A 53466-nucleotide genomic window follows, 5' to 3' on the forward strand; every position below is an offset into this window, starting at 1 on the left:
TGCACCGACCTGGGCATGGCCCAGCGCCAGATCACCGTCAGCACGGTGGGGGTGCCCCGCACCCTGCCCACCCTGGCCGAACGGGCCCTCGAGCGGCTCGGCCGGGCCCAGTTCACCCTGGCCGTGAGCCTCCATGCCCCCGACCAGCGCCTGCGGGAGGAGCTGATCCCCACCGCCCACGCCTACCCCCTGGAGGCCCTGCTGGACGACTGCCGCCACTACGTGGCGATCACCGGCCGGCGGGTGAGCTTCGAATACATCCTGCTGGGGGGCGTCAACGACCACCCCCGCCAGGCCGATGCCCTGGCCCGCCTGCTGCGGGGCTTCCAGAGCCACGTCAACCTGATCGCCTACAACCCGATCGCCGAGGAGGACTTCCGGCGCCCCGCCCCGGAGGCGGTGGAGGCCTTCCGCAGCCAGCTGCAGCGGCGCCACATCGCCGTGAGCGTGCGGGCCAGCCGCGGCCTCGACCAGGACGCCGCCTGCGGCCAGCTGCGCCGCCGGCTGATGGACGCCCCGGCGGGGTGATCGCCATGTCGATCCCGCCGCGTGCTGTCCCGGCCCTGACGTTCGTCCTGGCCGGCGCCCTGGCCTACGGAGCCCTGTGCGGCCTGCTGTTCCTGCGCCAGCGCTCCCTGCTCTATGTCCCCCAGCCCCGCGCCGCCGATGCGCCCGGCGAGCTGCTGGCCCTGCCGATCACAGGCGGCCCGCCGGGGGGCCGGGTGCTGGTGACGGTCCGCCAACGCCCCGGCCCGAAGGCGCTGCTGTACTTCGGCGGCAATGCCGAGGACGTGGCGTGGCAGCTGCCCCGGCTGGAGGCGGCGTTCCCGGACCACGCCCTGTACCTGCTGCACTACCGGGGCTACGGCGGCAGCAGCGGCCAGCCCTCGGAGCGGGCCCTGTTCGCCGATGCCCTCGCCCTCTTCGACCGGGTGCGGGCCGACCACGGGCAGATCGCCGTGGTCGGCCGCAGCCTGGGCAGCGCCGTGGCGGTGCACCTGGCGGCCCATCGGCCCGTCGACCGGCTGGTGCTGGTGACGCCGTTCGACAGCATCGAGGCGGTGGCGGCCCGCCACTATCCCCTGGTGCCGGTGGGGCTGCTGCTGCAGGACAAGTACCGCTCCGCCGCGACGGCTCCCCGGATCGGGGCGCCCACCCTGCTGATCGCCGCCGAACGGGACGAAGTGATCCCCCGCGCCAACACCGACGCCCTGCTGGCCAGCTTCCGGCCCGGGGTGGCGTCCCTGGTGGTGCTGCCGGTGGAGGGGCACAACGCGGTGGAGGGCTCCCCCCGCTACCTGCCGCTGCTGCAGGGGTTCCTTGGGCCCGATCCCTCCGGGGAGGCCCCGGGGGAAAGCCCTCAGCCGCCGTCGCGCCCCGCCTCGTAGGCGCCGCGGACCCCCTGGCCGTTCCAGGGGGTGAGCCGCAGCATCAGCAGGAAGGCCGGCAGGGCCGCGGCGGTGGTGGCCAGGAAGAAGCCCGGCCAGCCCAGCCGTTCGGCCACCAGCCCGGCCGGGGCGGCCAGCAGGGAGCGGCTCAGGGCATAGACGCCCGAGAGCAGGGCGTACTGGGTGGCGGAGAAGCGGGGGTTGCAGAGGCTCATCAGCAGCGCCACGAAGGCGGCGCCCACCATGCCGCCGCCGATGTTCTCCAGGGCCACCGCCGTCAGCAGAGCCGGCATGCCGCCGTCGAAGCGGGCCAGGCCCCAGTAGGCCAGGTTGCCCGCCGCCCCCACCAGGGCGAACAGCCACAGGGAGCGGTTCATGCCCAGCCGGCCGAACAGCAGGCCCCCGAGCACCGTGCCGACGATGGTGGCGCCGATGCCCCAGCCCGCCAGCACCGACCCCACCACCTCCGGGCTGAAGCCCTTCTGGATCAGGAACGGTACCGCCATCAGCCCCAGCAGCCCGTCGGGCCAGCGGTAGAGCAGCACCAGGGTGAGCAGGGCCACGGCCCGTGGGCCGCCGCTGCGGTGCAGGAACTCCCGCGCCGGCCCCAGCAGCGCCTGGCGCAGGCTGCTCACCGGCACGGCCAGGGGCTCCAGCCGCGGCGCCGTGAGGGTGAAGGGCACCACCACGAGCATCAGCAGGGCCGAGAACAGGAAGGCCAGGGGCCAGTCGAAGCGGCCGGCCAGGATGAAGCCGCCGGCCCCCACGGCCAGCATCGCCGTGCGGTAGCCCAGGTTGGAGGCGGCCGCCCCGGCACCCCGCTCCAGATCGGGCAGCAGGTCGGTGCGGTAGGCATCCACGGCGATGTCCTGGGTGGCGCTGACCACCGCCAGCAGCACCGCCATCACCCCGATCGCGGTGAGGCTGGCCGGATCGGTGGAGGGCCGCAGCAGGGCCATGGCGCCGATCACCGCCACCAGGGTGAGCTGCAGCACCAGCAGCCAGCCGCGGCGGCGGTCCGGCCAGGGCAGGGGCCAGCGGTCGAGGGCTGGCGCCCAGACCATCTTCAGGGTGTAGGGCAGCTCCGCCAGGCCGAGCAGGCCGATCAGGCCGAGAGGGATCTGGCTGGCGGTGAGCCAGCCCTGCAGCAGCTTGGTGCCCACCATGTAGGGGGTGCCGCTGGCGACCCCCTCGGCGGCCACCGCCAGGAGGCGACGCCAGGGGCGGACACTGCTGGAGGCAGGGCTGGCCATGGCCGCTCGCGGATCGCCGAACCCTAGGGGCGGCTGGTCGGACCACAATGCAGCCAGCCCCGCCGTCCCGTTCCCCCCATGTCCTTCCTGCGCTCCACGCTGCTGCCGGTGGCCATCGTGCTGCTGTTCGCCCTGGCCCTGTTCGCCGTCAGTGCCCGGATCTGGCTGCCCGGCGACATGGCCGCCCCTGCCCCGCTGGGCTGATCCAGTGCCGCTGGGCTGATCCGGGGCCGCTGGGCGGATCGGGCGGCCAACCGGCTTTTACGATGCCCTCACCTGGATGGCTCCATGCCGGACGACGGCCTGCCCTTTCCCGAAACCACCCACGCGCTGGCCCTCGATCCGGAGGTGCTGGCCCGGGAACTGGCGCAGGAGCTCCTGGGCGATCCCCTCGATGAGATCGACAGCGTCGCCCCCTCCAGCTCCGACGTGGCCGCCGAGTGCGACCTCGGCATCGAGCTGCTCAAGGGGGGACGGGAGGAGCGCCTGCAGGGCCTGCGCATCTTCTGTGAGCACCGCGACCCCCGCGCCATCCCCCTGCTGCTGCCGCTGCTGAAGGCCGGCTGCCCGATCGTGCGGATGAGCGCCGTCTACGCCCTCGGCCGCAACCCCCACCCCCTGGCGGTGGAGCCCCTGCTGGGCCTGCTGGCGGCCGACGACAACGGCTATGTGCGCAAGGCGGTGGCCTGGAGCCTCGGCAACTATCCCGAGGCCCCGGTGCTCAACCCGCTGATCCGGGCCCTGGAGCTCGACATCGCCGCGGTGCGGCTGTGGGCGGCCAGTTCCCTGGCCGATGCGGGCGCCACCGGTGTGGCCAAGGCCGACCCCGCCGCCGCCCAGCTGCTGCTGAGCCTCCGCATCGACAGCGAGCCGGCGGTGCGCAGCAACTGCGCCTGGTCGCTGGGGCGCCTCTACACCGACCTGGTGGAGCCGCGCCAGCGGGACGTGGTGGAGTCCCTGCTGCACACGATGCTCCACGACGGCGATCCCACCGTGCGGGACGAAGCCCGGATGGCCCTCGAGCAGCTGGAGCAGCCGGACGTGCTGGAACGGCTGCAGACCCTGGTGGACGAGGGACTGATCAGCTGAAGGGCATCAACCAGGGCCGTGCGACGGCCGCGAGCTCCGGAAATCGCGGTTAAGATCCCGGTCTCACCTGTGCAGCCCATCCGGGATGGCCGAACGCACCATCCGCTTCCGCATTCGCCCCGACGGGCGCGTGGAGGAACTCGTGGAGGGCGTGCAGGGCGAGGGGTGCTCCCGGCTCACGGAGCGGATCGAGGCCCGACTGGGCAGCGTGCAGCAACGACGCAGCACCTCGGAAGCGTTCCAGACGCCCCCCCTCGTTCTCCAGGACCCCCTGGTGGTCGTCCAGCACCACGGGCCCTGAGCCCCCGCTCCCCCTCCCCTTCCGTCCCATGTCGCACTTCAGCACCGTCAAGACCGAGCTGCGCGATCGCCAGGCCCTGGTGGACGCCCTCCGCGACCTGGGCCACCCCCCGGCCGAGGGCTCCTGCCAGGTGCGCGGCTACCGCGGCCAGACGGTGACCGCCGATCTCGCCATCCCCCAGGCCGACGGCGTCGACATCGGCTTCCGCTTCAACCCCGACAGCGGCAGCTACGAGCTCGTCACCGACCTGGAGCTCTGGAAGCAGCCCATCCCGGTGGAGCGCTTCCTGGCCAAGCTCACCCAGCGCTATGCCCTGCGCTCCATCCTGGCCAGCACGGCCGAGGAGGGCTTCCAGGTGAGCGAGCAGACCAGCCACCTGGACGGCAGCATCGAACTGGTGGTGACCCGCTGGGACGCCTGATTCCGTGAGCGTGACGGGTCCCGCCACCGGCCTCGACCCCGCCCTCGCCTTCCGCACCGCGGTGGCTCCGGAGTCGGCGGCGACGGGTCGGGAGCCCGTCCTGGGCGGGGCCCTGCGCCAGCAGGCCGTATGGGTCGATGAGGCCGTCTGCATCGGCTGCCGCTACTGCGCTCACGTGGCCGGCAATACCTTCGTGGTGGAACCCGACTGGGGCCGCTCCCGGGCCCTGCGCCAGGACGGTGACAGCACCGAGCGGATCCAGGAGGCGATTGACACCTGTCCGGTGGACTGCATCCACTGGGTGCCCTACGAGCAGCTGCCGGCCCTGAGGGCCCAGCTCGACGAGCAGGAGATCCAGCCCCTGGGGCTCCCCTCCCACGGGCGCCGTCGCCGCACCCTGCCCCGCGCCGTCCCGCCGTCGCCGTGACCATCCCCAGCCGGCGTTTCGGCCGCACGGGACTGGCCATGCCGGTGCTCTCCCTGGGGGGGATGCGCTTCCAGCAGAGCTGGAGCGACCTGCCGCCTGAGGCGGTGGAGGCCGGCAGCCAGGCCAATCTCGAGGCCACCCTGCGGGCCGCCAGGGCGGCGGGGCTGCACCACATCGAGACCGCCCGCCACTACGGCACCTCGGAACGGCAGCTGGGCTGGCTGCTGCCACGGCTGCCGGATCCCCGGCGGATCCTCCAGACCAAGGTGCCCCCGGCCGAAGATCCGGCGGCCTTCGAGGCCGACCTGCGCACCAGCTTCGAGCGGCTGGGCCTGGACGGCGAGGGGGGCCCGGGCGGGGGTGGGGGCCGGGTCGACCTGCTGGCCATCCACGGCCTCAACACCCCGGAGCTGCTCGATCAGACCCTGCGGCCCGGCGGCTGCCTGGCAGTGGCCCGCCGCTGGCAGGAGGCGGGCCGGATCGGCCACGTGGGCTTCTCCACCCATGCGCCGCTGCCCCTGATCCTGGAGGCGATCGCCAGCGACCAGTTCGACTACATCAACCTGCACTGGTACTTCATCCGCCAGGACAACCGGGCGGCGATCGAGGCCGCCACCGCCCATGACATGGGGGTGTTCGTGATCAGCCCCACCGACAAGGGGGGCCACCTGCACAGCCCCTCCCAGCGCCTGTGCGAGCTCTGCGCGCCCCTGCATCCGATCGTCTTCAACGACCTGTTCTGCCTGTCGGCCCCCGGCATCCACACCATCAGCGTCGGGGCCGCCTCGCCCCAGGATCTGGATCTGCACCTGGAGGCGGTGGCGCTGCTGCCCAGGGCCGGGGAGCTGCTGCCGCCGATCCTGGAGCGCCTCGAGCAGGCCCGCCGCCGGGCCCTCGGCGACGACTGGCTGGCCAGCTGGGACCGGGGTCTGCCGGCCTGGGAGGACACCCCCGGCCGGATCAACCTGCCGGTGCTGCTCTGGCTGCACAACCTGCTGGAGGCCTGGGATCTGGAGGCCTACGGCCGCGCCCGCTACGGCCTGCTGGGCCAGGGCAGCCACTGGTTTCCGGGCGAGAACGCCGACGCCCTCGATGGCAGCGTCAGCGAGGCCGAGCTGCTGGCGGTGCTGCAGGCCAGCCCCTGGGCCGCCGAGATCCCCGACCTGCTGCGGCGTCTGCGGCAGCGGCTGGGGGGCGAGGCCGTCAAGCGGCTGCAGGTGGCCTAGGCGCCTGGGGCGCTGGCCTGGGCCCCCGGCGCGATCGGTGTTTTCTGGGGCACGCCCACGGCCCGGGGGTAGGCGGCCGGACAGGGGCCGGCCGGCCGCAGCCAGAGGCCGTGGCGCACACCCCGGCCCGCCGGCAGGTCGCGGCGCTGCACCGGATCCACCGACGCCCGCAGCACGCCGACGGCCGCCTCCAGATCCCGCTGGTCGTCGGCGCCCCACTGGCCCCGGTAGAGGAGGGCCAGGCCGTCGGGCTTCAGCAGGGGCACCAGGTACTCGGCCACCACCGGCGCGCTGGCCACGGCGCGGGCCATGGCGCGATCGAAGCGTCCCCGGCAGTCCCGGGCGCGCCCGGTGCGCTCGACCCGTTCGCAGCGCAGCCGCAGCCTGCCTTCGTCCAGCCCCAGGCTGCGGGCCATGGCCCGCACCGCCTCCAGCTTGCGGCCCACCGAATCCACCAGGGTGATGCGGGCCGTGGGCAGGGCGATCGCCAGGGCCAGCCCGGGGAAACCGCCGCCGGTCCCCACGTCGATGAGCTCCAGGCCGTCCGGAACGCCGCCCGGGGCCGTGAGCAGGGGCACCCAGGGCCAGAGGCTGTCGAACACCTGGGCGATCCAGAAATCGTCGCCCTCCACCAGCCGGGTGAGGTTGACCCGGCCGTTCCACAGCCGCAGCTGCTCCTGCAGGGCCACCAGCGCCGCCAGCTGGTCGTCGGTAGGGGTCCAGCCGAGCGCCTGCCAGAGGCCGGCATCGGCAGGGGCGCTGGGTTCGGGGCTGGCGGCCATCCGCTACGGCAGTGGTGCTTCTCCCTAGGATCCCTCACGCCGGGCAGGCTGCCATCGCCGCCGCAGGGACCATGTCCTCCACAGCCAAGCCCTCCACCCCCACCCACTACCAGGTGCTGCAGCTGCAGCCCAACGCCACCGATCAGGAGCTGCGCCAGGCGTTCCGGGGCCTCAGCAAGCGCTACCACCCGGACACCACCGCCCTGCCGGCGGGCGAGGCCGAAGTGGCCTTCCGGCAGCTGCGTCAGGCCTATGCCGTGCTGAGCGACCCGGCTTCCCGACGGCTCTACGACGCCGCCCTGGCCCAGCCGGCCCCCCCGGTGCCGCTGCGGCCGCCCGCGGCGCCCGTCGTCCGGGCTGTGCCGGTGCGCCGGGCCCTGTCCGGCGGCGAGTGGTTCGCCCTGCTGCTGCTGGCCGTGGCCCTGGTGCTCAGCCTGGTGCTGGGACTCGGGGTGGCCTGGGCGCGGGGCGCCGAACTGATGGCCTGGCCCAGCTGGTGGTCGGAGCTGGAGGCGGAGTCGGCGCCCCCGGCCCCCCTGGAGCCAGTGCCCCCGGCCCCGCTGGCTCCGGCGTCCGAGGCGCCCCCGCTCCCCCAGCCGCCCGCCGCCTGACCCTTCCTTCCCCAGCCGATCCGATGGCGACCCTGCCCCCCGCCCCCACACCCCTCTACAACCACCCCCTGCCCGCCCTGGAGGACTGGCTGCGCCAGCTCGGCGCCAGCCAGTCGCGCAGCAACGTGGCCCACTGGGACCTGCATCGCCCTGAGTGGAGCGCCCGGATCGAGATGGAGGTGGAGGAGCTGCGGGTGAGCTGGCACCAGGAGGGCCGCACCACGGCGCGCCAGTTCCCCTACGGACTGTCGCGGGCCGACGTGGAGGCGGCGATCCTGGCGGGACCCTGAGCGCTGAGCGCCGGCTCAGAGGCTCGAGAGGGCTTCCCCAATAACCGCGTAGCACCGGGCCAGCTGGTTGTCGTCGATGCACAGCGGCGGCAGCAGGTAGGCCACCTGCCCCAGGGGCCGCAGGAACACCCCCCGGGCCAGGGCCAGCCGCTGCAGCCGCTGGCCGACGGGATTGAGGTAGCCGGGGGCGTCGGTGGCCACCTCGAAGGCGGCGACGCTGCCCAGCAGCCGGGGCCGCCGCACCAGGGGGTGGCGTGCCAGGGCCTCCAGGTGGGGACGGTGGCGCGCCTCGAAGCCCTGGTGGCGCTCCGGCCGCTCCTGAAGCATCGCAAGGCTGGCCAGGGCGGCGGCGCAACCGAGGGGGTTGGCGGTGAAGCTGTGGCCGTGGAAGAGGGTCAGCCCGGGGGTGGTGCCGATGAAGCCCTCGAAGATGGCCTCGCGGGCCAGGGTGACGCCCATGGGCAGGAAGCCGCCCGTGAGCCCCTTGGAGAGGGCCATCAGGTCCGGGTGAATGCCGGCCCGCTGGCAGGCGAACAGGTGGCCGCTGCGGCCGAAGCCGGTCATGACTTCGTCGGCGATCAGGAGGGCGCCGCTGGCGCGCACCAGCGCCTCCACCTGGCGCAGGAACTCCTCCCGCACCAGGGCCATGCCGCCGGCCCCCTGCAGCAAGGGTTCGAGGATCACCGCCGCGGTGGGCGTTTCCAGCAGCTGCTCCAGCCGCTCCAGGGCCGCCGCCTCCCGCGCCTCCACCCCGTCGTCGCCCCACCAGGTGGCGGGCCAGGGGGCCCGGGCCACGGCGAACAGCAGCGGCTCGAACGCCTCCGAGAACAGGGACCGTTCCCCCACCGCCATGGCGCCGAAGGTGTCGCCGTGATAGGCCCCATCGAAGGCGATCAGCTGCCGGCGGGGTTCGCCCCGGTTGCGCCACCACTGCCAGGCGATCTTGAGGGCCACCTCCACCGCCGTGGAGCCGTTGTCGGAGAAGAACAGCCGCTCCAGCCCGCTGCAGGCGGCCAGGCCCTCGGCCAGCTGCTCGGCGGCCGGGTGGCGGAAATCGGAGAAGCCCACCTGCTCGAGGGTGCGGGCCTGGCGGGCCAGGGCCTCGGCGATGGCGGGCTCGGCGTGGCCGTGCAGGGTCACCCACCAGCTGCTGATGGCATCGATCAGCCGGCGGCCGTCCTCCAGTTCGAGCAGGGCGCCTTCGCCGCGCACCACCCGCAGGGGCGGGTCGGCGGTGGCCACCTGGGTGAAGGGGTGCCAGAGGTGGGGATGCCAGCCGGGTCCGGTCACGGTGGGGCTCAGCGGCAGACCTCCGAACGGCGTTCGCCCTCGGTGGCGATCGGCCCGCAGTTCACCCAGCGGGTGACGCTGGTCTCGATGTCGGTGAACAGCACCAGGATGCCCGCACAGAGCGCGGCCACGGCAGCTGTCACGAGCAGATGCTTGCGGCTCATGGCTGCAGGCTACGGGCCAGGCCACTGCGCTGCCATTGCCGCTGCAGGCCTTCCCGGTCGAGGGGATCGAGGGGCGGCAGCTCCGCCAGCACCGGCACGCCGCCGAGGGCTTCCAGGGTGCGGGGATTGTCGGGGTGGGGGTCGCCGTTGAGCACCAGCCCGAGCACGGGGATCGAGCGCCGCTCCAGGGCCTCAAGGGAGAGCAGGGTGTGGTTGAGGGTGCCCAGGCCGCTGCGGGCCACCAGCAGCACCGGCAGACCCCAGACGGCGACCTGCTCGATCTGCAGCCAGTTGCGCCGCAGGGGCACCAACAGCCCCCCCGCCGTCTCCACCACCAAGGGGCCATCCCAGGCCGGCAGGGCCAGCCGGGTCGGATCGATGCTGATCCCGTCCCGCTCGGCCGCCCAGTGGGGGGAGACGGGGGCGGTGAGGCGGTAGGCCTCCGGCCACACCCGTTCCGGGGGCAGCCCCAGCAGCTGCTGGACCCGGCCGGTGTCGCCGCCCCCCTCCATCCCGCTCTGCACCGGTTTCCAGTAATGCGCCCCCAGCCCCTGCACCAGCAGGGCGCTCACCACCGTCTTGCCCACGTCGGTGTCGGTGCCGCAGACCACCAGCCTCATGCGATCCTCCGGCCCACCAGCAGCAGAACGTCCCACGACATTGCCCCACCGCAGGGCCAGTGGCGCAGCAGGCGGCGCAGCTGGGCGGGGCTCAGCGTCGCGGTGCGGCTGCTGCCCGCGCCCAGATCGCGAAGACGCCGCAGGGTGGCCAGGCCGCTGCCGGCCGGGCGGCTGAAGCGCAGGCGTTGCTGGAGGGTGGTGGCCAGGCCGGCGCTGGCCAGGGCGCCGATCAGCGCGTCGGCGTCGGGCAGCTCCAGGGCCGTGCAGGGCACCCCGGCGGCGGCGGCGGCCTGGCGCCACTGGGGAAAGCTGCCGCGCACGGGCACCGCCAGCGCCAGCCAGCCGCCCGGGGCCAGGGCGCGCCCCCAGCGCTCCAGTTCCCGGGCCGGCGCCTCCAGCCACTGCAGCGCGAAGCTCGACACCAGCAGCCCCGCCGGCTCCAGGGCGGCGGGCAGGCCGCCGTTGAGGTCCCAGACCAGCGGCGCCGGGCCGGCGGTGGCCAGGGGATTGCGGGCGAGCAACTCGGGGCAGAGATCGAGCTGCAGCAGGGGACGGCTGGCGAGGCCGGGGCAGTGGTGCAGGAGGGCGCGGCTGAGCAGGCCGCTGCCGGCGCCCAGATCGGCCCGGGGGGCCTCGGGCGGTGGGGCCGGCAGGTCGCGGCAGAGGCGGGCGAGCCGCCAGGCGATGCCCCGCTGCAGGCCGGCCTGGCCCTCGTAGTCGGCGGCGTGGCGGCCGAAGGCCCCGACCACCTGCAGGGGGAAGGCGGTCATGGGCCGAGGGCGCCGGTGATCCAGCGGCGCAGCTCCGCCGGCAGGGGCGCCTGCAGCAGGCAGTGGCCCGCCCCCTCGAAGCTGAGCACCTCGGCGTGGGGCAGGCGTTCGCGCAGCAGGGCGCGCGCCTCGGGCCCCACGATCCGATCGGCGCCGCCCTCCACGATCAGCACCGGCACGTCCGTTGGGAAGCCGGGCGGCAGATCGACGCAGGCCGCCAGACGCTCCAGGTCGTCGCGCAGCCGCCGCCGGCCCTCGGGCCCCACCGGCTGGCTGGCGGGGCCGTGGGGCAGGAGCTCGGGCGGATCAGGGGAGGCCGCCTTCTCCAGGAAGGCCTGCAGCATCCGCTGGGCGCGGCGGGCCGTGTCGGACTCGTCTGGCCCTTCGGCGAGCTGGGCCGCCATGCCGGCGAGGGCGGTCCGCAGCCGGCGGCCTTCGCGGCCCGGGGGCAGGAAGCGGGCGAAGCTGGCCAGCATTACCACAGCCTCGGCCTGGGCCAGCAGCGAGGGGGGCAGCAGGTGGGGCCCCATCGAATGGCCGATCAGCAGCCGCCGGCCGCCGGGGGCCCACTGGGGACGCTCGGGCGTGCGGCCGCCGTAACCCCGTTCGCCGCACTGCCAGTGCCAGTCCGTCGCGGCGAGGGCCTGGCGCAGCAGGTCCCAGCCCAGGCCGTCGCCGGCCCAGCCGTGCATGGCGATCACCTGCAGGGATGGAGCCGGGGCGGCCTCAGGGGGCGAGGGCATGGCGGGGGGCGAGGGGGCCGGGCCCGAGCGCGGCCAGCAGCCGCTCGAGGGAGCCGGTGGGGAGATCCTGGCGCAGCACCAGCCGCAGCCTGGCGGTGCCTTCCGGCACGGTGGGCGGCCGGATCGCCACGGTGAGCAGGCCGGCCGCCTCCAGCCGACGCTGGGCCGCGAGGGCCTCGGCGTCGGTGCCGAGGAGCAGCGCCAGGATCGGCCCCTCGCCGGGGGGCCGGGGCCAGCCCGCGGCTTCGATGGCGTCGCGCCAGCGGGCCGCCCGCTCCGCCAGGCCCAGCCCCGTGGACGGTGCGGCCTCCAGGTGGCGCAGGGCCGCCAGGGCGCCGGCCGCCAGAGGGGGGGCGAGGGCGGTGGTGTAGCGGAAGGCGCCGCTGCTCTGCAGCAGCCAGTCGCCCACCAGGGCGTCGGCGGCGAGGAAGGCGCCGCCGCTGCCGAAGGCCTTGCCGAAGGTGCCGCTCAGGATCGCCACGGAGCCGATGCCATGGGCGAGGCCGCGGCCGCCGGGGCCGAGCACGCCGAGGGCATGGGCCTCATCCACCAGCAGGGGCGCGTCGTGACGGAGGCAGAGGGCCGCCAGGGCGGCGACGGGCGCGCTGGTGCCCTCCATGCTGTAGAGGCTTTCGCAGAGCACGAGCAGCCGGCCATCGGGCCGCTCGCGCCGGGCGGCCAGCAGGCGGCGTTCCAGGTCTGAGGTGTCGTTGTGGGCGAAGCGCTGCAGGCGGGCTCCGCTGGCGCGCACGCCCACCAGCAGGGAGTGGTGGATGAGCCGATCGGCCAGCACCAGGGTGTGGCGATCCGCCAGGGCCGATACGGCGGCGAGGTTGGCCTGGAAGCCGCTGGGAAAGAGCAGCACCCGCTCGCGGCCGAGCCAGACGCCCAGGGCCGCCTCCAGCTGCTGGTGGATGGGCCGGGTGCCGGTGACCAGGCGGGAGGCGCCGGCACCCAGGCCACTGGCGGCCAGTTCGGCCGCGGCGGCCGCGAGCACGGCGGGATGGCGGCTGAGGCCGAGGTAGTCGTTGCTGGCCAGATCCAGCAGGGGGAGCGCGTCGCCGGCGGGTGAGGGCTGCAGGCTGGCCGTGGCGGCGGTGGGTTCAAGGGTGCGCAGGGCGCGGCTGCGGACGGCGGGCAGGGCCGAGAGGGCGTCGCGCAGCTGCTGGCGCCAGGGGGGCTGGGGGGCGGTGGGGTCGCCGCTCTCCGTGGTGGGGGGAGGAGGGATCAGGGCGGCCCGATACCAATGACAGGGGGCAGTCTGGGATGGGGGGTGGGTGGAGGTGCGGTCTGGCCGTCTCTGAACCCTTGGCAGAGCTTGACCGGGAGATGAAGACGTGCACCGCACGGGTGTAGCCCGGGATACAGGTGGTTCCCGTGTCCGAGAACCAGGGGCGATCACTTCATGTCTGGGGTGGATACCTTATGGGCTGATTGTGTTTTGCTCGTACTGATGTTCGGGGTGCACCTGTGGTTCACGGAAAGGACGCGCGACTCGGGCGTGGTTACCGGAACCGTCTAATGACGAGTTAGGCAGCTCAGACACACATCGACTCAGATCGTCGCAGTGGATCAAATTCAGAATCTTGCCGACGCTAGGCTCCTGCTTGGCTGCATCTACTGCGGGGGCGGAGAAGGCACGCGAGAACACGTTCCCTCGAAAGTCTTCCTTGACGCGCCCTACCCAGAGAACCTTTCCGTCATTGGCGCGTGCTACCCATGCAATAACGGCTTCTCCAAAGACGAGGAGTACCTAGCCTGCTTGATTGAGGCAGTGATCGCTGGCGCTGCTGACCCCAGCAAGGTACGACGAACCAGTGTCGCCAAGATTCTGGAACGTTCACCCGCACTACGAAGCCGGATTGAAGCAGCTAGGACCGCAACTCAGTCTGGTACCTCGTTCAGTCCCGAGGCTGCGCGCGTTGAGCGTGTACTGGCAAAGCTCGCCATGGGACACGCCGCGTACGAGCTTGCCCAGGAGTGTCGTCACCAACCCGCATCCGTCTGGTGGCAGCCGCTTCACCTCCTCAATCAAGAGCAGCGAGAAGAGTTTGATGCGCCAGAAGTAGTGACACTCATCGGGGAGATTGGTTCGCGTGGAATGCAGCGCCTCAAAGTGGCAGAGATAAAGATGGTTTCTCCGTCTGGTGAAGAAACCCGTCAGCAGATCATCTTGAATGACTGGATTGAAGTTCAGCAGCAGAGGTACCGTTACCTCGCATCGGATCAAGCTGGAATCATCAGCATCCGAATGGTAATCGGTGAGTATCTCGCCGCGGAAGTTACGTGGGAGACCTAGCCATGCCTTGCAGTTGCAGCGCGGAGCTGCCTAACCCCTCGTTCAACCGGACCCGCTACGGCAAGCACCGCAAGCCTGGTCTGCGGCACATGGTGCATCATCGCGTACCAGGCTTACGGCGCTTGCCTCCGCGGGCCGGTTAACTCGAACGTTAGCCTGGCAAGGGTCTGATACGAGAATGCAGGAGAAGGCTTTCGAACTGTCGCGAGTTTCCGGTCAGCCGGTGTCCGACGCCGAGCTTCTGGAAGACCTACGTCGCGTAGCGTCCAACCTCGGGAAAACAACGGTCGCCCAAAAAGAGTACCGTCTCGTCGGGCTATATGACGATTCGACGGCTACGCGCCGCTTTGGTTCATGGAATGAGGCATTAAAGGCCGCTGGGTTGAGCATCTCCAACGTGCTCGATATAGGAGACGAGGATCTCTACGAGAACATCCTCACGCTCTGGCAACACTACGGCCGCCAACCACGGCGACGTGAGCTCGCACTCCAACCATCACGAATATCGCAATCACCGTACTTGAGGCGGTTTCAGACATGGAATGCTGCACTTGAAAGCTTCGTTTCATATGGAAACGCCAACGACTCTGGAGACTTACAGACGACCGATTTCTCTCTGCCGTCGAAGGGTGCTCGCCGCACATCCCGCGACCCATCGCATCGTCTTCGATTCCAGGTTCTTCAGCGGGACCGATTCGCGTGCTGCTCGTGCGGCGCGAGTCCAGCGACGAAGGCCGGCGTCGAACTTCACGTTGACCATGTCACGCCTTGGAGCAAGGGCGGTGAAACGACCTTGGCGAATCTCCAGACTCTCTGCAGCAAGTGCAATCTTGGAAAGGGTGCTTATGGCGAAGGTGAAGGCTAACAAGCCCCTCGAGTGGACAGGCCACCACCACCTTTTAGCTCCGCCACCCCACTCTTCCTGCCTGCCACTCAGGGGCAGCGTTCGAAGGATGTGTCGTCCTTGAGGGGAACCAGCAAGGCAGCTTTGCGTCTCTGTCGCCAGGCAGGTACAGGTGAAGCATGGTAGAAGGCCGCCAGGCAGAGCTATTATGCCACTGGAATGAGGGTCGTCACAGTCAGATGCCTCAATCCATGGTTTATGCCAGTATCAAAGACCTCAATCTCTGGCAATTCTGGTGACTTCAAGTTTGTTGAATCTAACGGAAACGAAGCATGAGGTGAGATAGTCTTGGGCGTCATCGCCTGGACGCGAGGGATGACCGATGCGGCCAGGTCCCAGGCCTCTCCAGGAAGGGCTATTACCAAGAAGTTGCTCGACAGCATTACCTGAGTCATTGCACAAACCTCAAGGTCTTCATGGCTATGAACCTGAACCTGAGCGCAATTTCAAGAAGTGTAGCAGTGGTTGTCTGAGGTCTGATGGTGAGGCGAAGGTCTGCAGACGATGCCTGCTGAGAAGCGAAATCTTCGAACAGGCCCCTAGAGCCGATAGGCCGACGCCGAATCTGCTCAGAAGGCGATTACATCTTGCTGCTCAGGGGCGCGTCTATCCAGGCCGAGTTCCCGGACTGCCGGCGAGCGAGATAGCATCTGGTGCGGTACTCGGCATTATAACCTGGGAATTAGCAGGATCTGATTTGATGAATCGACATGAATCCGAGTAGCAATGAAGCTGGCGCAGGTACGCCGGGCTCAGAGGTGGCTTGGCCGGATGCGTTCTACATCCTCCGCGCGATGGACATAGAACCCGGACTCTCGCATGCCTTGGTCGCATTTCCGCGTCTGCAGCGCTATTCACAGTTCGCAGTATTACAGTACAATCGCGTGGCTCACACCCTTGAGCTGTACCGCACATCCATGCCCGATGGCGCACCTCCCTGTCCGGTGTTCCCTGATGTCCACATGTACTTCATCGTGTGGGATACGGTGCTCGACATGATCAATGTCATTTGCAAACCGCAAATGATCCGTCAGACAGCAATCGTCAGGCGAAAGCACCTTGAAATTCTTGAGCACTATCGAAGTGGGCGTGACGACTTTGAACACTACGATGAGCGAATGCCTGGGTCGCGTGGCAAGCGCTCTCGGCCAGTCGTTCTAGACGCTTCACGGATGGAGGGGGGAGGCGTGGTCATGCATGGCGAGGTGACCGGCGCGATGGAAGTTTGGTCCACAGGCCATATTGACGCCTCTGGCATCTACAGTTTCGCCGACCGGCAGTGGGACGTTGGGAGCTCAAGTTTGGAGAGACTGCAGTACATTGTTGCCGAGGTTGCCACGACGTTTCGTGAGGAGGTAAGGACCCTTGCGAGCATCGCTGACGGGGATGGAATGCCGAATGCAGCACCTACCAGCTAAAGCGCGGTTCGAAGGATGTGTCTTGTTTGCTGGGAGCCAGCAAGGCAGCGTCACGTCTCCGTAGTCGGGCAGCGACAGGTGAAACACGGTTGAAGTCAACCAGACAGAGCTTTTCGCCCACTGGTATGAGGTACATCGTGTTCAGATGCCTTGACCAATTGTTCAAGCCAGAATCAGAGGTTTCATGCTCTGGCAATCCTGGTGACGTCCGGCCTGTTGTCACCAACGGTAAATGAAGGTTGAGACTAGATAGCTCGGGGCTACATCGCCTAGTCGTAAAGAATGTCCAATGCGGCCCGATCTCAGACATTTCCAGTGAGAAACATCGCCAGGAAGTGCCAGGAGAGCATTTCCCGATCCATTACACCTTCCTCAGAGTCTTCTCGACTATGAACCTGAAACTGAGCACCAGTGTGGGAAGTGAAGCAGTGGTTGTCTGAGCTCTACTGGCGAGGCGAAGGTTCGCACACACTGCTTGTTGAGATGTGACACCTTCGATCAAGCCCCTAGAGTGATCAGGCCTCGGTCGAGTCTGCTACGAAGGCGATAACTTTCTGCATACCACTCAGGGGCACGTTGTACCGACCCTAGAAACGAATACTCCACCTCGCGGCATTCCTGCTGAAAGCGCGCTCTCTATCAGTTGCCATTCGGTTGGGCCGCGCCATAAGTACAATACTTGCTGAACATGCTTGGCACTGCAGTGCAGAACGCAAATACTATCAACATCGTCGTTACAGTTGTTACGTCCGCAGCGGTTGGAGCCGTCGTCTCGTCGATAAGTGTGCTGATCGGTCAAATGCTTGAACGTCGTGCTCGCCGTAGGGAAATAATTCTGTCTAAAGCGATAGAGTTGGCCCTCCGACGCACGGACTTGGAAATGGAACTGTTCGAGAGGGTTGGCGGACCTACGAGGCCGCGCGAGTATTCCGAAGTAGCCGCCGAGTACTACCGTGTTGTCGAGCATCTATTTGATAAGGGCAGACTCCCACATTAATCTTAATTGGGTAGCCAAAGGCCAAACGGAAGTTGGAATCCCACGGCAGTCCAACATCAAGATCCAGCGGAAGGGGTCTCATAAATGCTTGATGAGCTCAGTGGGCTGCTGCCCGCCGCTGATCTTGAGCGTTGGAGCGTCAACTGAAAACTCTAAAAATGAAAAGACCTGCCTGCAGCAGGCATATGCGCTATGCGCTATTCTCAAATTCTGATATCCTTTACCCCAACACCTTAGACCCCTTATGCCACTCTGGTTGTTTAACAACTCCCAAAATCTCCCACACAAAATCACCTTTGGTCGAGAAGACGCCATCTATGATGCGACTCCTGGTGATCAGCAGGGCAGGCAAGGAGGAGGAGATGTTGTGCCTACCGACAGATGCCTTGTGCTGACCACCTGTGACCCAGAAACTGGCGTTGACCTACCTTTTGAGGATGTCTGTACCGCCAAGCCGGGAGCAATTACGGCTAAGATAGAGAGAATCTGCTTTAACATACGTCGCTATACGATTACATCTATAGTCCGAAGCAAGATGCTGGTTCCACCGGATCGGTCTGATCCTTCGCTAAGTGGTACCCACCTTGTCTACATAGGAACCCTGGATGCGATATATCGCAGCAAGATGTTTATCGACGACCTTGCGAAAGATGCCCTTGCAGGAAAGTTCGTCGTTTCAAGCAAGAAGGCTGCAAGAGGCTTGGCGATGAAGAACCAATCGATTCAGAGAGCAAACTGATTTTGGCATGGCTCTCTTTGCCTTTAATCTTTCGATCTCTCTATACTGATAAACTGCACTCTAACATCAAAAATCAGCGGGCTGGGTGATGCTTGTTGATCGCAAGACCAATGGGCTACGGCCGCCGTTGATCATGAGCGTTAGGCTATGTTTCCGTTCCCTACTCCAACCTGCAGTCACATTCTATGTCCACTACTCCCGATGTCAAAGAGATTGAGATCGAAATCCGCTCTACGCTCGCCGAGTTTCTGAAGGAAATGGGCGCGAAACAGGGGAGACACATACATGCCAAACTTGACGAGCGTCTTCGGAACCGCGGTTGGCAGGTCCTTCGCGAATACCCGGTCGCAGGTGACGCATGGCTTGATAACCTAGGCAACCCCGCACCAGCGAAATCTCGTGCGATTGACCTTGCCGTGTGTTCCGGTGGCAAGCCTGTTGCCTTCATTGAAGTTGAATCCGATCTGGCTCATGCTGGAAAGGTGGGACTTGGTTCGCACTACAGTGTCAAGAGCCTTTCCCGAGACGCGAGAGGCCACCATTTCATGTCATACCAGTCCCTTGAGCGCATGGCCGTTGCAGTAAATCTGGGGAGATCTATAGTAGAGATCTCCTCAGATAAACCGCAAAGCCACAACCCACATGCCATCCCGTTGTTTTTGGTAGTTCACAACTGCAAAAAGTCTGAGATCATCGCTCTTGAACCTCGATGCAAGTCGCTTGGAGCGAAGATCATCTGTGAACTGATACGCAGTTGAGCGTCCGCTGCTTAACAAGCCGATGCAGTGGACTGGCATCCTCCGTCTCTGTGTAGTGCCACCGCATACTCTTTGCCTGCCACTCAGGGGCAGCGTTCATTCTGTCAATAAACCCAGCAACTTCACCAGGCCACTGCCCGATCAAAACAGCTCAGGTGTGCCTTCAAGCGATAGACACATGCTCCACAACCACAAGCTTGCGGCCGGTTTTGGTGCTGGTCATGCTGTGGCGCGGGGCTGGACCATCGACGGCGTACTCCTCATACTCCGCGATCACCAGCAGTAGCTCTGCGCCGTCCGGCTCGGGCAGGTCGATCCGCCCGTCCCAAAGCGGCGGGCGCAGCCAGAGCTGTTCCGCCCCCACCCCAAGGGCCAGGGCTTCGGTGGAGCGATCACCCCTCCACCACCGGTTGTGGCGCCACCGGCGTGACCTGATTCACCTGCCCGCTGAGAACGTCGATTTCGGAGCGCGGCCGCAGCTCGCGCGAACGTCCGCCTGCGGCGTCGCGGCTCCGCACCCAGCCCACCGTCTCGGGGCCTTTCAGCGTGATCGCCCCCATCAGGGCCGCCGGCCGAGCCCACGGGCCGGCGCGCTGGTGCTCAACCTCTTCTCCCGCACCGGCTCCCACGGCGCCTGAGCCGCGCGCCCCGGGGCGGCCGCGCCATAGGATCCCCCGATGCCCTCCAGCCCCACCGTCGGCTCCGCTGACACCACCACCGGTGGCGTGCCGTCGCTGGAGGAGCTGTTCCCCTTCCCCCTCGACGGCTTCCAGCTGGAGGCGATCGACGCCCTGAACCAGGGCCACTCCGTGGTGGTGAGCGCCCCCACCGGCTCCGGCAAGACCCTGGTGGGCGAGTACGCCATCCACCGGGCCCTGGCCCATGGCCAGAAGGTCTTCTACACCACACCCCTCAAGGCCCTCTCCAACCAGAAGCTGCGCGATTTCCGCGAGCAGTTCGGCCACGAGCGGGTGGGTCTGCTCACCGGCGACCTGAGCCTGAACCGGGAGGCCCAGGTGGTGGTGATGACCACCGAGATCTTCCGCAACATGCTCTACGCGGAGATCGACCACCTCGACGACGACCCCCTGGCCGATGTGGAGGCCGTGGTGCTCGACGAGTGCCACTACATGAACGACACCCAGCGGGGCACGGTCTGGGAGGAATCGATCATCCACTGCCCGTCGCGGGTGCAGCTGGTGGCCCTCTCGGCCACGGTGGCCAATGCCGGGCAACTGACGGACTGGATCGAGCGGGTGCATGGCCCCACCCGGCTGATCCACAGCGACTTCCGCCCGGTCCCCCTGGCCTTCAGCTTCTGCAGCGCCAAGGGTCTGCACCCCCTGCTCAACGACGAGGGCACCGGCCTGCACCCCAACTGCAAGGTCTGGCGCCCTCCGAAATCCACCCGCCGCAAGGGACCGAAGGAACCGCGGCCGCCCCAGCCGGAAGCGCCGCCGATCGGCTTCGTGGTGGCCCAGATGGCGGAGCGGGAGATGCTGCCGGCCATCTACTTCATCTTCAGCCGCCGCAACTGCGACCGCTCCGTCCGCGACCTGGCCAAGGTGTGCCTGGTGGATCCCCAGGAGCAGGCGCGGATCCGCCAGCGGCTCGACGCCTTCATGGCGGTGACCCCCGAGGCGGTGCGGGAGGGCGGCCATGCCGACGCCCTGCTGCGCGGCATCGCCGCCCACCACGCCGGCGTGCTGCCGGCCTGGAAGGAACTGATCGAGGAGCTGTTCCAGCAGGGGCTGATCAAGGTGGTGTTCGCCACCGAGACCCTGGCCGCCGGCATCAACATGCCGGCCCGCACCACCGTGATCTCGGCCCTCTCCAAACGCACCGAGCGGGGCCACCGGCCCCTGATGGGCAGCGAGTTCCTGCAGATGGCGGGCCGCGCCGGCCGCCGCGGCCTCGACACCCAGGGCTATGTGGTCACGGTGCAGAGCCGCTTCGAAGGGGTGCGCGAGGCCGGGGCGCTGGCCACCAGCCCGGCCGATCCGCTGGTGAGCCAGTTCACCCCCAGCTACGGCATGGTGCTCAACCTGCTGCAGCGCTACGACCTGGCCAAGGCCCGGGAGCTGGTGGAGCGCAGCTTCGGCCGCTACCTGGCGGGGCTGGACCTGGCCGAGGACGAAGCCCGCATCACCGAGCTGATGGCCCAGCTGGCCACGCTCGAATCCAGCGGCGGCGAGGTGCCCTGGGACGACTTCGAGGACTACGAGAAGCTGCGCGGCCGCCTGCGGGAGGAGCGGCGCCTGCACCGGATCCTGCAGCAACAGGCCGAGGAGACCCTGGCCCATGAGCTCACCCTGGCGCTGCAGTTCGCCAGCGAGGGCACCCTGGTGAGCGTCAAGGCGCCGGCCCTGCGCAGCCGGGTCACCCCGGCGGTGATCGTGGCCAAGGTGCCGGGCTCCGGCCAGTTCCCGCTGCTGCTCTGCCTCACCGACGAGAACGTCTGGATCCTGCTGCCCTGCCACGCGGTGGTGACCCTGCACGCCGAGCTCAGCTGCCTGCAGGTCGACCAGCTGGAGCCGCCGGAGCTGCACCACGCCAACGAGCTGCGCCACGGCGACAACGCCAGCGGCGGCCTGGCCCTGGCGGTGTCCTCGATGGCGCGCCGCCACGACATGCACACCCCCCGCTACGACCTGGCCGGCGAGGTGCGCCAGCAGGGTGAGCTGGTGCAGCGGCTGGAGCAGGAGCTGGAGGCCCACCCCGCCCACCGCTGGGGCGACCGCAAGCACCTCAAGAAGCACCGCCGCCGCATGGAGGAACTCCAGGAGGAGATCGGCGAGCGGCAGCGGCTGCTGCACCACCGGGCCAACCGCCACTGGGACACCTTCCTCTCCCTGATCGACATCCTGCGTTTCTTCGGCGCCCTCGACGGTGAGGAGGGGCTGGAGCCCACCGAGGTGGGCCGCACCGTGGCCGCCCTGCGGGGCGACAACGAGCTCTGGCTGGGGCTGGCCCTGATGAGCGGCCACCTCGATGCCCTCGATCCGGCCGAGCTGGCGGCGGTGCTGGAGGCCATCTCCACCGAGGTGAACCGGCCCGACCTCTGGTGCGGCTACCCGCCGCCACCGGCCTCCGAGGAGGCCCTCCACGACCTGCGCAGCCTGCGGCGCGAGCTGCAGCGCCAGCAGGAGCGGGCCTCGGTGGTGGTGCCGGTGTGGTGGGAGCCGGAACTCACCGGCCTGGTCCATGCCTGGGCCCGGGGCGCCAGCTGGAACGACGTGATCGCCAACACCTCCCTCGATGAGGGCGACGTGGTGCGGATCCTGCGCCGCACCGTCGATCTGCTGGCCCAGATTCCCTATTGCGAGGCGATCAGCGAGCAGCTGCGTCGCAACTCCCGGCTGGCCCTCAAGGCCATCAACCGCTTCCCGGTCTGCGAGATCGAGGATCTGCTGGCCAGCGGCAACGGCAAACTGGATCCGGCGACGGAGCGGCCGCCGGCGGCTTAGGGGGCGGCCGCCGGGGCTGGCGGTGAAGGATCGTTATTGGCAAATCTGCCAATACGCAGCCGGTATTGGCTGTTGGCAGTCGCCAGCCAATACCCCACCTGCTCGCCGCCCGCGCGTCTCAGATCCCCAGCCGCTCCCAGATCACCCCGAGATTCGCCTGGTGCAGCTCGGTGGAGAAGCACTCTGCCAGTTGCTCACCGCTGAGGTGGGCGCTCACCTCGGGGTCCCCCGCCAGGTTGGCGCGGAAGTCGCCCCCCTCGGTGTTCCAGGCCGCGTGGGCGTGGCGCTGCACGATCCGGTAGGCCTCCTCCCGGCTCAGCCCCGCCTCCACCAGGGCCAGCAGCACCCGCTGGCTGAACACGACGCCGCCGTAGACATTCATGTTGCGGGCCATGTTCTCCGGGTACACCCCCAGCCCCTCCACCACGGCGGTCATCTCCCGCAGCATGAAGTGCAGGGTGACCGAGCAGTCGGGCAGCATCATCCGCTCCACCGAGCTGTGGCTGATGTCGCGCTCGTGCCAGAGGGCCACGTTCTCCAGCGCCGCCACGGTGTAGCTGCGCAGCACCCGGGCCAGGCCGCTGATGCGTTCGCTGCGGATCGGGTTGCGCTTGTGGGGCATGGCCGAGCTGCCCTTCTGGCCCTTGGCGAAGTTCTCCTCCACCTCCAGCACGTCGGAGCGCTGCAGGTTGCGGATCTCGGTGGAGAAACGCTCCAGGGAGGTGCCCACCAGGGCCAGGGTCTGGACGTACTCGGCATGGCGGTCGCGGCCGATCACCTGGGTACTGGCGGTGTCGGGCTCCAGGCCCAGCAGCCGGCAGGTGATCGCCTCCACCTGCGGATCGGTGTTGGCGTAGGTGCCCATGGCGCCGCTGATCTGGCCCACGGCCACCACCCGCTCCAGCCGCTCCAGCCGTTCCCGGTTGCGCTCGGTTTCGGCCAGCCAGCCGGCCACCTTGAAGCCGAAGGTGATCGGCTCGCCGTGGATGGCGTGGGAGCGGCCGATCATCACCGTGTCCTTGTGGGCCCGGGCCAGCCGGCGCAGGGCATCGGCGAGGCCATCGAGCTCGGTGCGCAGCAGGGCCACCGAGGCCTTCAGTTGCAGGGCCAGGCCGGTGTCCAGCACGTCGGAGCTGGTCATGCCCACGTGGATGTAGCGGCCCGCATCACCGACGTGCTCGTTGACGTTGGTGAGGAAGGCGATGACGTCGTGGCGCACCTCCGCCTCGATCTCCAGGATGCGGGGCACCTCGAAGGCCGCCTTCTCGCGGATGGTGGCCAGCGCCTCGGCGGGCACCCGGCCCAGCTCCACGTTGGCGGCGGTGGCGGCGATCTCCACCTCGAGCCAGCTCTGGAACTTCGCTTCCTCGCTCCAGAGGCGGCCCATTTCGGGCAGGGTGTAACGCTCGATCAAGGGCCGGGCGGTGGTGAACGATCCCCCAACCTATCGAGCCGCCCCCACCGGCTCAGGCGGCGGCGGTGAGGCGCCGGTAGGGCAGCTCCAGGTGCACCATCGACCCCCAGGCCTGCTGCCGCACCCAGCAGCGGGTGCCGCGGCGCCGGATCAGCTGGAAGGGGGGCAGATCCTCCGGATGGTCCCGCAGCCGCACGAAGCTTCCCGGATGGAGCAGCTCGACCACGTTGGAGCCGGGGGACGCCTTGGATCCCGGGGCAGCAGTGGATCCTGGGCCAGCCATGGCAGGGAACCGGGGGAAGACTGGGGCCATCCTGCGACTGTTCCGCCCCGAACCGTCTGCCCATCGGTTTTTGTTCGGTTTGGATCGCTGTTCGGTGACAACATGCCGGTGGAGCGGCAGGACCCATGGCCGAAATGCAGGATGGCCCGTAAGCAGCGGCTCGATCGCCGGCTGGTGGATCTCGGCCTGGTGGCCAGCCGCCAGCAGGCCCAGCAGCTGATCCGCGCCGGCCGGGTGCGCGGCGGCGGCGAGGTGCTCGACAAACCCGGCACCGAGGTGGCCGAGACCCTGCCCCTGGAGGTGGAGCAGCCCCCCCGGTTCGTCTCCCGGGGGGGCGAGAAGCTGGAAGGGGCCCTGGCGGCCCTGCCGATCCAGGTGCGGGGCCGGGTGTGCCTCGATGGCGGCATCTCCACCGGCGGCTTCACCGACTGCCTGCTGCAGCACGGGGCCGTGCGGGTGTACGGCATCGATGTGGGCTACGGCCAGACCGCCTGGAGCCTGCGCACCGATGAACGGGTGGTGCTGCGGGAGCGCACCAACCTGCGCCACCTCACCCCGGAGCTGCTCTACGGCGAGGGCGATGCCTGGCCCGACCTGGCCGTGGCCGATGTGTCGTTCATTTCCCTCACCCGGGTGCTGCCGGCCCTGCGGGCCCTGCTGCTGAGGGCGGGGGAGGCGGTGCTGCTGGTCAAGCCCCAGTTCGAGGTGGGGCGCCAGCGGGTGGGCAAGGGGGGCGTGGTGCGGGATCCGGCGGCCCATGCCGACGCCATCGCCGGCGTGATCGCCGCCGCGAAGGAACTGGACTGGCACCCGGCGGGGCTGGTGGCCTCGCCCCTCACCGGGCCCGCCGGCAACCACGAATACCTGCTCTGGCTGGTGCCGGCCGCAGCCAGCGAAGCCGCCGCCGCGGAGGGCGCGGACTGGTCCGGCAGGATCGCGGCGCTGGTGACGGGCACCCTGGCCAGGGACAGGCCAACGAAGGAGACCCCGGCCGGCTCCTGAGGGGACCGCGGCCAGGGTCAGGGGGGGAAGGCGCGGGGGCTCAGATGGCGCCGCTGTCGAGGTCGCCGGTGCGGATCCGGATCACCGAATCCACGGTGCTGATGAAGATCTTGCCGTCACCGATCTCGCCGGTGCGGGCGGCATCCTGCACCGCCTGGACCACGGTGGCCACCCGGTCGTCGTCGACGACGATCTCGAGCTTGAGTTTCTGCAGGAATTCGACCGTGAATTCGGAACCGCGATAGCGCTCCACCTGCCCCTTCTGCCGGCCGAATCCGCGCACCTCGCTCACGGTCATGCCGACGATGCCCGCATTGACAAGGGCGATCTTCACGTCCTCGAGCTTGAAGGGGCGGATGATGGCCTCGATTTTCTTCATGGCTGTGCTGCGGTCAGGAAGGCGACGGTTGGAGTCTCTCAGAGTCCCCGCCTGAAGGGGGGACGGCTCCATTACCGCCGAGCCTTGCCGGGGTCGTCGTAACGGTTGCTACGCCCGCTCCGGGCCGCTGACGGGCGGCCGCGGCTCCTGGCCTGGCCTCCGCGCCATGGGTCAGCTCCTGTACGGTCAAAATCCGTCTCCCTGTCCTGCTCACCATGGCTTCCGGTGTCGCCGACCAGCCCCAGACCGTGACCCCCCTGTACGGGGAGCGGGCCATCGCCGAGGCCCAGCTGGTCTGCTTCGCCAACCCCCGCGAGGGTCGCGCCTACGAGGTGTCCATCGAACTGCCGGAGTTCACCTGCACCTGCCCCTTCTCCGGCTACCCCGATTTCGCCGTCCTGCGGCTGCTGTACCAGCCCGGCCCCCGGGTGCTGGAGCTCAAGGCGCTCAAGCTCTACATCAACAGCTACCGCCACCGCTCCATCTCCCACGAGGAGGCGGCCAACCGGATCCTTGACGACCTCGTGGCCGCCTGCGATCCCCTCTGGATGCAGCTGGAGGCCGATTTCAATCCCCGCGGCAACGTGCACACCGTGGTGCGCGTCAGCCACGGCGAGCGCCGGCCCTGCTGAGTCAGGGCTGGGGTTCCAGCCGCTGCAGCAGCGCCGGCAGCTCGGCGGCGAAGGCCGTGAGGTTGCGGTTGCAGAGGCCCGCCACGTGCAGCCGGCCGCCGGGCCCATCGGCGATGGCCCACAGCTGGCGGGTGGCCACCAGGCTCAGGGCACCGCCCGCCAGGGCGATGGCGAAGCCGGTGTACACGAGCGGCACACCGGGGTCCCGTTTGAACAGGATGCCGCTGGCCGGCAGCACGCTCGCCACCCGGATCGGCAGCCCCTTCACCTCCTGGGCCTCGCCGCCCGGCACCAGCTGGGCCAGGGCCACACCATCGGGGCCGAACACCTGCACCGGCCCCTGTTCGCTGGTGAGGCTCAGCAGCACCGGCTCGGTGCCATCGGGGCGGGTGGGCAGCACCAGCCCCCAGAGCTGGTCGCCCAGCTGGGGGAAGGTCTGCAGGGGCAGCTCCAGCACCGGACTGCGGCCCAGCTGCAGGCTGATCGTGGCCAGGGACCAGTCGGCCTGATACAGCGTCATGCCCCGGTAGCGCAGGGGGTGGTTGACGCTGATGGCGGCTTCGGAGGTGGGGGCGTCGTCGCTGGGGGAGATCAGCCGCAGGCTGGAGGAGAACTGCTCCGGGCGGCCGGCGGGATCCCGCTGGATGCGGAAGTCGTCGAGGGCCAGGGTCACCTGGGTGCTGCCGCGGCTGTCAAGCAGTTCCAGCTCCCGGCCCGGGGCCAGGAAGCGCTCCAGCCGCTGGCCCCCCAGGGCGCCCCAGGCGGCCCCCACCATCAGCACCACCATGCCGGCATGGACCAGCAGGGGACCCACCCGGCCGAGCACCCCCCGGCGGGCCGCCAGGCGGTCGTCCTGGCGCTGGATCTGCCAGCCCGCGCCGCGCAGATCGGCCTCCAGCCGCTCCAGGCCGGCGACGGGATGAGCGGTGACGAGGGTTTCGGCCACGCTCAGCTTGCTGAGCTGGCGGGGGCTGCGGTAGTCGATCCAGCGCAGCGAGGCCTGCAGGGCGGGCCACTGGCGGCGCCAGCTGCACAGGATCAGCGACAGGCCCAGCCAGGCCAGCAGGGCCAGGAACCAGCCACTGGAATACACATGATCCAGCTGAAGGCGCAGCACCCCGTCGCCGTCCAGCACCCCCAGCCAGGGGGTGGGGTCGTAGAGCTGGTGGTAGAAGCCGGCCTCCTCCTTCTGGGGAATGGCCGTGCCGATGCCGCTGGCGATGGCGATGACCAGCAGCAGGCCGATCGCCAGGCGCAGGTCGGAGATCCAGGCGGCCAGGCGCTGCAGGGGGCGCCAGGGCGAGGCTGCCGTGCCGCTCATGGCAGCACCGACAGCAGGGTGAGGCTGCCGCTGGCGAGCAGCACCACGCCGCTGATCGCCGGCACCCACTGGCCCAGGCGGCGCAGCTGCAGCAGTCCGGGCAGGGAGGCGGCCACCGTGCCGGCCAGCAGCAGGGGCATCACCTGGCCGGCACCGAAGCTGGTGAGCAGCGCCATGCCCACCAGGGGCTTGCCGGCCTGGGCCATCCAGGCCAGCAGCACGGCCAGCACCGGGGTGGTGCAGGGGGTGGCGGCCAGGCCGAAGGCCAGGCCGGCCGCCAGCGGGGCCAGCGGCGCCGGCACCCGCCGCCGCCAGCGCTCGGGGTCGGGCCCGGCCGGCAACGGCAGCCGCAGCAGGCCCAGCAGGTTGAGGCCCATCACCACGGCCACGACGGCCACCAGCAGCGGCAGCTGGCCGGGAATGCGGCCGTAGAGGCGACCCATCAGGCCACTGGCCAGGCCGAGCAGCACCAGGGCCGCCACGATGCCGGCCGCGAAGCTGGCGCTGCGCTGCCAGGGGGCACGGCCCTGGTCCTCAGCGCCGAAGCCGGCCAGGTAGGCCAGGGTGACGGGCAGCAGCGAGAGGGAGCAGGGGCCGAGGCTGGTGAGCAGGCCGCCGCTGAACACCACCGCCAGGGTCAGGGGGCCGGGGTGGGCCAGGGAGCCCTGGAGCAGCAGTTCGCTGCTGCGGGCCCAGTCGGCGAACGGCAGCCCGGGGCTGAACATGGCCGATTCAGATTGTCAGCAGGGCTCAGCCTATCGGGGCAGGCCGGGGGGCCCGGCGGCGGGGCCGGACCGGTTCGAGCCCGGAGGACTCCAGGGAGCAGCGCAGCAGCAGGCCCGCCAGGAACAGGCTGCTGAGCAGGGAGTTGCCCCCGTAGCTGATCATCGGCAGGGGCAGGCCGGTGGTGGGCATCGAGCCGCTGGCCACGGCGATGTTGAGGATCGACTGGCCCACCAGCAGGGTGGTGCAGCCGATGGCCACCAGCCGGTGCTGGTTGCTGCGGCAGGCCAGGGCCACCCGCAGGCCCACGAAGCCGAAGATCATCAGGAACAGCAGCAGCATCACCGAGCCGACGTAACCGAACTCCTCGGCGAAGACGGCAAAGATGAAGTCGGTGGTCTGGATGGGCAGGTACTGGAGCTTCTGGGTGGAGAGCCCGAAGCCCGAGCCGAGCACGCCCCCCGAACCGATGGCCAGCAGGCTCTGCACCAGCTGGTAGCCGTCCCCCTGGGCGACGCGCCAGGGGTTGAGGAAGGAGGTGACCCGATCGAGCTGGTAGGGGTTGATCATGATGCTGATGCTGCCCAGCACGATCCCGCCGCCGGCGGCCCCCAGCAGCAGCGTCAGGGGCAGGCCGCCGGCCAGGGCCATCAGCCACAGCAGCAGGCCCAGCAGGGCGGCGGTGCTGAGGTTGGGCTGCTTGAGGATCAGCAGGATCACCACCCCGAAGATGCCGATCCAGAGCAGTTTCTGGTCGAGGGCGATGCGGCGCCAGTGGGAGAAGATCACCGCCCCCTGCAGCACGATGAAGGGCTTGATCAGCTCCGAGGGCTGCAGCTGCACCGGGCCGAGCACCAGCCAGCGGCTGGCCCCGTTGACGGTGGTGCCCACCACCAGGGTGGCGGCCACCATCAGGGCCCCCACCAGCAGGGCCGGCGCCGCCAGGTGCAGCCAGCGCCGCATCGTCGTGCGCATGGCCAGCCACAGCAGCCCCCAGCTGGCCACCAGCCAGATGGCCTGGCGCTTGACGTAGTACGCCCCGTCCCCCATCTCCCGCTCCGCCACCCACCAGCTGGCTGAGGTGAGCACCAGCAGGCCCACCAGGCTCCAGAGGGCCACCAGGCCCAGCAGCAGGCGGGCCTCCGCCGGCCACTGCTGCCAGGGCAGCGGCAGCAGGCCGGCGCCGGGACGGCCGGGGAGCAGGCGGGGGGCAGGGGTGGACAAGGCCGCGGGAGGGTTCCGGGAATGGCCCATTCAGCCGTGACCGGGGTGGGTTTGTCGAGTCGCGGTGAACATTTCGCCGCCTGCGTCGCTGCCGCTGCCGGGGCCGCCCGGGCCGCTCGACGGCCACAAAAAAGCCCGGCCATGGGCCGGGCGGATGGGTGGGAGCGCCGTGGGCGTCCTCAATTGCCGCAGTTCTGCTGACGACGGCCGGTGGCCAGTTCCACCTTCAGGATCCTGCCGCCCTGCTTCATGATCCGCTGCTGCTCGGCGAACCAGCTGGAATAGGGCACCCACTTGGTGAAGTAGGTGTTCTGCAGCTCCCTCTGGCTGCGCGCCTTCTCGGGGCAGGGAATGCAGGCCGTGATCTTGAACAGGCGCATGGAGTGATCCTCGGAAAACGTGCCGTGGTGGGAGCGTTGCTGGGGATCAGTTGCCCAGGCCGGAGCTGATGTAGTCGAAGTAGACGCCCATCTCACGACCGGCATCGGGACCGACGAGGGAGGCGGTGGCTTCCTTCATGGCCTGGATCGACTGCACCGTGGCGCCGATGGGCACACCCAGGGAGTTGTAGGTCTCCTTGAGGCCGTTCAGCACGCGCTCGTCGAGAATCGACGTGTCACCGGCCAGCATGGCGTAGGTGGCGTAGCGCAGGTAGTAGTCGAGGTCGCGGATGCAGGCCGCGTAACGGCGGGTGGTGTACATGTTGCCGCCCGGACGGGTGATGTCCGAGTAGAGCAGGGCCTTGGCGACGGCTTCCTTGATGATGGCCGAAGCGTTGGCGCTGATCGTGGCGGCGGCACGCACCCGCAGCTCACCGCTGGCGAAGTACTGCTCGAGGCGGCCCATGGAGCTGCCGTCGAGATAGAGCCCCTGGACGTCGGCCTGGTTGATGACGTTGGTGATGGCGTCTTGCATGGATCCTGGGTTTGATGGCTTTGGACGATAGGGAGGTGAAACCTCAGGAGAGGGCGCCGACCACGTAGTCGAAGTAGAAGCCGGCCTCTTCGGCATCGGAGCCGGTGAGGAGACCCGTGGCTGCGGTCTTCATCTCGCGCACGGCTTCCGCCATGGCTTCGAGGGGGGTGCCGAGGGCGCGATACATCTCGCGGGCCCCGATGACGCCGATCTCTTCGATCGGGGTCACATCCCCGGCGACCACGCCGTAGGTGACCAGGCGGAGGTAGTAGTCCATGTCGCGCAGGCAGGAAGCCGTCATCTCCTCTCCGTAGGCGTTGCCGCCGGGGGAGACGAGATCGGGGCGCTTCTGGAAAAGCTGGCCTCCGGCCTGCTTCACGATGCGCTCCCGGCTTTCAGCCAGGACCTGGGCGACGCGCAGACGACGCTGACCCCCTGCCACGAACGACTTGATCTGGTCAAGTTCGCCAGGGCTGAGGTAGCGGGCTTCGGCGTCCGCGTTGATGATCGAGTTGGAGACGATGCTCATGCAGTTCTGCCTCGAAACAAGCGGTCACCGTGAAGGAGACCGGTATCCGGTGGGTTAGTGGTGATCGGCTTGGCCGACCGTCGCATCATTCTGTGGCAAGGGCCGTCGCTCCCATGGCAGCCGGTAACAGTTCTTCACGGCGGATCGGCTCGCGAGATCCCTTGGCTTGCAACGGCTTTGGCCGGAGTTGTTATCACCGTCCAGGCGCAGCAATTGTTCATCTTTTCAGCTTGCCGTCCCCGGTACCGCAGGTGCATCGACAGCCCAATCTCTTCGTCTCGTTGTAGAGACGGACCAAAAGAAACCCCCCGGGTCAGACCCGGGGGATCATCGGATGCGCCGATGGGCACCCCTCAGCGGGCGCCCATTATGGCCCGGGGGCTGATCAGATCGCGCCCTTCAGCGAGGGGGTGAGCCCGGCGTTGCCGCCGTAGAGGGAGGCGGTGCGGTTCACGGTCGTCAGGGGGACGCCATCCTCGGTGCCGAGGCCGCGCAGGTAGGGCACGGTGTCCTGGCCGAAGGCCGTGGCGTACTCCCTGGCGTTGAGCAGTTCGGCGACGGCGGCCTGCTGGCCGGCGGTGGCGCGGGTGGCCAGGAACCGGCTCACTTCCGCCGGCATGGCGGCCCGGCCGAGGAGGGCCAGGTAGGCGGCCGAGGCGGCCCGCAGGGGGGCCATCCGCTGGAGCCGCTGCTGGAACAGATCGCTGCCGGCGATCTGGGCCACGAACTCGGCCACCGAGAGCTGACCGTCGCGCAGCTGGGATTCGGGATCCATCTGGCGTTCGGCCGCGAAGGGCACCCGGTTGAGGAGCTGGCGGTAGACCGCCTGCACCACTTCCTGCACCTGGGTCTCGCTGGGATCGCGGAGCAGCTGCACGGGCCTCGACAGGCTCTGACGGCGACGGAAGCCCTGGGGGGCGCCCGGCCGCAGGGCCTTGGCCATGGCGCCGTCGGGGGCGGTGGCGGCACCGCTCAGCAGGTTGGTGCCCACCAGGGCCTTCCAGCCGCCGGCGATGCCGAGGCTGGACGGGGCCACGAAGCCGTTTCCGGAACCGGAGCTGGGGACGCCGCTGCGCCAGACGGGGGCGGCGCCACCACCGGGCTGCCAGGGGGACTGGCTCCAGCTGCGGGTAGGGGCAGGGGGCTGCCGGAGGGTTCCGGGACCGCTGGGTGCACCCGTGGCGGCCGTGGCTCCCTGGCCACCGGCCACCTCTGCCTTCCACTGCCCACGCACCTTGGGCCGGGCGGGGAGGTTGCGGGGGACGAGATCGCCGACGGTGCGGATCTCCTGGGCCACCGGCACGGTGGGCCGCTGCAGGGGGGTGATGTCGGCGACCGTCTCCAGGGTGCGCACCAGGCCCGGGACGCGGCGGGCGTTGCGATCGGCAGGGGTGATGAAGCGCTCGTAGGGAACGGTGTCCTCGCCGAAGCAGTCGTTGTACTCGCGGCCTTCGATCATGGCGTCGACGACGCCGTAGAAGCCCTTGCGGGCGGCGGTGTCGAAGTAGGCGCTGATCTCCCAGCGGCCGAAGGTGGGCCGGCCGAGGATGCGGCGGTGCATCACCTCGATGGCCTTGGTGATGTAGAGGCCGCTCCAGTAACGGCGCCGGAAGGCGTTGGAGCGGGCCACCTGGCGCACGAACTCCCGCAGGCTGATGTCGCCGTTCTCGAGCTTGATCTCCTCGACCTTGTTGCGCTCACCGGCGTAGCCGGCGGTGCCCAGCACCTGCACGTAGACCGCATTGATGACGGCCTGGGTGCTGGATTCGGTGCCGCGGATGCTGGGCTGGCCCCCCCGGCGGGGGGTGGAGCTGCCGCCGGTGGCGATCTGGCGCAGGCGCACCACCTTCGGCCCCACCCGGCGCGGGGTGGCCTTACGGAACTGGGCGCTGTCCATGGGCCCGGGCTGGGCCATGCCGTTGCCGATCAGGATCCGGCGGGTGTCGTAGCTGAAGGGGGCCGGGCGGGTGGCCACCGACGCCGTGCTGGACGGGAAGATCGCCCCGTAGGTGAGGGCCAGGGGATCGTTGCCGCCGCCGTAGGGGTGCTGGTCGGCGAGGGGCTGGCGGTAGGAGGCGTAGAGGGTGATGTACTGGGGCGCCCCCTCGAACGGCGCACTGAAGCGGAAGAGGTTGCGGTTGGAGCCCCAGCCGGCGCTCTCCTGGGCCTCTTCGCCGATGTCGCGGAGGTACGGGACCGTCTCCTCACCGAAGACCCGGGCGTACTCCATCCCGTTGACCAGGGCATCGACGAGGCCGTTCAGCCCCTTGGAGCTGACGATGGCGAAGTACTGGCGGAACTCTTCGATCGAGCTCACACCACGGCCGAGGAAGTGGCGGAAGGCGAGCTCCACCACCCGGCTGTTGGAGAAGCGGCCATAGAACTGGCGCCGGTAGACCTTGCTGCGGCCGAGGGCGCGGATGAACTCCCGCATCGAGAGCTGGCCCTGGCGCACCTGGGTGGCCTCCACCGGGCAGACCACCTGGGAGTAGCCCTTGACGATGTCCCGCTCGAACACCTGGCGGTAGGCGGCACGGATGACCTCGGCCTTTTCGGCACCGGAGAGGCCCGGCTTCATCACGAAGCGCTGGGCGCCTTCGGCGGCGAGGGCATAGATCGCCGGCAGCTGCAGGCCCTGGTTGACCGGGCTGCCCAGGCGGGCCCGGGTGGAGGGGGTGGGGATCTCGAGCTCCTTGAGGAGCACGTTGAAGCAGTCGATCACCAGCTGGCGGGAGTCCGGCTCCCCCTTGAACAGACCGGCCGCGGCGGCGCGCATCTCCTGCAGGGCCACGTTGGTGGCGGCCAGGGAGCAGGCCTTCTCGAGCAAGTCGCGCAGGCCGCGGGTGTTCACCGCCAGGATGCTGGGATCGCCGGCGATCACGGCATAGCCCACGTAGCGGAGGAACCAGGCCATGTCCCGCAGCGACTTGCGCATGCGGGCGTTGCCGTAGATCGCCACCGAGATGGGGTTGAAGCCGCTGGGCAGCACGACCCGCACGTCGGCGTCGGCCTGGACACCCTCAAGGATGCGGCCGAGCAGACCACTGCCGCCGGAGCCCTGGGCGAAGGTGCGCACCGACCGCTGGAACGCGGCCTGGTCGGCGGCGAGGGCGACCCCATCGCCCGCTCCGGCGCTGGGGGTGCTGAGGGGGGCGTCGAGATAGGAGAGGGGCGTGCCGCCGGTGAAGATCCGGTTGGCGGCCCGGGCCACGATCGCGTCGGCGTTGGCGGAGATCCGTCGGGCGGCTTCGACGCGGATCTGGCCGCTGCGGAAGAAGGTGGTCAGGGCGTCCAGTTCGCCGCCGTCGGGGAAACGGTCCTGCTGCTCCGCTTTCCGGACGCTGGAGAGCGGCAGGGTGTCGTAGCGCTGGGGGGCGACCCTGGTGCTGCCGCTGCTGGCGGTCACGGTCATGAACGAGAGCGAGCCGGGCTGGGTCACGTTACGGCTGGCCCCCTGGCCCCCCGGGGCGGGATGAACAAATGTTTGCAGCCTTCTGAGGCGCTCACGCTGAACGGCGGCCGGCGCCGTGGAATGCTGCCGGAACCCGCACCAAGGCATTGATGGATCACCCCCCGGAGGCCCCGCTGGACGCCGCGACGCCGGTGGTGAGCGCCTTCTACGACCGCTTCCCCTACCCGGGGGACCCCCTCCAGGACGGTCCGCCGCCGGGATACAACTGGCGCTGGTGCGTGGACAGCGTGGTGGCGGCCGTGGACGGGCCCCTGCCGCCGCGGCCGCGGCCCTGGCGGATCCTCGACGCCGGCTGCGGCACGGGGGTGAGCACCGACTACCTCTGCCACCTCAACCCGGGGGCCACCGTGCTGGCGGTGGACATCAGCGCCGGCGCCCTGGCGGTGGCACGGGAGCGCACCGCCCGCTCCGGGGCCGCCGCCCGGGTGGAGGAGCTGCGCATCGAGCAGCGCAGCCTGCTCGATCTGGCGGGGGAGGGACCCTTCGACTACATCAACTCGGTGGGGGTGCTGCACCACCTCGACCGGCCCGAGGAGGGCCTGCGGGCCCTGGTGCCCCTGCTGCGGCCGGGGGGGCTGCTGCACCTCTTTCTCTATGCCGACGGCGGCCGCTGGGAGATCCACCGCACCCAGCGGGCCCTGGCCCTGATGGGGGTGGGCACCGGACCAGCGGGTCTGCGGCTGGGCCGGGAGCTGTTCGCCACCCTGCCCGAGACCAACCGCCTGCGGCGGCACCACGAGCAGCGCTGGGCCCTCGACACCGCCGCCGATGCCAATTTCGCCGACATGTACCTCCACCCCCAGGAGACCAGCTACGACCTCGAGCGCCTGTTCCGCTTCGTTGACCAGCCCGGGATCCGCTTCGCCGGTTTCTCCAATCCCGAGGTCTGGGATCCGGCCCGGCTGCTGCAGGGGGAACTGCTGGAGCGGGCCCGGGCGCTGCCGGCGCGGCAGCAGTGGGCCCTGGTGGAGAGCCTCGATCCCGACATCAGCCACTTCGAGTTCTTCCTGCGCCGCCAGGAGGGCGACGGGGCACCGGAGGCGGCGGCCTGGAGCGACACGGCGCCGCAGGCGTTGAGCGACGCGGCCCTGCTGGCGGCCGGGGGCGAGTGCAACCGCTGCCTGTGGGGCTGGCCCTCCACGGCGCTGCTGGGCCCCGACCTGCGTCCCCTGACCCTCACGGAGGAGGAGCTGGCCCTGATGGAGGCCCTGGAGGCGGCCCCCGCCGGCACGCCGATCGGGGCGCTGCCCCTGGCCCAGGGCCCCGCCGAGCGGGTGGCGGCGGCGCGGCGGCTGCTGGCGGAGCGGGTGCTTCTGTTGCTTAAAGCCTGAACGGGCCGAGTGATAAAGTCCGCACGCCAAGACGGAGCCTCGTCGGTTGCAGGCTGCCCTGACCCCCTCCCCGGATGCCGTCCCCCCCGCGGAGACGTCGACCGAAGAGGTCGCAGTCCATCCGGCCAACGAGCCTCTCCCCCAGCCTGAACTCCCCGCCGCTCCGGCGACGGTGAACAACGGCATGGACGGTTACCTGCGGCTGCAGCGCCGGATGCTTCTTTCCACGGTCTGTGCCACCGCCCTGGCGGTGCCCCTCACGGCCCTGTGGTTCGACCTCCCCACCGCTTTCAGCCTGCTGGTGGGAGCCCTGGCGGGACTCCTGTACCTCCGCCTCCTGGCCCGCAGCGTGACCCGCTTCGGCGTCGAAACCAAGGGGGTGGGCAAGGCCCAGCTGCTGGTGCCCGTGGTGCTGGTGGTCGCGGCCGCCAGGCTCCCCGTCCTTGAGATCCTGCCCGCCGTCCTGGGCTTTCTCCTCTACAAGCCCGCCCTGATCGTTCAGGCCGTCCTCGACACCTGATACCGCTTCAGCCGCTCCGGCGGCCCACTTCAGCCGCCTTGCGGCACCCGACGTTCCGCCAGGTCCTATCCCCGATGGCTCCGTTGCCCCTCGCCCTTCCCTTCGCCGCCCTCGAGGTCGGCCAGCACCTCTACTGGCAGCTCGGCAATTACAAGATCCACGGCCAGGTCTTCCTGAGCTCCTGGGTCGTGATCGGTGCCCTTCTCGCCGCGGTGGTGGTGGGCACGCGCCGCCTGGAGCGCGACCCCCGGGGCGTGCAGAACCTGCTGGAGTTCCTCTGGGATTACCTGCGCGACATCGCCCGCGAATACATCGGCGAGAAGGCCTACCGCGACTGGCTCCCCTTCATCGGCACCCTGTTCCTGTTCATCTTCGTGAGCAACTGGGGCGGGGCCCTGATCCCCTGGAAGCTGGTCCATCTGCCCAACGGTGAACTGGGCGCCCCCACCGCCGACATCAACACCACCATCGCCCTAGCGCTGCTGGTGTCCCTGGCCTACTTCTATGCGGGCCTGAGCCGCAAGGGTTTCCGGTACTTCGAGTACTACGTGGAACCCACGCCGATCATGCTCCCCTTCAAGATCGTCGAGGACTTCACCAAGCCGCTCTCGCTCTCCTTCCGTCTGTTCGGCAACATCCTTGCCGACGAACTGGTGGTGGCGGTGCTGGCCTTCCTGGTGCCCCTGGTGGTGCCCCTGCCGGTGATGTTCCTCGGCCTGTTCACCAGCGCCATCCAGGCCCTGATCTTCGCCACCCTGGCGGCCTACTACATCGGTGAGGCCGTCCACGAGGAGCACCACTAGGTCTCCCGCTCGCCGGCCCGTTCCCTCGGTCTGGCAAACTCTCTGCGCGCAGGTCCGGCTCGATCCGGGCCCGCCTTCCCAGGTGTCCCCGGCGCAGGGTTCTCGACAAGGTTCCTTCCGCGCTTCCCCGGCGCCCCACATTTCTAACCCCACCATGGATTCCCTTACTTCCGCTGCGTCCGTCGTGGCTGCTGGTCTTGCCGTCGGTCTCGGCTCCATCGGTCCTGGCATCGGCCAGGGCACCGCTTCCGGCGGCGCCGTCGAAGGCATCGCCCGCCAGCCCGAAGCCGAAGGCAAGATCCGCGGCACCCTGCTGCTCTCCCTGGCCTTCATGGAATCGCTCACCATCTACGGCCTGGTGGTCGCCCTGGTGCTGCTGTTCGCCAACCCCTTCTCCTGATCGGAGGCCGTCGTGGGGATGACAGGGCCGCCCGTCCGTTGCGGCCCTTCTCCACCCCCGGCTCCGTCCACGCCTGCACCACCGCCCGCCTTATTGCCCCATGACCAGCTGGCTTCTGCTCGCCGAGGCAGGTGCGACCGCAGGGTCGCCCGAGGGAGGTCTGTTCGACCTCGACGCCACCCTGCCGCTCATGGCGCTGCAGGTGGTGATCCTCACCTTCATTCTCAACAGCCTGTTCTTCCGACCGGTCGGCAAGGCCGTCGAGGACCGTGAGGGCTACATCGCCACCAGCCGGACCCAGGCCAAGGAGAAGCTGGCCCAAGCCGAGCGCCTCGAGGCTGACCTCAAGGAGCAGCTGAAGGGGGCCCGCCTTGAGGCCCAGAAGGTGATCCTCGAGGCGGAGCAGGATTCCGACCGTCTCTACCGGGAGGCCCTAGCGGTGGCACAGGCCGAAGCGATCGCCAGCCGCGAAAGTGCCCGCAGCAAGATCGATGCTCAGCGCGCCGAAGCCCTGAGCGTTCTTGAGGCCGATGCCGACAGGCTCGCCGACCTCATCGTCGACCGTCTCCTGACCGCCTCATGATGATCTCTCCGCTACTGGCCAGCCACGGCAGCTTCGGCCTCAACCTCGACATCTTCGAGACCAACATCATCAACCTGGCGATCGTCATCGCCGGGCTGACCTGGTTCCTGAGGGGATTCCTCGGCGGGATCCTGGAGCGCCGCCGCGAGCGGATCCTGGCCGAACTCAAGGATGCCGAGGAGCGCCTGAAGGCGGCCACCGCCTCCCTGGCCGAGGCTCAGAGCAGCCTGGGTGAGGCCCGCACCCGTGCCGAGAAGATCCGCGCCGACGGCAAGGCCCGGGCCGAGGCCATCCGCTTCGACAGCGAGAAGCGCACCGTCGAGGAGATGGCTCGCCTCAAGCAGGACTCCCAGTCCGACGTCGATTCGGAGATCTCCCGCGTCAGCCGTCTGCTGCAGCGCGAGGCGGCGGAGATGGCCATCGCCAAGGCCCTGGTGAGCCTGCCCGGCCGCCTCGACGCCAGCGCCCAAGCCCGGCTGATCGACCAGTCCATTCAATCGATGGGGAACGCCTGATGCCTCTGCTCAACACCATCACCACCCCCTACGCCGACGCCTTCCTGCAGGTGTGCGACGCCAACGGTGACACCGAGGCAGTGATCGATCAGGCCCGGGCGATCCTCGCCCTCTGGCACGACTCCAGCGACCTGCGTGAGGCGATGGCCTCCCCCGTGCTTGAGGTCGAGGGCAAGAAGGCGGCGCTCGAGCAACTCTTCGGCGGCAGCATCTCCCCCTCCTTCCTCAACCTGCTCAAGCTCCTGACCGACCGCCAGCGCATCGGCTTCCTCGATGCCGTTCTGGAGCGGCTCCTGGAGCTCTACCGCGAGCAGAACCAGATCGCCCTGGCCACCGTGACCTCGGCGAGCCCCCTCAGCGAGGAGCAGCAGGCGCTGCTCGCCGAGAAGGCCAAGGCCGTGGCCGGCACCGACAAGGTGGAGATCAGCCTTGCGGTGGATCCCGCCCTGATCGGCGGGTTCGTCCTCAGTGTCGGTTCCCGGGTGATCGACGCCAGCCTCGCCGGCCAGGTTCGGCGCCTCGGTCTGTCGCTCGCCAACGTGAGCTGACGCATCCCCCCTCCCCTCCTCTCCTCACTTCATCGCCTCCCCTCCGGGGACTCCCACCCATGGTTTCCATCCGCCCCGACGAGATCAGCGCCATCCTCAAGAAGCAGATCGCCGACTACGACAAGTCGGTCTCTGTCAGCAACGTCGGCACCGTCCTGCAGATCGGTGATGGCATCGCCCGGGTCTACGGCCTGGAGCAGGTGATGGCCGGTGAGCTGGTGCTGTTCGAGGACGGCACCGAGGGCCTGGCGCTGAACCTGGAGGACGACAACGTCGGCGTCGTGCTGATGGGCGAGGGCCTGGGCATCCAGGAGGGCAGCACCGTCAAGGCCACCGGCCGCATCGCCGCCGTGCCGGTGGGCGACGCCATGCTGGGCCGGGTGGTGAACGCCCTGGGTCAGCCGATCGACGGCAAGGGTGAGATCGCCACCACCGAGACCCGCCTGATCGAGTCGATGGCGCCCGGCATCATCCAGCGCAAGTCGGTGCATGAGCCGATGCAGACCGGCATCACGGCCATCGACGCCATGATCCCCATCGGCCGCGGCCAGCGCGAGCTGATCATCGGCGACCGCCAGACCGGCAAGACCGCCATCTGCATCGACACGATCCTGAACCAGAAGGGTGAGGACGTCGTCTGCGTCTACGTGGCCATCGGCCAGAAGAACGCCTCGGTGGCCAACGTGGTGGAAGTGCTCCGTGAGCGCGGCGCCCTCGACTACACCGTGGTGGTGGCGGCCAGCGCCTCGGAAGCGGCGGCCCTCCAGTACCTGGCCCCGTACACCGGCGCGGCCATCGCCGAGTCCTTCATGTACAAGGGCAAGGCCACTCTGGTGGTGTACGACGACCTCACCAAGCAGGCCCAGGCCTACCGCCAGATGTCGCTGCTGCTGCGCCGTCCCCCCGGTCGTGAGGCCTACCCCGGCGACGTCTTCTACTGCCACAGCCGCCTGCTGGAGCGGGCCGCCAAGCTGTCCGACGCCATGGGCAAGGGCAGCATGACCGCCCTGCCGATCATCGAGACCCAGGCCGGCGACGTCTCGGCCTACATCCCCACCAACGTGATCTCGATCACCGATGGTCAGGTGTTCCTGAGCTCCGACCTGTTCAACTCCGGCCTCCGTCCCGCCATCAACGTGGGCATCTCCGTGAGCCGGGTGGGCGGCGCCGCCCAGACCAAGGCCATCAAGAAGATCGCCGGCACCCTGAAGCTGGAACTGGCCCAGTTCGACGAACTGGCTGCCTTCTCCCAGTTCGCCTCCGACCTTGACGCCGCCACCCAGGCCCAGCTGGCCCGGGGCAAGCGTCTACGCGAACTGCTCAAGCAGCCCCAGTTCAGCCCCCTGATCCTGGCCGAGCAGGTGGCTGTGGTGTATGCGGGCGTCAAGGGTCTGATCGACGACGTGCCCGTGGAGCTGGTTCCCCAGTTCGCCCGCGAACTGCGTGAGTACCTCAAGAGCAACAAGCCCGAGTACATCAACAAGGTGCAGACCGAGAAGGTGCTGAGCGACGAGTCCGAGGCCATGCTCAAGGACGCCATCGTCGAGGTCACCTCCTCGATGCTGGCCGCCGCCTGAGGAGCCACCACCCATGGCCAATCTCAAGGCAATCCGTGACCGGATCAGTTCGGTCAAGAACACACGCAAGATCACCGAAGCCATGCGGCTGGTGGCCGCCGCCAAGGTGCGCCGTGCCCAGGAGCAGGTGCTGCGCACCCGCCCCTTCGCCGACCGCCTGGCCCGGGTGCTCCAGAACCTCGAGTCCCGCATGGGCTTCGAGGGGGCCGACTCGCCCCTGCTGGCCGAGCGCCGTCCGGTGGGCACCATCACCCTGCTGGTGGTCACCGGGGACCGGGGTCTCTGCGGTGGCTACAACGCCAATGTCATCCGCCGGGCCGAGCAGCGCTTCGCCGAGCTCAAGGGCCAGGGCTTCACAGTGGACATGGTGCTGATGGGCCGCAAGGCCATCACCTACTTCACCAACCGCTCCTACCCGATCCGGGCCACCTTCACCGGTCTTGAGCAGGTGCCCACCTCCCAGGAAGCGAACGAAATCGCCAACGAAGTGCTCGCTGAGTTCCTCTCCGCCAGCACCGACCGCGTGGAGATCGTCTTCACCCGCTTCATCAACCTGGTGAGTTCCCAGCCGGTCGTGCAGACCCTGCTGCCCCTCGATCCCCAGGGCATCGCCAGCTCCGACGATGAGATCTTCCGTCTCATCACCCGTGACGGCCGCCTCGGGGTGGAGACCGGCAAGGTGGAGAACGCCGAGCCGGCCCTCCAGCCGGACTTCGTGTTCGAGCAGAGCCCGGAGCAGCTGCTCAATGCCCTGCTGCCCCTCTACCTGGCCAACCAGCTGCTGCGCTCCCTCCAGGAAGCCGCCGCCAGCGAACTGGCCAGCCGGATGACGGCCATGAACAACGCCAGCGACAACGCCAAGGCGCTCGCCAAGACCCTCACCCTCGACTACAACAAGGCCCGCCAGGCCGCCATCACCCAGGAGATTCTGGAAGTGGTGGGTGGCGCGGCGGCGATGGGCTGACCCGCAGCTCCAGGTGGCCGGTGGCGGGATCCCGCTCCCGGCCCAGCTGCCAGCCTTGCGTCCGGGCCAGCAGCAGTTCCATGGTCGTTCGCACGCGGCTTCCGTGGCAGAGATGGCCGCCCGTCGTGCGGCCCTCGGCATCCGCCACCACCAGGTGCAGGTGGGCGCCATCCCTGCTGAGGCTGCCTGCCAGCAGGATCACCTCCTGCGGACCGGCCAGCACGATGCCTGCGTCCTGATCAGCGAAGCGCAGCACCGGACTCTCCAGGCTGCCGATCCCGCAGACGACGAAGCCGCAGAGCTCCGGATCCGCCTGGGCCCGTTGTTCGAGTTCCCTGCGCAGATCCACTCCCGGCGGCAGACGGAGGGGGTGGTACGTCATGGCGTGGCGTGGGCCTCCGGGGTCAGGAGCCGCAGCGGTAGCCCTTGTCGCGGAAGACCCGCAGACAGGCATCCACGACGGCGGAGTCGTAGAGGCGACCGCGGTTGGTTTCGATCTCCCTGAGGGCGGCGTCGGATCCCAGCCCGGCCCGGTACGGGCGATGGGCACACATGGACTCCACCACGTCGGCCACCGCCACGATGCGGGATTCCAGGAGCAGCTGGTCGCCGGCCAGGCCGTTCGGGTAGCCGCTGCCGTCCATCCGCTCGTGGTGTTCGAGGACGATGCGGGCAATCGGCCAGGGGAAGGCCACGTCCTTGAGGATCTCGTGGCCGGCCTCGACATGTTCCTTGATCAGGTCGTACTCGTGGCGGCTGAGCTTGGTGGGCTTGCAGAGAATCTCCGCCGGCACCGTGATCTTGCCGATGTCATGCACGGACGCCGCCAGCCGCACGCCTTCCAGTTCCTTGGGCGAAAGTCCCAGATCCGCCCCGATGGCGACCGCCAGGTTGGCCACCCGCTTCTGGTGACCGGCGGTGTAGGGGTCCCGCATCTCCGCCATCCCCCCCAGCACCGAGAGCAGCTGCCGGTAGAGGAGCTCCTGCTGTCTGAGGGTGTCGACCCATCCGGCCTCCGCCAGCTCCCTGGCGATGAGGCTGCCGAGACGGGTGGCGATCGTGTCGAGCAGCAGCCGCTCCTCCGCCAGGAAGGGGCCCTCGCCGGCCGCCTCGAAACGGTCGCTGTAGCCCACGCTCACCGAGCCGTGGAGGGTGTCCCTGACCCAGATCTCCGCGGACTGCACCGACGGGCAGCGCTCGAGATCGCCCGTCTGATAGCAGCGGTCGCCGCGACGGATTCTGGCGACGGCGCTGCCCGAATGCAGCCAGGCCTCCGGGATGGTCGCCACGATCTGCTCGAGCATGGCGTCGATCGGGCCCTGGCTCGTGCTGATGATGGATTCGATCTGCTGGAGGCAGTGGAGTTCCTTCATCCGCTCCGTCAGGGCCTGCTCCAACGGCAACGACAGGCCGGAGGGGGTGCAGGTCGCCACGGGATGGGCCGCTGAGCGCGCGCCATTGGAGCCATTTCCCTTCCCTACGGAAGCGTTCATATCCTCTTCCTTCCCAGATGAGCAGAACGGCACGAAGCGCCTGCAACGGCGGTCGGTGTGTTTCTGTTGTCTTCACGCTACACCTGTGTCAGTGACCTCGCATCTGTTTCGGTGCACGGCGAGTCACGGCCGGGCGTTCCTGCCTGGGGATTCCATAGCCCAACGCCGCGGCCGGGACCATCACGGACGCCAGCGGGGGACCGACCGCATGGCCCACCACGCCGATCCCTTCCCGCTGGAGCAGCTCGGCCTGGGTGTCGCCGTTGGGATCCCGTTTGGTCACGCCCAGACTTCCATCCGCTGACACGACCCGGTACCAGGGGACTTCCAGCTTGGCGCCGTCCTCCAGCTGGCTGAGGATGTAGGCGACATGCCGGGGCATCACCGCCAGATGCTCGCCGATGGATTGGTAAGTGGTGAGCTTCGATTCGGGAATCGACGCGACCACCGTGAGAACCTGCTCCTTGATGCGCGCAAAAGCCTCGGACTTCGCCATCGAAGACTAACTCTGGCCGCGTAGATCGATGATCACATTACCCTTCTTTCGTCCCGTGTCGACATACCGATGGGCCGCCACGATCTGCTCGAAGGAATAGATCCGGTCGATCACCGGTTGGAACGCTCCCGCTTCCGCCAGGGCGGCAAGATGGTGCAGATCGTCCACCTTCACGGTCGCGGGTCCGGCGATGACGCTTCTGTCGCTCGTCAGCGACACCCACACCCCCCGCAGCATGTCGGGCAGTCCGGCCAGCACCAGCAACAGTCTTCCACCCGGCTTCAGTGAGCGCCGGCAGCGCGCGAACGGGGCATTGCCGACCGTGTCGACAATCACGTCGTAGGTGATGCCGTTCCGGCTGAAGTCGTCCCGGGTGTGGTCGATGACATGGGCCGCCCCGAGGCGGCGCACCAGATCGAGGTTCGCCGTGCTGCACACCCCGGTGACCTCAGCCCCGGCGCGGCGGGCCAGCTGGACAACGGCCGTGCCCACCGCCCCGGAGGCCCCGTTCACCAGCAGCCTCTCGCCGGGTCGCACCCTGGCCCGGCGCAGGAAATCCAGGGCCGTCGTGCCGCCGAAGCACAGCGCCGCAGCCGTTTCGTCGGAGAGGGCGGGCGGGGTGGCCACCACCAGGCCGTCCTGGGGCAGGCAGAGGTACTCGGCATGGCAGCCCAGGCGGGTGTCGCTGAAGGCGAAGACCCGCTCGCCCACCCGGAATCGGCTCACCCGCGCACCCACCGCGGCGACGACGCCGGCCAGCTCGGAGCCGAGGACGGGCTGGCGGGGTTTCCGCAGGCCGAACACCAGTCGCATGATCAGCCCGAAACCCGCCGGCACCGTCTGGCTGCGAATCCGCCAGTCCGCCGAGCTGACCGTGGTGACAAGGATCCGGATCAGGATCTCATCGTCCTTCGGAGTGGGTGTGGCGAGCTCCCGGATCTGGAGCACCTCCGGCGGCCCGTAGCGTTCGGCGACAACGGCTTTCATGGCAGGGGGGTTCCGAGAAAGGAGCTGTAGGCCCTGGTGAGGGCCTCCTTGCCGCCCGTTTCAACCACGGCGCCGTGGGCGACAATCACCCGGTCGAAGTCCCAGCGCAGGACGGCCTGCATGGCCCTGCGCAGCGAGGCGCGGTCGGTGGTGGCCAGGCGCTCGAGTACGGAGGGCTCCAGGCGACCGTACCCGCCGCCGATGCGCGTGAGGCAGCGGGTGAGCCAGGCGGCGGAGGCATCGAAGTGGAAGGCACTGTCCGTCAGGATGAGCGTCCTGCTGGGGGTGTGGCAGAAGGCCACCTCGTGCAGCGGCGCTGGGCCACTGGGCGTCAGGGTGTGGAGCCCGCTGAGGCTGGACAGGAGCAATCCCGGCCAGGGGGAGGGCTCTTCGGCGCTGAGCAGACCATCCAGCTCCAGATGGGGGCACTTCTGTTTCAGGCCGGGCGGACCCCAGACGGTCGCCCGGGGAAAGCGCTGGCGGAAGGCCTCGAGATGGAGATGGTGAAACGCGTTGGGCGCCACGATGTCGGTGACCACACCGATGGCGGCCAGGCCCTCTTCGAGGGCGGGGGTTGGCTGAATCGGCGAGAGGATCACCAGCCGGTTGCCGGGCTCCAGGCGGATGACGCTCATCCGGGTGCCGATGCTCAGGCCGACGTACGTCTGCGCCTGTTCGGCCACCCAGAGATCATCGGCGAGGCGGTGGAGCATGGGAAGGATGGGGATGACGCAGCACCCTGGCAAGGATGGCCGCCCCACCCTTGGGGAAAGCCACGCCATGGTGGTCCTCATCGGCGAGGAACACCAGCGCATGGTCCGGATGGTCGGGGATCCAGGCTTCATACTTGGCTGCCCAGATCACCAGATGGGCCTCCAGCTGCGTCAGAAACAAGGCCAGTTGTCCCAAACGGCGGTGGGACGGTGGGGCGGCCCGGAAGTAGCGGTCGGAGCGCAGCCACTCCAGCAGGGATTGATTCAGGGGCCGGATCGTGTGCATCGTCATCGCCCGTATCAATCCATGCAGCTGCCGTTCCTCCTCATTCATGGCCGCGAACGTCTCCGCAAACAACCGTTCGTATCCAGGCTCCAGGGCGGCTGTCTCCGGTAGACGACTCTTCAGTTGGGCGGCCAGCCGCTTCAGCAGTTTCCGCTGGGCTGCATAGGCCGCGTCGCCGGCGCGCAACAGCGCGTAGAGCTCCGCCAGCCGACTCCGGCGTTTCTGTGCGGTTCCCCGCAGCTGAAGCACCACTTCGATGGCCGTTCTGCCCCCATAGCCCAGGGCGGCGATGAACCCTGCAAGCAGGGCCGGGGCAGCCCAGGATGGGTCGGCGGGGAGGGCCATCAATCCAGCCGGCGAAGAATCGGAAACGGTGAGCCGGCCAGATTCAGCCTTTCCTTCATGGCCCAGAGGCTACCTGAGGTGGTTCTCCGGATGGACACTTCCGTGGCCTTCCGATGGGACCACCGGACACCAAGATCCCATTGGACGTTCTGCGTTCGCGGCTGAGATCACGGGTCGGAGGAGTGAACCAGCCTCTCTCCCCATCGCACCAACCGATGGTCATGTCTGCCGCCTGCCGTCCATCTTCGGCGGACCCGTCCGGCAGCATTCCGGGGACCGGTCGCCTGCCGCCCATGCCCGATGCCGCCGCCCCCGTCTTCCCCATGGCTGGGGCCCCCGCCCTGGCGATCGAGCCCCTGTTCCCCATGGCCCTGGGCCGGGTTCAGCTGGCGCCCGATCCCCTCGACACCGCCCTGCTGCTGCAGCGGGCCCTGGAGCTGCGGGAGCGGGACCCCAGCGAGGAGGGGGTGGCCTGGACCGGCGATGTGCGCGGTGCCGGGGAGCTGCACCGCGACCCCCTGTTCGCCCCCCTGATCGGCCGGCTGGCACTCCATGCCTGGGCGTATCTGGCGGCGCTCGGGTTCGACCGCCGGCGCCTGTCCCTGCACGTGCAGCGCAGCTGGCCGGTGATCAGCGAGGCCGGCGAGCAGGTGGGGCGCCACCACCATCCCAACGCCCACCTCAGCGCCATCTACTACCTCAACGGCGACGGCAGCGGCCGCAGCGGCTGCCTGCGCCTGTTCGCCCCCCGGCAGGTGAACGAGCTGGTGCCGGGTCTGGCGGTGGGCCAGGACGGCCCGATCGGGGCCGATGCCGCCCTCAACCGGCCCTGGCACGACGTGGCGCCCCGGGCGGGGCTGCTGCTGCTGTTCCCCTCCAGCGTCGACCATGCGGTGCTGCCCAACGAAGATCCCGACGACACCCGCTTCTCCCTCAGCATCGACTTCGTGCTCACGGCCCCGGCGACCGCGGCCGATCCGGGCGAGTACCTCGCCCCCCACCCCGGTCGCTGGCTGGCGATCGGGGAGGATGGGGGGGACCCGGGAGCCTGAGCCGCCCACCCCACGCCACCCCACGCCACCCCGCCAACGCCGCCCCTCCCCGATCCCCCGCCGTGTCCGAGACCACCCCAGCGACCACCCCAGCCACCACGCCGGAGCCTCCCGTCTTCCAGGTCAGCGCCAGCCTGGATGGCACCGCGTACCGCTTTCCCTGCCGCAGCGACCAGACGGTGCTGAGCGCCGCCGAGGCGGCCGAGGTGCCCCTGCCCAGCTCCTGCTGCTCGGGCGTCTGCACCACCTGCGCCGCCCTGCTGCACAGCGGCACCGTGCACCAGCCCGACGCCATGGGGGTGAAGGCCGAGCTGCAGGCGAAGGGCTATGCCCTGCTGTGCGTCTCCTATCCCCTCTCCGACCTCGACCTGCTGGCCGGCCAGGAGGACGCCCTCTATGAGGCCCAGTTCGGTCAGTTCCAGCAATGAGCGCCCTGGTGCCCCTGGAGCTGTGGTTGCAGGCCTCCCCTGGTCCGCTGCTGCCCCAGCTGCGGCAGGGGCTGGCCCGGGAGGCCCGCCGCCTGGCCGGTGAGGGCGCCGAGCCCCTGCGCTGGGCGATCACGGCGGTGGATCCCCACCGCGGCCTGCGGCTGGAGGGGATCGTGGTGGGCCCGTCGCCGGCCCCCGCTGCCGGCCCTTGAGCGCGGCGGCCCCACCCCTGCCCACCCTGCTGGTGATCCCCACCGGGGTGGGCTGCGCCGTGGGCGGTTTCGCCGGTGACGGCCTGCCGGCGGCCCGGCTGCTGGCGGCGGCCAGCGGCTGCCTGATCACCCACCCCAACGTGATGAACGCCGCCTCCCTCTACTGGAGCGACCGGCGCCTGCATTACGTGGAGGGCTGGAGCCTCGACCGCTTCGCCGCCGGCGAGCTGGCCCTGGCTCCGGTGCCCAGCCAACGGGTGGGTGTGCTGCTGGATGCGGGCATCGAAGCCGAGCTGCTGCTGCGCCACCGCCAGGTGATTGAGGCCTGCCGCGCCAGCCTGGGGCTGACGATCGGCCCGGTGCTCAGCAGCGATGGCCCCCTGGAGGTGAGCCTCACGATCGGCCCCAGCGGCAGCAGCTGGGGCAGCCTGGGCCGGCCTGAGGCGCTGCTGCGGGCCGGTGAAGCGCTACGGGACGCCGGGGCCACGGCCATCGCCGTGGTGGCCCGCTTCCCCGATGAGCCCGGCAGCGACGCCCTGGCGGCCTACCGCCACGGCGCGGGGGTGGATGCCCTGGCCGGGGCGGAGGCGGTGATCAGCCACCTGCTGGTGCGCCACCTGGGGGTGCCCTGTGCCCATGCCCCCGCCCTGGCGCCCCTGCCGCCCGACCCTGGGCTGGATCCGCGGGCGGCGGCGGAGGAGCTGGGCCACACCTTCCTGCCCTGCGTGCTCGTGGGGCTGAGTCGGGCCCCCTCGCTGCGGCCGGAGCCGGCCAGCGGCCACGGGCTGCTGCACGGCGCCGATCTTGGGGCAGTGGTGGCGCCGGCGGGGGCCCTGGGGGGGGAGGCGGTGCTGGCCTGCGCCGGGCGGGGCGTGCCCGTGATTGCCGTGGAGGGGAACCCCTGCCTGCTGCAGGTGAGCGGCGAGGCCCTGGGGCTGCCGGTGATCCCGGCCGCCAGCTACGCCGAGGGGGCCGGGATCGTGCTGGCCCTGCGGGAGGGCCTCGATCCGGCGGCCCTGCGGCGGCCCCCGCCACCGCTCGACTGACGGGCCTGGGGCCAGTGCCTGGCTCCAGGAGCCTCAGGGCTCGCCGAGGAAATCCCGCTTGCCGAGTTCCACGCCGTTGTGGCGCAGGATGTCGTAGGCGGTGGTGACGTGGAAATAGACGTTGGGCAGCACGAACAGCAGCAGGAAGCTCTGGCCGCTGAAGTGGAGGGTTTCACCGCGGATCGGCAGTTCGATCGGCTTGGTCTCGGTGCTGTCGATCTGATCGCTGGAGAAGGCCGCGAGGCTGGCGAGGGTCGTCTCGATGCGGCCGATCAGGTCGGCGAAGCTGGCCTCGTCGTCCGCCATCGCGGTGCTCTCCACCCCGGCGAGGCGGGCCAGGCCGCGGCGGGCGATGTCGGTGGCGATCTGCACCTGGCGCACCAGGGGGAACATGTCGGGGTAGAGGCGGGCCTGCAGCAGCACGGCCGGATCGATCCCTTTGGCTTCAGCGTGGGCGGCCGCCTTGGCCAGGATGCCGCTGAGGTTGGTCAGGCTGCGGGCCAGGGGCGGAACGGCCGCCTCGAACATCGAGAGGGTCATGGCTGGGGCGCGGGGCCGGGGGCAGGCGAGGCGGACTGTAGGCCGGTCGACGGGGTGGCCCGGCCGCGGTGATGAGCAGAAACACTCAGCCGGTTTCCCCCCTAAGGCGGACCGATTGCGAGTTAAGCTCTCTGCGATCGCTGCTCCGGGCGGCGCGTCGTCAAGTCGTTCTTCACACATTCACATGGCTGCCATCGAAAAGGTCCCCAGCGTCGTCTTCAAGACCCGTGTGCGCGATGAGTCCGTGCCCGGCCCCAACCCCTTCCGCTGGCAGGACCTCACCACCGACGACATCTTCAAGGGCAAGAAGGTGGTGGTGTTCTCCCTCCCCGGTGCCTTCACCCCCACCTGCTCCTCCAACCACCTGCCCCGTTACGAGGCCCTGTACGAGGAGTTCCAGGGCCTGGGTGTGGACAGCATCGTCTGCATCTCGGTCAACGATGCCTTCGTGATGTTCCAGTGGGGCAAGCAGGTGGGCGCCGACAAGGTGTTCCTGCTGCCCGACGGCAACGGTGAGTTCAGCCGCAAGATGGGCATGCTGGTCGAGAAGGACAACCTCGGCTTCGGTGCCCGCTCCTGGCGCTACTCGATGCTCGTCAACGACGGCACGATCGAGAAGATGTTCGTGGAGCCGGGCCTCGAGGACAACTGCCCCACCGACCCCTTCGAGTGCTCGGACGCCGACACGATGCTGGCCTACCTGAAGGGCACCGCCCCCGCCGGCGTCTCCGCCCCCAGCCGCGAGTTCGTCGGCTGAGGCCTCGCCACCGCTGATCCGATCGCCCCCGACTCCTGCCAAGGAGCCGGGGGCTTCCCCTTTTCGGGAGGATGCCCAAGCGGCGAAGCGTCGCCAGCATGGGCCCAGCGGCCGTGGGCGGAGTGGCGGTGAAGGACGGCAGCGGCGCCACCAGCTTCCGTTTCCGCCCCCAGGGACCGGGCCGCTTCTTCGTGGCGGCCTTCCTGTCGTTCTGGCTCTGCGGCTGGCTGGCGGGGGAGATCTTCGCCCTCTGGGTCCTGTGGCGGCTGCTGACGGGCGGGCTGGCCTCCGGCCAGTGGGCCCTGCCGGCGCTGCTGTTTCTGCTGGTGTGGCTCAGCCTGTGGAGTTTCGGTGGTGCCGTCGCCCTGCGGGAGGTGCTGGGCGCTCTCTGGTCGGAGGACCGGCTGGTGCTCGGGCCGGATGGCAGCCTCGTGCGCCAGGCCCAGCGCGGGCCCTTCCGTCGCCGCCGGCCGCTGCCCCGCCATGAGATCCGGCGCTTCCATGTGGCCCAGGCCGGCGCCTGGGGTGGTCCCCTGATGGCCGAACGGGCCGGCCGCCCGCTGGAGATCACCCGCCTCGGCAGCCCGCGCCAGCGCCAGGAGGCCGCCGACCAGCTCAACCGGCTCCTGGGGTTGCGGCCGCTGGCCGACGCCCCGGCCCCGGCCCGGGACCGGGCCCCGGCACTGGCCGTGCTGCCGGAGGGCTGGCGGGAGCTCACCCCCACCTTCGGCAGTCCGCTGCTGGTGCCCGATCCGGCCCTGCGCCGGCAGCAGCGCCTGGTGATGGGCCTGGTCAACCTGGTGCTGTGGGGCCTGCTGGCCCTGCTGATCCGTGGCGGCACCGCCTGGCCGGGGTTCTGGGCCCTGGGGATTCCGCTGGCCCTGCTGGCCCTGGCCGGCGGCTGGGGTCAGCTGTGGCTGGCCCTGGGGCGCCGGGAATGGCGGCTGGAGCCGCGGCTGCTGGTGCTGCAGCGCCGTTTCGGCAACCGCCTGCGCACCCTGGGGGAAGCGCGGGCCCTGGAGCTGATCGAGCGGGTCGACTCCGACGGCGACCGCTCCTACCGGCTGCAGGCCATCCGGCCCCCCGATCCGCCCCTGCGGATCGACGACGACGCCACGGGTCCCACCTCCCTGCGCCAGCTGGGGGCCTGGCTGGCGGCGCGCTCGCGGGTGCCCTTCGAGGACCGGGTGCCCAGCGAGGAGCAGCGACGGCAGCAGCGGCGCGCCGAGATGGAGCGACTCCGCCAGCAGCTGGCCGCCTCCGGCCGTTTCGGGCGCTGGGCGGCCCGGCAGCTGGAGCGGGCCGAGGACTGATCGGCGCCGATCCTGGCGTGCCCAAGCATCGCGATGGACCAACATCTGGCATGGATCGATCCCTTCCTCCCGGCGAAGGGTGCAGCGGATGCGCTGCCTTATGGAGGAATCTCGATTAGCATTTTTTGAGTGATCCCTGGAGATTTTCGGCAGAAGTGCTTCCTAACCACCCCACTTCTGTCGCAGATCCGCATCACTCCCCATGGAGATGGTGAGCGATTCCGATGGGATTTTCAGACACATTTCACTTCCTGCATCCGGTTTCCCGCGACCGTAATCGCAAAAAAGTGATCAACGATACGTCCGGCAACTGCGAGTCTCCCCAGCTCAGGCGCTCCCTGGCGCCGGGCGCCTCACCCGGCCGTCAGCCCATCCTTGACGCCCTGCCGGATCCCTTTCTCCTCCTGGTGCCTGAGCGGGATGGCGAGGGCCGCATCACCGACTTCGTCTGCGCCTATGCCAATGGACCGGCCTGCGTGCTCCATGGCCGCACCCAGAGCCGGATGCTGGGGAGCCATCTGCTAGATCTGCTTCCGCCCCTCCACGGCCACGGCCCGTTCGATCGCTGTGTCCGCGCATTCGAAGCGGGGAGCACCATCGATGTGGAGGTACCCGGCTGCGGGGATGGCCATGGGCCGTCGGGCCCCCTGCGCCTCTTCCCCGCCAATGGGCTGCTCTGCTGCCTCTGGCGTGGGGCGACGGAGCCGACGCCCCTGCAGCGGCAATGGCTGGAGCTCGACCGGCGCTATCACCTGCTGGCCAGCCATGTCTTCGATCTGGTGATCGAGGTGGACGCCGATCACCGGATCCTCTGGGTCTCCGCGTCGGTCGAAGCCCTGCTCGGCTGGCCGGCCCCCACCCTGCTCGGCCGGCCGGCCATGGCCTTCGTGCACCCCGACGACCGCGGCCGGGCCCTGCGGGCGGGTCTGAACCTGCAGGAGCGGGGCCGCCTCGGCAGCGAACTGCGGATCCGCCGCGCCGACGACAGCTGGTGCTGGATGGGGGGCAGCGTCCATCCAGCCGCGGAGGGGAACGGCAGCGCCTGGCTCCTCTCGCTCCGCGACGTCCACGACGTCGTCACCGGCCTGGCGGTTCGCAGTGTCGCCCTGGCCCGGATCCGCACGGCCCTCGAGCGCCAGGCGGGAACCGGATCGACCCTGGCGGTCCTGAGCATCGGTGTCGATGGACTCACCCCGGTGAACGATGCCCTCACCCATGCCGGCGGCGACCAGCTGCTCGCCTTCCTGGCGGCGCGCATTGTCCGGGAGGTCGGCGATCCCGATCAGGTGGGCCGGGGCACCGGCGACGAATTCATCGTGCTGCTGAGCGATCTGACCTCCATGGCCGAGGCGGCCTCCCTGGCCGAACGGATCCTGAGGGCCTGCCGGGCGGCGATCACCATCGGGGGCCAGCCCATCGATCCCACCGTCAGCATCGGCATCGCCACCTCCGCCGCCGGTGCCCTCCCCGACGAGCTGCTGCGGGACGCCAGCCTCGCCATGCGTCAGGCCAAGGCCCGGGGCCGCAACTGCTTCGCCCTGCTCGACGACGCCCTGGCCACCGAGGCCCACACGCGCCTGCTGTTCGCGGCCGAGATCCAGCGGGGGCTGGTGATGGAGGAGTTCGCCGCCTGGTTCATGCCGATCGTCTCCTTCGCCACCGGGGAGGTCACCGGCTACGAGGCCCTGGCCCGCTGGGTGCGGCCCGATGGCCTTGAGGTCCCTCCGGTCGAATTCCTTCCCTGCGCCGAACGCCGCGGTCTGATCGTGCGGATCGATCAGCTGGTGCTGCGTCAGGCCCTTGCGGCCCTCTCCCGGCTGCCCGAAGGCCTCACCATGGCGGTGAACGTGTCGGCGGCCAGCCTCGCCCAGCCCGACCACCCCCAGCTGGTGGCGGAAGCCCTCGAAGCCGCCGGGGTGAGCCCCGACCGGCTGCACCTGGAGGTCACCGAGACGGCCCTGCTCAGCGTCACCGAGCGGATCCGGCAGCAGATGGAGCAGCTCGCCGGCCGTGGGATCCGCTGGTACGTGGATGATTTCGGCACCGGCTACTCCTCGATCAGCCATCTCCGCGACCTGCCCATCGCCGGGCTGAAGCTGGATCGCTCCTTCACCTGCGCCATGCGGGCGAAGGACACCAAGAGCCTGCGGCTGTCCCAGGCGCTGGTGGGGGTGGCCGAAGGCCTGGAGCTCGACACGGTGGCCGAGGGGGTGGAAACCATCGAGGAGGCCCGCCTGCTCACCTCCCAGGGCTGGCTGCGGGGCCAGGGCTGGCTTTACGGCAAGGCGGCTCCCTTGGAGCCCTAGTCCTCCGCCTCAGCCCAGTTCGGCGCAGCAGGCCGCGAAGGCCGCTGCCGGGTCGGTGGCGCCGCTGATCGGGCGCCCGATCACCAGCTGGGTCGCCCCGGCGGCCACCGCCTCCGCCGGTGCCATCACCCGCCGCTGGTCGGCCTTGTCGCTGCCGGCGGGGCGGATCCCCGGGGTCACCAGGGTGAAGGGCCAGGGATGGGCCGCCCGCAGCCGGGCCACCTCATGGGGGGAGCACACGGCTCCGGTGACGCCCGCGGCCGCCGCCAGCTGCGCCAGCTGGCCGGCATAGGCTTCCACCGGCGTCTCGACGGCCAGTTCGCGGCGGAAACGGTCGGGTTCCCAGCTGGTGAGCACGGTCACCGCCAGCAGGGTGGGGGGAGGCAGGCCCTCCTCGGCG

62 protein-coding genes (2 of these 62 only partly in view) are annotated in these 53466 nt (G+C 69.4%); 34 read left to right on the forward strand and 28 right to left on the reverse strand.

Features of this window, described 5'->3' with window-relative positions:
• Window positions 1-528: the final stretch of a 23S rRNA (adenine(2503)-C(2))-methyltransferase RlmN gene (rlmN, locus tag KBZ08_RS10445; protein ID WP_254972817.1), read on the forward strand. 531 nt of this gene lie to the left of the window's left edge; 528 of the gene's 1059 nt are visible here — the last part of the coding sequence; its start codon lies beyond the left edge, outside the window; it ends in the stop codon at window positions 526-528.
• A gap of 5 nt (window positions 529-533) precedes the next feature.
• On the forward strand, window positions 534-1388 hold the full coding sequence (locus KBZ08_RS10450) for an alpha/beta hydrolase (RefSeq protein WP_254972819.1): 855 nt from the start codon (window positions 534-536) through the stop codon (window positions 1386-1388).
• Here KBZ08_RS10450 and KBZ08_RS10455 read toward each other — a convergent pair.
• Window positions 1361-2641 (reverse strand): AmpG family muropeptide MFS transporter, encoded by a 1281-nt coding sequence (locus tag KBZ08_RS10455; protein WP_254972821.1) that lies wholly within the window; start codon window positions 2639-2641, stop codon window positions 1361-1363. The genes KBZ08_RS10450 and KBZ08_RS10455 overlap by 28 nt on opposite strands.
• A 78-nt stretch (window positions 2642-2719) precedes the next feature.
• Between KBZ08_RS10455 and KBZ08_RS10460 the strand changes: the two genes are divergently transcribed.
• The 6 genes from KBZ08_RS10460 to KBZ08_RS10485 all read left to right on the forward strand — a co-directional run bounded on the left by KBZ08_RS10460 (window position 2720) and on the right by KBZ08_RS10485 (window position 6105).
• Window positions 2720-2845 (forward strand): hypothetical protein, encoded by a 126-nt coding sequence (locus tag KBZ08_RS10460; protein WP_015110553.1) that lies wholly within the window; start codon window positions 2720-2722, stop codon window positions 2843-2845.
• An 84-nt stretch (window positions 2846-2929) separates the two neighbouring features.
• Window positions 2930-3730 carry a HEAT repeat domain-containing protein gene (locus KBZ08_RS10465; RefSeq protein WP_254972823.1) on the forward strand — a complete coding sequence of 267 codons (801 nt, stop codon included), beginning with the start codon at window positions 2930-2932 and terminating at the stop codon, window positions 3728-3730.
• An 85-nt stretch (window positions 3731-3815) separates the two neighbouring features.
• On the forward strand, window positions 3816-4031 hold the full coding sequence (locus KBZ08_RS10470) for a DUF2997 domain-containing protein (protein ID WP_254972824.1): 216 nt from the start codon (window positions 3816-3818) through the stop codon (window positions 4029-4031).
• A gap of 28 nt (window positions 4032-4059) precedes the next feature.
• Complete coding sequence (locus KBZ08_RS10475) at window positions 4060-4452, forward strand: DUF1257 domain-containing protein (protein WP_106220278.1); 393 nt, start codon at window positions 4060-4062, stop codon at window positions 4450-4452.
• Window positions 4453-4456: 4 nt separating this feature from the next.
• Window positions 4457-4879 (forward strand): ferredoxin, encoded by a 423-nt coding sequence (locus KBZ08_RS10480; protein ID WP_106220279.1) that lies wholly within the window; start codon window positions 4457-4459, stop codon window positions 4877-4879.
• Window positions 4880-4917: 38 nt separating this feature from the next.
• The gene (locus tag KBZ08_RS10485) at window positions 4918-6105 is read left to right on the forward strand and encodes an aldo/keto reductase (RefSeq protein ID WP_254972990.1); all 1188 of its coding nucleotides are present in this window, start codon (window positions 4918-4920) and stop codon (window positions 6103-6105) included.
• Here the strand turns inward: KBZ08_RS10485 and KBZ08_RS10490 are convergent.
• Complete coding sequence (locus tag KBZ08_RS10490; RefSeq protein ID WP_254972826.1) at window positions 6102-6887, reverse strand: 16S rRNA (guanine(527)-N(7))-methyltransferase RsmG; 786 nt, start codon at window positions 6885-6887, stop codon at window positions 6102-6104. The genes KBZ08_RS10485 and KBZ08_RS10490 overlap by 4 nt on opposite strands.
• 71 nt (window positions 6888-6958) lie before the next feature.
• Here KBZ08_RS10490 and KBZ08_RS10495 point away from each other — a divergent pair, with 71 nt between their 5' ends.
• A complete protein-coding gene (locus tag KBZ08_RS10495; protein ID WP_254972827.1) occupies window positions 6959-7498 on the forward strand; it encodes a J domain-containing protein in 540 nt (179 codons plus the stop codon).
• A gap of 23 nt (window positions 7499-7521) precedes the next feature.
• Window positions 7522-7788 (forward strand): DUF3143 domain-containing protein, encoded by a 267-nt coding sequence (locus tag KBZ08_RS10500; protein WP_254972829.1) that lies wholly within the window; start codon window positions 7522-7524, stop codon window positions 7786-7788.
• A 15-nt stretch (window positions 7789-7803) separates the two neighbouring features.
• Here the strand turns inward: KBZ08_RS10500 and bioA are convergent, their stop codons facing one another.
• From bioA to KBZ08_RS10530, 6 genes are read right to left on the reverse strand one after another with little or no spacing between them, the layout of a single operon-like run.
• Entirely contained in the window at window positions 7804-9078 is a 1275-nt protein-coding gene (gene bioA / locus KBZ08_RS10505) for an adenosylmethionine--8-amino-7-oxononanoate transaminase (RefSeq protein ID WP_254972831.1), read from the reverse strand.
• An 8-nt stretch (window positions 9079-9086) separates the two neighbouring features.
• Window positions 9087-9242, reverse strand: coding sequence for a hypothetical protein (locus KBZ08_RS10510; protein WP_181280039.1), 156 nt, complete (start codon window positions 9240-9242; stop codon window positions 9087-9089).
• Window positions 9239-9862 carry a dethiobiotin synthase gene (gene bioD, locus KBZ08_RS10515; RefSeq protein ID WP_254972833.1) on the reverse strand — a complete coding sequence of 208 codons (624 nt, stop codon included), beginning with the start codon at window positions 9860-9862 and terminating at the stop codon, window positions 9239-9241. The genes KBZ08_RS10510 and bioD overlap by 4 nt, the downstream gene beginning before the upstream one ends.
• On the reverse strand, window positions 9859-10632 hold the full coding sequence (locus KBZ08_RS10520; RefSeq protein ID WP_254972834.1) for a methyltransferase domain-containing protein: 774 nt from the start codon (window positions 10630-10632) through the stop codon (window positions 9859-9861). Before KBZ08_RS10520 ends, bioD begins: the two co-directional genes overlap by 4 nt.
• Entirely contained in the window at window positions 10629-11375 is a 747-nt protein-coding gene (locus tag KBZ08_RS10525) for an alpha/beta fold hydrolase (RefSeq protein ID WP_254972835.1), read from the reverse strand. Before KBZ08_RS10525 ends, KBZ08_RS10520 begins: the two co-directional genes overlap by 4 nt.
• A complete protein-coding gene (locus KBZ08_RS10530) occupies window positions 11359-12537 on the reverse strand; it encodes an aminotransferase class I/II-fold pyridoxal phosphate-dependent enzyme (RefSeq protein ID WP_396122413.1) in 1179 nt (392 codons plus the stop codon). Before KBZ08_RS10530 ends, KBZ08_RS10525 begins: the two co-directional genes overlap by 17 nt.
• Window positions 12538-13323: 786 nt before the next feature.
• Here KBZ08_RS10530 and KBZ08_RS10535 point away from each other — a divergent pair.
• From KBZ08_RS10535 to KBZ08_RS10555, 5 genes are all read left to right on the forward strand, one after another.
• Complete coding sequence (locus tag KBZ08_RS10535) at window positions 13324-13674, forward strand: hypothetical protein (RefSeq protein WP_254972836.1); 351 nt, start codon at window positions 13324-13326, stop codon at window positions 13672-13674.
• Between the two features lie 223 nt (window positions 13675-13897).
• Complete coding sequence (locus KBZ08_RS10540; protein WP_254972838.1) at window positions 13898-14539, forward strand: homing endonuclease associated repeat-containing protein; 642 nt, start codon at window positions 13898-13900, stop codon at window positions 14537-14539.
• A gap of 863 nt (window positions 14540-15402) precedes the next feature.
• Complete coding sequence (locus KBZ08_RS10545) at window positions 15403-15996, forward strand: hypothetical protein (protein ID WP_254972840.1); 594 nt, start codon at window positions 15403-15405, stop codon at window positions 15994-15996.
• A 1253-nt stretch (window positions 15997-17249) separates the two neighbouring features.
• On the forward strand, window positions 17250-17732 hold the full coding sequence (locus tag KBZ08_RS10550; RefSeq protein ID WP_254972842.1) for a hypothetical protein: 483 nt from the start codon (window positions 17250-17252) through the stop codon (window positions 17730-17732).
• 185 nt (window positions 17733-17917) lie between these two features.
• A complete protein-coding gene (locus KBZ08_RS10555) occupies window positions 17918-18490 on the forward strand; it encodes a hypothetical protein (protein ID WP_254972844.1) in 573 nt (190 codons plus the stop codon).
• A 163-nt stretch (window positions 18491-18653) separates the two neighbouring features.
• On the opposite strand, the gene KBZ08_RS10560 is transcribed toward KBZ08_RS10555, so the two are convergent.
• Both KBZ08_RS10560 and KBZ08_RS10565 read right to left on the reverse strand, forming a co-directional pair.
• Window positions 18654-18854 (reverse strand): hypothetical protein, encoded by a 201-nt coding sequence (locus KBZ08_RS10560; protein ID WP_254972845.1) that lies wholly within the window; start codon window positions 18852-18854, stop codon window positions 18654-18656.
• A gap of 28 nt (window positions 18855-18882) precedes the next feature.
• Entirely contained in the window at window positions 18883-19050 is a 168-nt protein-coding gene (locus KBZ08_RS10565; protein ID WP_254972847.1) for a hypothetical protein, read from the reverse strand.
• A gap of 117 nt (window positions 19051-19167) precedes the next feature.
• On the opposite strand from KBZ08_RS10565, the gene KBZ08_RS10570 reads away from it, so the two are divergent.
• On the forward strand, window positions 19168-21957 hold the full coding sequence (locus KBZ08_RS10570; protein ID WP_254972848.1) for an RNA helicase: 2790 nt from the start codon (window positions 19168-19170) through the stop codon (window positions 21955-21957).
• A 118-nt stretch (window positions 21958-22075) separates the two neighbouring features.
• Here KBZ08_RS10570 and purB read toward each other — a convergent pair whose 3' ends face one another.
• Complete coding sequence (gene purB / locus KBZ08_RS10575; RefSeq protein ID WP_254972850.1) at window positions 22076-23371, reverse strand: adenylosuccinate lyase; 1296 nt, start codon at window positions 23369-23371, stop codon at window positions 22076-22078.
• Between the two features lie 52 nt (window positions 23372-23423).
• On the reverse strand, window positions 23424-23654 hold the full coding sequence (locus KBZ08_RS10580) for a hypothetical protein (RefSeq protein WP_254972851.1): 231 nt from the start codon (window positions 23652-23654) through the stop codon (window positions 23424-23426).
• A 141-nt stretch (window positions 23655-23795) separates the two neighbouring features.
• Between KBZ08_RS10580 and KBZ08_RS10585 the strand changes: the two genes are divergently transcribed.
• Entirely contained in the window at window positions 23796-24656 is an 861-nt protein-coding gene (locus KBZ08_RS10585; protein WP_254972853.1) for a TlyA family RNA methyltransferase, read from the forward strand.
• A gap of 40 nt (window positions 24657-24696) precedes the next feature.
• Here KBZ08_RS10585 and KBZ08_RS10590 read toward each other — a convergent pair whose 3' ends face one another.
• Complete coding sequence (locus KBZ08_RS10590; protein ID WP_015110582.1) at window positions 24697-25035, reverse strand: P-II family nitrogen regulator; 339 nt, start codon at window positions 25033-25035, stop codon at window positions 24697-24699.
• A gap of 215 nt (window positions 25036-25250) precedes the next feature.
• Here KBZ08_RS10590 and queF point away from each other — a divergent pair, with 215 nt between their 5' ends.
• Window positions 25251-25667, forward strand: coding sequence for a preQ(1) synthase (gene queF, locus KBZ08_RS10595; protein ID WP_254972854.1), 417 nt, complete (start codon window positions 25251-25253; stop codon window positions 25665-25667).
• A gap of 1 nt (window position 25668) precedes the next feature.
• Here queF and KBZ08_RS10600 read toward each other — a convergent pair whose 3' ends face one another.
• The 7 genes from KBZ08_RS10600 to KBZ08_RS10630 all read right to left on the reverse strand — a co-directional run bounded on the left by KBZ08_RS10600 (window position 25669) and on the right by KBZ08_RS10630 (window position 33791).
• The gene (locus KBZ08_RS10600; protein ID WP_254972856.1) at window positions 25669-26988 is read right to left on the reverse strand and encodes a cytochrome c biogenesis protein ResB; all 1320 of its coding nucleotides are present in this window, start codon (window positions 26986-26988) and stop codon (window positions 25669-25671) included.
• A complete protein-coding gene (locus KBZ08_RS10605) occupies window positions 26985-27713 on the reverse strand; it encodes a cytochrome c biogenesis CcdA family protein (RefSeq protein WP_254972858.1) in 729 nt (242 codons plus the stop codon). Before KBZ08_RS10605 ends, KBZ08_RS10600 begins: the two co-directional genes overlap by 4 nt.
• A gap of 25 nt (window positions 27714-27738) precedes the next feature.
• A complete protein-coding gene (locus KBZ08_RS10610) occupies window positions 27739-28965 on the reverse strand; it encodes an FtsW/RodA/SpoVE family cell cycle protein (protein WP_106220297.1) in 1227 nt (408 codons plus the stop codon).
• A gap of 149 nt (window positions 28966-29114) precedes the next feature.
• Complete coding sequence (locus KBZ08_RS10615; protein WP_106220298.1) at window positions 29115-29315, reverse strand: phycobilisome linker polypeptide; 201 nt, start codon at window positions 29313-29315, stop codon at window positions 29115-29117.
• Between the two features lie 46 nt (window positions 29316-29361).
• Complete coding sequence (apcB, locus tag KBZ08_RS10620) at window positions 29362-29850, reverse strand: allophycocyanin subunit beta (protein WP_015110588.1); 489 nt, start codon at window positions 29848-29850, stop codon at window positions 29362-29364.
• Between the two features lie 43 nt (window positions 29851-29893).
• Complete coding sequence (locus KBZ08_RS10625; RefSeq protein ID WP_015110589.1) at window positions 29894-30379, reverse strand: allophycocyanin subunit alpha apoprotein; 486 nt, start codon at window positions 30377-30379, stop codon at window positions 29894-29896.
• Between the two features lie 385 nt (window positions 30380-30764).
• A complete protein-coding gene (locus KBZ08_RS10630) occupies window positions 30765-33791 on the reverse strand; it encodes a phycobilisome rod-core linker polypeptide (RefSeq protein ID WP_254972859.1) in 3027 nt (1008 codons plus the stop codon).
• 149 nt (window positions 33792-33940) lie between these two features.
• On the opposite strand from KBZ08_RS10630, the gene KBZ08_RS10635 reads away from it, so the two are divergent.
• The 9 genes from KBZ08_RS10635 to KBZ08_RS10675 all read left to right on the forward strand — a co-directional run bounded on the left by KBZ08_RS10635 (window position 33941) and on the right by KBZ08_RS10675 (window position 41092).
• Entirely contained in the window at window positions 33941-35182 is a 1242-nt protein-coding gene (locus KBZ08_RS10635; RefSeq protein WP_254972861.1) for a bifunctional 2-polyprenyl-6-hydroxyphenol methylase/3-demethylubiquinol 3-O-methyltransferase UbiG, read from the forward strand.
• A gap of 46 nt (window positions 35183-35228) precedes the next feature.
• A complete protein-coding gene (locus tag KBZ08_RS10640; RefSeq protein ID WP_106220300.1) occupies window positions 35229-35702 on the forward strand; it encodes an ATP synthase subunit I in 474 nt (157 codons plus the stop codon).
• Between the two features lie 74 nt (window positions 35703-35776).
• Complete coding sequence (gene atpB / locus KBZ08_RS10645) at window positions 35777-36505, forward strand: F0F1 ATP synthase subunit A (protein WP_254972863.1); 729 nt, start codon at window positions 35777-35779, stop codon at window positions 36503-36505.
• 154 nt (window positions 36506-36659) lie between these two features.
• Window positions 36660-36905 carry an ATP synthase F0 subunit C gene (gene atpE / locus KBZ08_RS10650; protein ID WP_015110594.1) on the forward strand — a complete coding sequence of 82 codons (246 nt, stop codon included), beginning with the start codon at window positions 36660-36662 and terminating at the stop codon, window positions 36903-36905.
• 100 nt (window positions 36906-37005) lie between these two features.
• Entirely contained in the window at window positions 37006-37488 is a 483-nt protein-coding gene (locus tag KBZ08_RS10655) for a F0F1 ATP synthase subunit B' (protein ID WP_106220302.1), read from the forward strand.
• Window positions 37488-38003, forward strand: coding sequence for a F0F1 ATP synthase subunit B (locus tag KBZ08_RS10660; RefSeq protein ID WP_106220303.1), 516 nt, complete (start codon window positions 37488-37490; stop codon window positions 38001-38003). Before KBZ08_RS10655 ends, KBZ08_RS10660 begins: the two co-directional genes overlap by 1 nt.
• Complete coding sequence (gene atpH / locus KBZ08_RS10665; RefSeq protein ID WP_106220304.1) at window positions 38003-38551, forward strand: ATP synthase F1 subunit delta; 549 nt, start codon at window positions 38003-38005, stop codon at window positions 38549-38551. The genes KBZ08_RS10660 and atpH overlap by 1 nt, the downstream gene beginning before the upstream one ends.
• A 59-nt stretch (window positions 38552-38610) precedes the next feature.
• On the forward strand, window positions 38611-40128 hold the full coding sequence (gene atpA / locus KBZ08_RS10670; RefSeq protein WP_106220305.1) for a F0F1 ATP synthase subunit alpha: 1518 nt from the start codon (window positions 38611-38613) through the stop codon (window positions 40126-40128).
• A 13-nt stretch (window positions 40129-40141) separates the two neighbouring features.
• Window positions 40142-41092, forward strand: coding sequence for a F0F1 ATP synthase subunit gamma (locus KBZ08_RS10675; RefSeq protein ID WP_106220306.1), 951 nt, complete (start codon window positions 40142-40144; stop codon window positions 41090-41092).
• Here KBZ08_RS10675 and KBZ08_RS10680 read toward each other — a convergent pair.
• The 6 genes from KBZ08_RS10680 to KBZ08_RS10705 all read right to left on the reverse strand — a co-directional run bounded on the left by KBZ08_RS10680 (window position 41043) and on the right by KBZ08_RS10705 (window position 45412).
• Complete coding sequence (locus KBZ08_RS10680) at window positions 41043-41474, reverse strand: PPC domain-containing DNA-binding protein (RefSeq protein ID WP_254972867.1); 432 nt, start codon at window positions 41472-41474, stop codon at window positions 41043-41045. The two genes, KBZ08_RS10675 and KBZ08_RS10680, sit on opposite strands and share 50 nt — an antisense overlap.
• A 22-nt stretch (window positions 41475-41496) precedes the next feature.
• On the reverse strand, window positions 41497-42525 hold the full coding sequence (locus tag KBZ08_RS16530; protein ID WP_254972869.1) for an HD-GYP domain-containing protein: 1029 nt from the start codon (window positions 42523-42525) through the stop codon (window positions 41497-41499).
• Between the two features lie 148 nt (window positions 42526-42673).
• A complete protein-coding gene (locus tag KBZ08_RS10690; RefSeq protein WP_254972871.1) occupies window positions 42674-43081 on the reverse strand; it encodes an MGMT family protein in 408 nt (135 codons plus the stop codon).
• 6 nt (window positions 43082-43087) lie between these two features.
• A complete protein-coding gene (locus tag KBZ08_RS10695) occupies window positions 43088-44068 on the reverse strand; it encodes an NAD(P)-dependent alcohol dehydrogenase (protein WP_106220310.1) in 981 nt (326 codons plus the stop codon).
• Window positions 44065-44781 carry a DUF4336 domain-containing protein gene (locus KBZ08_RS10700; protein ID WP_181280041.1) on the reverse strand — a complete coding sequence of 239 codons (717 nt, stop codon included), beginning with the start codon at window positions 44779-44781 and terminating at the stop codon, window positions 44065-44067. The genes KBZ08_RS10695 and KBZ08_RS10700 overlap by 4 nt, the downstream gene beginning before the upstream one ends.
• The gene (locus KBZ08_RS10705) at window positions 44759-45412 is read right to left on the reverse strand and encodes a hypothetical protein (RefSeq protein WP_181280042.1); all 654 of its coding nucleotides are present in this window, start codon (window positions 45410-45412) and stop codon (window positions 44759-44761) included. The genes KBZ08_RS10700 and KBZ08_RS10705 overlap by 23 nt, the downstream gene beginning before the upstream one ends.
• Before the next feature lie 323 nt (window positions 45413-45735).
• Here KBZ08_RS10705 and KBZ08_RS10710 point away from each other — a divergent pair, with 323 nt between their 5' ends.
• The 4 genes from KBZ08_RS10710 (at window position 45736) to KBZ08_RS10725 (ending at window position 48150) form a co-directional block, all read left to right on the forward strand.
• Window positions 45736-46464 (forward strand): TIGR02466 family protein, encoded by a 729-nt coding sequence (locus KBZ08_RS10710; protein WP_219904029.1) that lies wholly within the window; start codon window positions 45736-45738, stop codon window positions 46462-46464.
• Window positions 46465-46526: 62 nt separating this feature from the next.
• Window positions 46527-46892 carry a 2Fe-2S iron-sulfur cluster-binding protein gene (locus tag KBZ08_RS10715; protein WP_315861256.1) on the forward strand — a complete coding sequence of 122 codons (366 nt, stop codon included), beginning with the start codon at window positions 46527-46529 and terminating at the stop codon, window positions 46890-46892.
• Entirely contained in the window at window positions 46889-47104 is a 216-nt protein-coding gene (locus KBZ08_RS10720) for a hypothetical protein (RefSeq protein WP_254972875.1), read from the forward strand. Before KBZ08_RS10715 ends, KBZ08_RS10720 begins: the two co-directional genes overlap by 4 nt.
• Window positions 47101-48150, forward strand: coding sequence for a DUF3326 domain-containing protein (locus KBZ08_RS10725; RefSeq protein WP_254972877.1), 1050 nt, complete (start codon window positions 47101-47103; stop codon window positions 48148-48150). The genes KBZ08_RS10720 and KBZ08_RS10725 overlap by 4 nt, the downstream gene beginning before the upstream one ends.
• Window positions 48151-48183: 33 nt before the next feature.
• Here the strand turns inward: KBZ08_RS10725 and KBZ08_RS10730 are convergent, their stop codons facing one another.
• Entirely contained in the window at window positions 48184-48690 is a 507-nt protein-coding gene (locus KBZ08_RS10730; protein WP_254972879.1) for a DUF1993 family protein, read from the reverse strand.
• A gap of 184 nt (window positions 48691-48874) precedes the next feature.
• On the opposite strand from KBZ08_RS10730, the gene KBZ08_RS10735 reads away from it, so the two are divergent.
• The 3 genes from KBZ08_RS10735 to KBZ08_RS10745 all read left to right on the forward strand — a co-directional run bounded on the left by KBZ08_RS10735 (window position 48875) and on the right by KBZ08_RS10745 (window position 53066).
• The gene (locus KBZ08_RS10735; protein WP_254972880.1) at window positions 48875-49447 is read left to right on the forward strand and encodes a peroxiredoxin; all 573 of its coding nucleotides are present in this window, start codon (window positions 48875-48877) and stop codon (window positions 49445-49447) included.
• 98 nt (window positions 49448-49545) lie between these two features.
• The gene (locus KBZ08_RS10740; RefSeq protein ID WP_106220317.1) at window positions 49546-50760 is read left to right on the forward strand and encodes a hypothetical protein; all 1215 of its coding nucleotides are present in this window, start codon (window positions 49546-49548) and stop codon (window positions 50758-50760) included.
• A gap of 407 nt (window positions 50761-51167) precedes the next feature.
• Entirely contained in the window at window positions 51168-53066 is a 1899-nt protein-coding gene (locus KBZ08_RS10745) for an EAL domain-containing protein (protein ID WP_254972882.1), read from the forward strand.
• A 9-nt stretch (window positions 53067-53075) separates the two neighbouring features.
• Here the strand turns inward: KBZ08_RS10745 and pyrF are convergent, their stop codons facing one another.
• Window positions 53076-53466 carry the 3' portion of an orotidine-5'-phosphate decarboxylase gene (gene pyrF, locus KBZ08_RS10750; protein ID WP_254972884.1) on the reverse strand. Its footprint extends 362 nt past the window's final position, so the window shows 391 of its 753 coding nt (coding positions 363-753); the start codon falls outside the window, past its right edge — the gene reads right to left on this strand; its stop codon occupies window positions 53076-53078.

This window comes from Cyanobium sp. Candia 9D4 (assembly GCF_024346155.1).
Lineage (GTDB): Bacteria > Cyanobacteriota > Cyanobacteriia > PCC-6307 > Cyanobiaceae > Cyanobium > Cyanobium minutissimum.

Excerpts from the sequence above, each read along its gene's own strand:
- KBZ08_RS10450 (WP_254972819.1), top strand. The coding sequence starts at position 534 with ATGTCGATCCCGCCGCGTGCTGTCCCGGCCCTGACGTTCGTCCTGGCC.
- KBZ08_RS10455 (WP_254972821.1), bottom strand. The coding sequence starts at position 2,641 with ATGGCCAGCCCTGCCTCCAGCAGTGTCCGCCCCTGGCGTCGCCTCCTG.
- KBZ08_RS10460 (WP_015110553.1), top strand. The coding sequence starts at position 2,720 with ATGTCCTTCCTGCGCTCCACGCTGCTGCCGGTGGCCATCGTGCTGCTG.
- KBZ08_RS10465 (WP_254972823.1), top strand. The coding sequence starts at position 2,930 with ATGCCGGACGACGGCCTGCCCTTTCCCGAAACCACCCACGCGCTGGCC.
- KBZ08_RS10470 (WP_254972824.1), top strand. The coding sequence starts at position 3,816 with ATGGCCGAACGCACCATCCGCTTCCGCATTCGCCCCGACGGGCGCGTG.
- KBZ08_RS10475 (WP_106220278.1), top strand. The coding sequence starts at position 4,060 with ATGTCGCACTTCAGCACCGTCAAGACCGAGCTGCGCGATCGCCAGGCC.
- KBZ08_RS10485 (WP_254972990.1), top strand. The coding sequence starts at position 4,918 with ATGCCGGTGCTCTCCCTGGGGGGGATGCGCTTCCAGCAGAGCTGGAGC.
- KBZ08_RS10490 (WP_254972826.1), bottom strand. The coding sequence starts at position 6,887 with ATGGCCGCCAGCCCCGAACCCAGCGCCCCTGCCGATGCCGGCCTCTGG.
- KBZ08_RS10495 (WP_254972827.1), top strand. The coding sequence starts at position 6,959 with ATGTCCTCCACAGCCAAGCCCTCCACCCCCACCCACTACCAGGTGCTG.
- KBZ08_RS10500 (WP_254972829.1), top strand. The coding sequence starts at position 7,522 with ATGGCGACCCTGCCCCCCGCCCCCACACCCCTCTACAACCACCCCCTG.
- KBZ08_RS10510 (WP_181280039.1), bottom strand. The coding sequence starts at position 9,242 with ATGAGCCGCAAGCATCTGCTCGTGACAGCTGCCGTGGCCGCGCTCTGT.
- bioD (WP_254972833.1), bottom strand. The coding sequence starts at position 9,862 with ATGAGGCTGGTGGTCTGCGGCACCGACACCGACGTGGGCAAGACGGTG.
- KBZ08_RS10520 (WP_254972834.1), bottom strand. The coding sequence starts at position 10,632 with ATGACCGCCTTCCCCCTGCAGGTGGTCGGGGCCTTCGGCCGCCACGCC.
- KBZ08_RS10525 (WP_254972835.1), bottom strand. The coding sequence starts at position 11,375 with ATGCCCTCGCCCCCTGAGGCCGCCCCGGCTCCATCCCTGCAGGTGATC.
- KBZ08_RS10535 (WP_254972836.1), top strand. The coding sequence starts at position 13,324 with ATGGGACACGCCGCGTACGAGCTTGCCCAGGAGTGTCGTCACCAACCC.
- KBZ08_RS10555 (WP_254972844.1), top strand. The coding sequence starts at position 17,918 with ATGTCCACTACTCCCGATGTCAAAGAGATTGAGATCGAAATCCGCTCT.
- KBZ08_RS10565 (WP_254972847.1), bottom strand. The coding sequence starts at position 19,050 with ATGGGGGCGATCACGCTGAAAGGCCCCGAGACGGTGGGCTGGGTGCGG.
- KBZ08_RS10570 (WP_254972848.1), top strand. The coding sequence starts at position 19,168 with ATGCCCTCCAGCCCCACCGTCGGCTCCGCTGACACCACCACCGGTGGC.
- KBZ08_RS10580 (WP_254972851.1), bottom strand. The coding sequence starts at position 23,654 with ATGGCTGGCCCAGGATCCACTGCTGCCCCGGGATCCAAGGCGTCCCCC.
- KBZ08_RS10585 (WP_254972853.1), top strand. The coding sequence starts at position 23,796 with ATGGCCCGTAAGCAGCGGCTCGATCGCCGGCTGGTGGATCTCGGCCTG.
- KBZ08_RS10590 (WP_015110582.1), bottom strand. The coding sequence starts at position 25,035 with ATGAAGAAAATCGAGGCCATCATCCGCCCCTTCAAGCTCGAGGACGTG.
- queF (WP_254972854.1), top strand. The coding sequence starts at position 25,251 with ATGGCTTCCGGTGTCGCCGACCAGCCCCAGACCGTGACCCCCCTGTAC.
- KBZ08_RS10600 (WP_254972856.1), bottom strand. The coding sequence starts at position 26,988 with ATGAGCGGCACGGCAGCCTCGCCCTGGCGCCCCCTGCAGCGCCTGGCC.
- KBZ08_RS10605 (WP_254972858.1), bottom strand. The coding sequence starts at position 27,713 with ATGTTCAGCCCCGGGCTGCCGTTCGCCGACTGGGCCCGCAGCAGCGAA.
- KBZ08_RS10610 (WP_106220297.1), bottom strand. The coding sequence starts at position 28,965 with ATGGGCCATTCCCGGAACCCTCCCGCGGCCTTGTCCACCCCTGCCCCC.
- KBZ08_RS10615 (WP_106220298.1), bottom strand. The coding sequence starts at position 29,315 with ATGCGCCTGTTCAAGATCACGGCCTGCATTCCCTGCCCCGAGAAGGCG.
- apcB (WP_015110588.1), bottom strand. The coding sequence starts at position 29,850 with ATGCAAGACGCCATCACCAACGTCATCAACCAGGCCGACGTCCAGGGG.
- KBZ08_RS10625 (WP_015110589.1), bottom strand. The coding sequence starts at position 30,379 with ATGAGCATCGTCTCCAACTCGATCATCAACGCGGACGCCGAAGCCCGC.
- KBZ08_RS10630 (WP_254972859.1), bottom strand. The coding sequence starts at position 33,791 with ATGACCGTGACCGCCAGCAGCGGCAGCACCAGGGTCGCCCCCCAGCGC.
- KBZ08_RS10635 (WP_254972861.1), top strand. The coding sequence starts at position 33,941 with ATGGATCACCCCCCGGAGGCCCCGCTGGACGCCGCGACGCCGGTGGTG.
- atpB (WP_254972863.1), top strand. The coding sequence starts at position 35,777 with ATGGCTCCGTTGCCCCTCGCCCTTCCCTTCGCCGCCCTCGAGGTCGGC.
- atpE (WP_015110594.1), top strand. The coding sequence starts at position 36,660 with ATGGATTCCCTTACTTCCGCTGCGTCCGTCGTGGCTGCTGGTCTTGCC.
- KBZ08_RS10655 (WP_106220302.1), top strand. The coding sequence starts at position 37,006 with ATGACCAGCTGGCTTCTGCTCGCCGAGGCAGGTGCGACCGCAGGGTCG.
- KBZ08_RS10660 (WP_106220303.1), top strand. The coding sequence starts at position 37,488 with ATGATCTCTCCGCTACTGGCCAGCCACGGCAGCTTCGGCCTCAACCTC.
- atpH (WP_106220304.1), top strand. The coding sequence starts at position 38,003 with ATGCCTCTGCTCAACACCATCACCACCCCCTACGCCGACGCCTTCCTG.
- atpA (WP_106220305.1), top strand. The coding sequence starts at position 38,611 with ATGGTTTCCATCCGCCCCGACGAGATCAGCGCCATCCTCAAGAAGCAG.
- KBZ08_RS10675 (WP_106220306.1), top strand. The coding sequence starts at position 40,142 with ATGGCCAATCTCAAGGCAATCCGTGACCGGATCAGTTCGGTCAAGAAC.
- KBZ08_RS10680 (WP_254972867.1), bottom strand. The coding sequence starts at position 41,474 with ATGACGTACCACCCCCTCCGTCTGCCGCCGGGAGTGGATCTGCGCAGG.
- KBZ08_RS10690 (WP_254972871.1), bottom strand. The coding sequence starts at position 43,081 with ATGGCGAAGTCCGAGGCTTTTGCGCGCATCAAGGAGCAGGTTCTCACG.
- KBZ08_RS10695 (WP_106220310.1), bottom strand. The coding sequence starts at position 44,068 with ATGAAAGCCGTTGTCGCCGAACGCTACGGGCCGCCGGAGGTGCTCCAG.
- KBZ08_RS10700 (WP_181280041.1), bottom strand. The coding sequence starts at position 44,781 with ATGCTCCACCGCCTCGCCGATGATCTCTGGGTGGCCGAACAGGCGCAG.
- KBZ08_RS10705 (WP_181280042.1), bottom strand. The coding sequence starts at position 45,412 with ATGGCCCTCCCCGCCGACCCATCCTGGGCTGCCCCGGCCCTGCTTGCA.
- KBZ08_RS10710 (WP_219904029.1), top strand. The coding sequence starts at position 45,736 with ATGGCTGGGGCCCCCGCCCTGGCGATCGAGCCCCTGTTCCCCATGGCC.
- KBZ08_RS10720 (WP_254972875.1), top strand. The coding sequence starts at position 46,889 with ATGAGCGCCCTGGTGCCCCTGGAGCTGTGGTTGCAGGCCTCCCCTGGT.
- KBZ08_RS10730 (WP_254972879.1), bottom strand. The coding sequence starts at position 48,690 with ATGACCCTCTCGATGTTCGAGGCGGCCGTTCCGCCCCTGGCCCGCAGC.
- KBZ08_RS10735 (WP_254972880.1), top strand. The coding sequence starts at position 48,875 with ATGGCTGCCATCGAAAAGGTCCCCAGCGTCGTCTTCAAGACCCGTGTG.
- KBZ08_RS10740 (WP_106220317.1), top strand. The coding sequence starts at position 49,546 with ATGGGCCCAGCGGCCGTGGGCGGAGTGGCGGTGAAGGACGGCAGCGGC.